The following is a 56,974-nucleotide window of genomic DNA, read 5'->3' as shown; positions in this document are numbered from 1 at the left end:
CTGGGCTTCCGCTGGTCGGACACGCTGAACACGCACGGTTTCGTGAGCGCCCGCGTCGGCGAGCGCGTCGTGTTCACCAACGGCTCGGAAAACCGCACGTTCAGCGGCCTGGTCGGCCGGGGCGGCGCGCTCACTGACCTGAAGCAGGTGGCAGACCGCGGCGGCGAGAGCGCGGCCGTCGATGGCGCGGGCAATGTCTACGTGGCCAATGGCCAGGTGTTCGTCTACGGGCCGGACGGCAGGCAGACCGGCCGCATCGACGTGCCGGAGCGGCCCTTGCAACTGATCTTCGGCGGCGCCGACAAGCGCACGCTCTATATCCTCACCCACCACAGCCTGTACAGGACGCGGATCTGACCATGCGGTTGAAACACCTGCCACTTCTCCTGCTGGCCTTCGCCTGTGCGGCCGCGGCCGCCCAGCAGGCCGCCATTCCCCTCTGGCCGGACGGCGCCCCCGGCTCGGAACAGCGCCGCGCCGAACCGGAAACCGTGAAGGACGGCGTCTACATCAGCAATGTGCACGCGCCGTCGCTGACGGCGGTGCGCGCCGATCCGCGCCATGCCAACGGCGCGGCCGTCATCGTGGTACCGGGCGGCGGGCACCGCATGCTGGTGTTCCAGAACGAAGGCGTGGCCGCCGCCAGGCTGCTGAACCGCGTGGGCGTGACGGCCTTCGTGCTGAAGTACCGCCTGGCGCGGGACGAGGGCTCGCGCTACACGATCGAAGGCGATGGCGCGGCCGACCTGCGGCGCGCGGTGCGCTGGGTGCGCACCCATGCCGCCGAATACGGCATCGATCCGGCGCGCGTGGGCGTGATGGGCTTTTCGGCCGGCGGCGAGCTCGTGTCGCTCGTGGCCGACAATCCCGAACCGGCCGGCTTCGCCGCCCGCGACGCGGTAGACCGCGCCAGCGCCCGGCCCGACTTCCAGGTGCTGGTCTATCCCGGCCCGCTGGGCGTGCCGGCGAGGGCCGTCAAGGGTGCGCCACCGGCCTTCCTGGTGGCCGGCTCGCGCGACACCTGCTGCATGCCGCCCACCATCGCGCTGTACCAGCAGCTCGTGGCGGCCGGCGTCTCGGCCGAGCTGCACCTGTACGCCGACACCGACCACGCGTTCAACGTGGGCCAGCGCGGCGAGCGCGTCTCGCTGCAGCACTGGCCCGACCGCCTGGCGGACTGGCTGGCCGACGGCGGCTGGCTCGTCCCGCGCGGCAACCGCGCGCCGGAAGGCGTGCCCGCACCGTAAAGCGCATCGTTAAGCGCATCTTCAAGGACACCGAGTGAACAAAGCATTGATGACGTTGGCCGCGAGCGCAGCATTGCTGGCCCCTGCCGTGTCCCATGCGGACAGCCAGTTCAAGCTGCTCGTGCTGGCCATGCCCGGCAAGTACCACTATGAATACATCCCCATCGCCCGCGACAGCCTGGAACGGCTGGCCAAGCTGCACGCGTTCGAGGTCACGTACACGAACAAGCCGGCCGCGTTCGACGGCGACCTCAAACAGTATGGCGCCGTGATGTTCCTGAACACGCCCGGCGAGGAACTGAATCCCGCGCAGCGGGCGAAGTTCGAGGACTACATGCGCGGCGGCGGCAATGCGATCGTGGTGCACCGCGCCGCGATCACGCCGCCGAACGGGTGGGTATGGTATGAAAAGCTGGTCGGTCGCAGCGTCGGCCCGCACCCGATGCTGCAGACCGGCGTGGTGACGGTGGCCGACAAATCCTTCCCCGCCACGTTCGGCCTGCCCGAGCGGTGGATCTGGAGCGACGAGTTCTACGTCACCACGAATCCCTACAATGTGAAGATCAACACGGTGCTGAGTGTGGATGAAAGCAGCTACGACCCGACGAAGATCTGGCCGGGCCAGACCGTGCAGGGCATGGGCAAGGACCATCCGATCGCCTGGTACCACACGGTCGAGAAGGGCCGCGTGTTCGTGACCACGCTCGGCCACAACGGCGAGATGTACCGCGACCCGCAATACCTGGGCCACCTGATGGGCGGGATCTATTGGGCGGCGACGGGCAAGGGCCAGTCGGGCGGCAGGCGGTAGCCGCCCTCCTCCATCCTGCGCCGCACCGTGCAGGCATCAAGCTTGCTTGAGTCTTCAAGCAACACCTGTGCCGCCTTCCTGTGTTACAGGCTGGTACAGGTGCTACATTACGACACAGCAGCTTGAACCGCCGCGCCAGACGGCGAAAGGATGGAGACATGTACCAGCGCACTGTTCCAGAATTGGGCAATCCGCTCGCTTGCCCCGAGCAATATGCACAGACCATCGAGACTTCGCACCGGCGCTCCCAGGCGTTCGGGCTGCGCAGTGGCGAAAATGTCGAGCCGGCGCCCCTGGCGCGCGGTGACCTCGGCATGCTGATCGAGCAGAACCGCCTGCTGCACCGGCATGCACTGCCGGCAATGGAGACGCTGTACCAGCAGATCGCCAACACGCACAATATGGTGATCCTCACGGACGCCGACGGCGTGATCCTCCACTCGCTGGGCGACGACGACTTCGTGGAAAAGGCCAACCGCGTCGCGCTGCAGCCCGGCGTGGCGTGGTCGGAGCAATGCCGGGGCACGAACGCCATCGGCACGGCGATCGCGGAAGGCAAGCCCACGCTCGTGCACGCGGACCAGCACTACCTGAAGGCGAATCACTTCCTCACCTGCTCGGCGGCGCCGATTTCCGACCACCACGGCAAGGTGATCGGCGTGCTGGACGTTTCGGGCGACCAGCGCAGCTTCCACAATCACACGATGGCGCTGGTGCGCATGTCCGCGCTGATGGTCGAGAACCAGCTGTTCTCGTCCACGTTCGAGGATGCGATCACGCTGCACTTCCACGCGCGGCCCGAGTTCATCGGCACGCTGATGGAAGGCATCGCCTCGTTCTCGCCGGGCGGCCGGTTCCTGTCGGCGAACCGCAGCGGGCTGTTCCAGCTGGGCCTGTCGTACGGCGCCCTGCAATTCCACACGTTCAGCTCCCTGTTCGGCCTGTCGATCTCGGCGCTGTACGACCACTACCGCACCGCCACGCCCGGCCTGCTGGACCTGTGCATGCATAGCGGCGTGCGGGTGGCGGCGCGCGCGCAGTTCCGTTCCCTGCACAATCATTTCCAGCAGGCGCTGGGCGGCCCCGGTGCCGTCGAACCGCCCCGCCCCAGCCCGGAACCGGCCGCCGCGCGCCGGCTGTCGGGCCTGCGCTACCTGCGCACCGGCGATGCCCAGCTCGAACAGGTGATCGACCGCGTGGCCCGGGTGCTGGGCAAGGATATCCCGATCATGATCATGGGCGAGACCGGCACCGGCAAGGAATTGCTGGCCCAGGCCATCCATAACGATTCGCCGCGCGCCGCCGCCCCGTTCGTGCCGGTCAACTGCGCGTCGATTCCGGAAACGCTGATCGAATCGGAACTGTTCGGCTACGAGGATGGCGCCTTCACGGGCGCGCGCAAGAAAGGCGCGGTCGGCAAGATCGTGCAGGCCAATGGCGGCACGCTGTTCCTCGACGAGATCGGCGACATGCCCTTCAGCCTGCAGGCCAGGCTGCTGCGCGTGCTGCAGGAACGCATGGTGACGCCGCTGGGCAGCACCAAGTCCATCCCCGTCAACGTGGACGTGATCTGCGCCACGAACCACAACCTGCGCGATCGGATCGCGCGCGGGCTGTTCCGCGAAGACCTGTATTACCGGCTCAACGGGCTGGTCGTCAAGCTGCCGCCTCTGCGCCAGCGCACCGACCTGGAAACCGTGGTGCGCAAGATTGTCGCCGCCGAATCGGGCCAGGGGCGCTACGAGATCGCCCCCGAACTGATGGCGCTGTTCCGCCGGCACCAATGGCCGGGCAACCTGCGCCAGCTGACGAACCTGCTGCGCACGGCCATCGTGATGGCGGGCGACGAGAGCGTGATCGGACCGCACCACATGCCGGACGATTTCCTGGACGACCTGCGCACCGATGCGGACGGCCACGATGCCCTGCCGGCCGCCCTGCCCGCCGCGGCGGCACCCCAGCCGGTGCCGCCCGGCGGCGCCAGCCTGGAGACCATGGAGCAGCAGCTCATCGCCCGGACGCTGGAAGCCCATGGCGGCAATGTCTCGGCCGCGGCGCGCGCCCTGGGCGTCTCGCGCAACACGATCTACCGGAAGCTGCCCCATATCAGGTAGGCGGCAGTTCGACCGCCGCGAAGCCCGGCGAGCGGCGCGCCACGCCATGCTTGTCGACCGTCAGCAGGTCCACGCCAGGCAGGCGCGCGGCCAGCGCATGCGCGCGCGCCGCGCCCAGCACCATGCAGGCCGTCGACAGGCCGTCCGCCTGCAGGCCCGTCGGCGCCATGACCGTGACGCTCGCCAGCTCCACCGGCGAGAAACCCGTCGCGGGGTCGAGGATATGGTGATGCAGGCGGTCCGGCGTGAACGTGCTGGCGTAGTCGCCGGACGTGGCCATGGCACGGTCATCCAGCCGCACCACGGCCGCGAGGCCCCCGGCGTCGCGCGGATGGCGCACGCCAAGGTTCCAGGGCCGACGCCCCTCTCCCCCGTCGCGCGCCGGCCTGCGCCCGCGCGCGACGAACTCCCCGGTGTCGAGCAGGGCCGCCGCGATGCCATGCTCGCGCAATGCCTGCAGCGCGAGGTCCGCAGCGTAGCCCTGCGCAAGCCCGTTGAGCGTGATCGCCATGCCCGGCCGGGTCAGCCGCACCGCCGCGGCGTCGAATTCGACATGGCGCCAGTTCACCTGCCGGGCCGCATCCAGGCGATCACGCTCGCGCGGCAGCCGGGGCTGGCCCGGCGCGGCGGCCGCGCGGCTGAATGCCTGCCACAGCGGCTGCACCGTGATATCGAAGGCGCCGCCGGTCAACCGCGACAGCCGGCACGCTTCCTCCAGCACTGTCAGCAACTGGCGCGAGGGCCGGCGCAGGATGCCGTCGCGATTGATCCGCGCGACTTCGCTGCGCGGCGAATGCAGGCTCATCAGGCGGTCGACGGCACGCACGCTGCACAGGGCGGCCGCGATGGCGCGTTCGGCCACCGCGCGGTCGTGGTGGACGGCGGCGATGCTTACCGAGGCGCCGAAGGCCAGCGTCGCCCCGGTGAGCAGGCGTGTGCCGGCCGGCGCCGCACCGATGGCGCAAACGCCGAGCGATGCGGCAATGAAGCGGCGTCGTTTCATGATGTCTCCCTGGGCACGATCGCGATCGTGCGCCCGTTTTTCGACTGGGCGAGAAGCGGGGCGCAGCGGGCCGGGCTGTCGTGGATCTCCACGCAGTCCAGGCACTGGAAACATTCGTCGTACGCCACCGCCCCGCCGGGCGCGATCGCCTGGTAGTCGCACCGGTGGCGGCAGGTCTGGCATGGCGTGCCGCACTGGACGCGGCGCGGAATCCAGTCGAGCAGGCGAGCCCGGCCCAGCAGGGCCAGCGCGGCGCCGAGCGGGCAAAGGTAGCGGCAGAAGAACTTGTGCACGAACGCCGCCAGCACCAGCAGGCCGGCGGCATACAGCACGAAAGGCCACGATCGCGCGAAGTGGAGCGTGACGGCCGTTTTGAACGGCTCCACCTCGGCCAGCCAGCCGGCCCACGGCGGCGCCGCCAATGCCGCCGCCAGCAGCACGGCAAGCACCGCGTACTTGAACCGTTTCAGGCGCCGGTCTTGCGCCGTGCGCAGCCGCCGCGGCCGCAGGCCGGTCAGCCGCCCCAGCCTGCCGGCGAACTCCTGCAGGGCGCCGAATGGGCACAGCCAGCCGCAGAACGTGCCGCGGCCCCAGATCAGCAGCGAGGCAAGCACGCAGCCCCACAGCGCCAGCGTGGGCGGGTCGAACAGCAGATACCCGAGGCCGCGGCCGTCGCGCAGCGATTGCACGGCGCCGGTGACGTTGACGATGGACAGCTGGGCCTGCGACACGTAGCCGATGAAGCCCACGGTGAACAGCAGGTAGCCGGTGCGAAAGCGCCCCAGCCAGCCGGACGCCACCAGCCGGCGCTGCTGCCACAGCGCGAGCGCCAGCACCGCCACGGCCGTCCCCAGGATGGCCAGTTCCCCGCGGCGCGCGTGCCAGCTGGCGCGCCAGTCGTTCTCCTCGCGCGGCGCGGCGTCGACAAAGCGCCGCGGCAGTGCATAGACGACGCGGGCATCGCGCGTGATGCGCTCCGGGTAGACGATACCCTTGCTGCGCGTGATGGGCAAGATGACATCAAACGGCCTGCCGGGATCGAGGCCCGTCTGCGCCAGCACGCGGAACACGGCCAACTGGCCGGCCGGCCAGGCGGCAGGCTCGCGCAGGCGCAGTTCCAGGTCGAGGTCGCGCAGTTCCAGCGGCAACCCATCCTGGCGCAGTTGCAGGCGCTGCGGCACGCTGCCGCGCACGAAATCCTCGCCGAGCAGGTCGTACCGCCCGGACCAGTGCACCAGCAGCGCGTGGTCGCCCGGCTCCAGCCGCGCCGCCAGCCGGCGCCAGCTGGCGCCGTCGAGGAGCTGGCTGCCGATGGCGGGAACCGACACCAGCACGGTGCGCAGATCGACGAAGGTCCCATCGGGTTGCTGCTCGCCGTCCAGGCCGGCGCCGGCGCTGCCGGCGAACAGGCGCTCGACGTCGGCGTTGGCGAGGCGCTTGCGCACGACCAGTGCACGCGCGAGCATGGCCTGTGCGTCGAGCGCTTCGTGATAGCCGGTGCGCACGCGCGCCATGCTGCGGGGATCGCGGCCCTGGGCGAAGCCCAGTTTCGCGCGCGCGACCTGCAAGGCAGCGGCCAGCACGGCCTGGTTGACGATGCGGATGGAGGCGGTGGCCTTGGCCACGCCGTCCAGGTAGGCATGCCGGCCATCGGCCAGCCGCGCCCCCCTGCTGTCGATCGCCACGTTCTGCGCCAGCGACACGCTGCGGTACTGCGCCGCGAAGCGGCGCAGCGGTTCCTCTCCGAGCCCTTCCAGGAACACCGGCTCGTGGTGGGCGAGCACGGCCACGTCCAGGAAGGTGCCACCCGCGTCGATGGCCACCAGCAGGTTCGGCGGCACGCCCGCGAAGCCGGGCAGCGGCGCCAGGTCGATCGACTCGAACACGTAGCCGGCCAGGACCATTGCCGCGCCTTCCCGGCGGAACAGCGGCCAGGCCGGCAGCGCCTCATCGCGCTCGCCCACCACGAGCGCGGGAAAGCGCTGCGCCAGCTGGGCGCGGGTCAGCGTGCCGGCCTGCCCCGGCCGCGCTGCCAGCACGAGGAGGAGGAGCATCGCCAGCAGCACTGCGGTCGCAGGCGTCACGCGCGCGGCGCCATGGTGGGCGGTGGCCATGGCTCAGAAGAAGATGATGCCGCCCAGCGCGGCGCCGTTCATTCGCGCCTTGGCGCCGCCGAAGGCCTTCGACCGGGTCTGGCCGGCCTCGCCGACCAGCGTGATGACGGAATTGAGCGCATAGTAGCCGCCCACGGTGAGGTTGGCGTTCGACTCGAGTCCGGCCGTTCCCGGCGCGTCGCGGTCGTTCTTGCTGATGCCGTAGCCGATGCCGAGCTTGAGCTTGTCCGTGAGCTTGTAGGTGCCCTGCGCCAACCACGCTTTCGAGCGCACGTCGCCCTGGTCCGCGTCGGACAGGATGCCGAGCCCGCGCCCGCCCTGGAAGTTCACGAGCACGCCGGCGGGACCGGCCTGCCACGATGCCCCGATCTCGTAGGCCGCCATCGTGAAGTCGTCGGTACCGGGCGCGGCGCCCGTGAACTTCTGCGACTTGCCGCCGATCCAGCCTTTCACGCCGCCCACGCTGTACGTGGCCTGCACCTGCACCTGCGGGTTCGACCTGGCCTTGTAACGGCCCTCGGCGACGATGGGCGAATCGCTGACCGGGCTTGCCAGCGCCACGTCGAAGCCCAGGCCACCCATCTTCGGCGCGCTCCAGGCGATCTGCCCGTAGTAGCCGACATAGCTGTAGCCCGCGCCGATGTGGCCCAGCGTGACGCGGCCGCGCTGGGTCGCCTGCACGGGGGCGCCGGCGCCCACCAGCGTCATGTCGCCGAAGATGGCATTGGCGCCGAAGATGCCGTTGTCGCGCCCCAGCTTTACGGTGCCCATCGCCTCGTTGCCGAACGTGAAATAGGCCTGCCGCACGTCGACTTCGCTGTTCTGGTCGATGGCGCTGTCGGTGGCGGTGGCGTGGTAGATGCCGATGTGGGCCTTCACATCGAAGCCGCCCTGCCGCGACGTGGCCGACGTGACGAGGCCGTTGGGCAGCAGGCCGTTGCCGATCGTGGTGCGGCTGTCCTCGCCGCCGCAGCCCAGCGCGCGACTACCCAGCGCCAGGCCGCCAGGCGCGTCGCCCGAGCATGACACGTGCGTGTAGTAGGCATTGACGATGCCGCCCACGTTGACGGTCCAGTCGCCCGCCTTGATATCCACGGCATGCGCCGCAGGCGCCGTACCCAGCACTGCCATTGCCCCAGCCAGTATCTTCTTCATTTTCGTCTCCTGTTGTCTTGGTCAGCATCGATCCGATGCATTCATTGAAGCGCAAGTTGCATGCCCGCGCTTTCCGCAGGGCGGCAGGCGCCGGCTGCGCAGGATTGGATCATTCGCGGCAGGACTGTCATTTTCTGGACCGTTGCACGGGCCGATTGCTCCGGCGGCCCGCGGTGTGCACCGATAAAAAAAGGCGGCCGAAGCCGCCCAAAAAGGAGAACACCTGGATCACTTGCCGGCGAGCTTGAACACCCACACGGAACCGCCCTGCTCGAGGAAGTTGACCTTCTTCGCCACTTCGCCACCCCACAGCGGCACGGCGCCGCCCCAGCCCGAGACCACGGCCACGTATTGCGTGCCGCCCTCCTGCCACGTGACAGGCGGCGCCACCACGCCCGAACCGGTCTGGAACTTCCACAGCTCCTTGCCGGTGCGCGCGTCGAGCGCCTTCAGGTAGCCTTCCGGGGTGCCGTAGAACACGAGGTTGCCGCCCGTGGTCATCGCCCCGCCCCACAGCGGCGCGGTGTTCTTCGCTTCCCAGACGATCTTGCCGGTCTTCGGGTCCACCGCCCGCAGCGCGCCGATGTAGTCGTCGAACAGGGGCTTGATGGTAAAGCCCGCGCCGAGGAAGGCGCCGCCCTTCTTGTAGGTGATCGGTTCGTTCCAGATTTCCATGCCCCATTCATTGGCCGGCACATAGAACAGTTTGGTCTGCGGGCTGTAGGCCATCGGCATCTGGTTTTTCGCGCCCAGGAAGGCCGGCGCGGCGAACACGGAGGTGCCCTTCTTGCCTTCCGCGCCCTTGGTCGGATCGCCGGGCCGCCCCGCCTCGATGAACTTGGGCCGCCCCGTCTTCAGGTCGATGCCGCTGGCCCACGTAATTTTCTTCACGAACGGGAAGGCGTTTTCCAGCTTGCCGTTCTTGGCGTCGACCACGTAGAAGAAGCCGTTGCGGTCGGCCTTGCCGCCGAGGCGCCGGCCATCCATGTCGAACGTCACGAATTCGTTGGCGCCGTCGAAGTCCCAGGCGTCGTTCGGGGTGTTCTGGTAATGCCACTTGATCGCTCCCGTCTCGGGATCGAGCGCCACCGTGGACGACGAGTACAGGTTGTCACCTGGACGCAGGTGGCTGTTCCACGGCGCCGGATTGCCGGTGCCGAAGTAGGCCAGGCCCGTGCTGGCGTCGTAGGTGCCGCCCATCCACGTGGAAGCGCCGCCGGTCTTCCACAGGTCGCCCGGCCAGGTCTTGTTGACGGTGCCGGTAACGCCAGTCTCGATCGCATTGCCATCCTTGTCGTAGCGGTGGCCCATGTGCCCTTCGACCATCGGCCGGCTCCACAGCAGGTCGCCCGTCTTCGGGTTGCGCGCTTCCACCCGCCCCACCACGCCGAACTCGCCGCCGGAGACGCCGGTCAGCAGCACGCCCTTGGCGATCAGCGGCGCGGCCGTCATCGAATAGCCGGCGGCGTAGTCGTCCACCTTCTCCTTCCACACGACCTTGCCGGTCTCCTGGTCCAGCGCCACCAGCTGGGCGTCCAGCGTGCCGAAGATGACGAGGTTGTCGTACAGCGCCGCGCCGCGGTTGACCACGTCGCAGCACGGCATGATCCCTTCGGGCAGCCGGTGCTCGTATTTCCACAGCTTGTTGCCCGTCTTCAGGTCGATCGCGAAGAGGCGCGAGTACGACGCCGTGACGAACATCTTGCCGTTGTGGATCAACGGCTGTGATTCCTGCCCGCGCTGCTTTTCACCGCCGAACGAGAACGACCAGGCCGGCACCAGCCGGGCCACCGTGGCCGTATTGATCTGGTTCAGCGGCGAGTAGCGCTGCCCCTGCGTGCCCATGCCGAACGAGAGCACGTCGGCGGTATCCTTCGCATCGTTGTCGACCATTGCATTGGTCACGCTGGCCCCGTGCGCGCCCAGCGCGGTGGCGCCAAGCAGCATTGTCGTCATCAGTTTTTTCACGATCATCTCCTCCTGTGGTTATTCAAATCATGGGTGGCATGGGTCGCCGAGCAGGCGCGAGCGCAGCAGGAACCGGGCCGCGCCGCTCGCCGGGTCCGTGACGCCGTCGAGCGGCGCCACGTCCACGATCAGCTGCAGGTGCCGGCACTGTTCGAACTGCTCTTGCGCGACGTAGAACGGCGCGCCGTGCAGGTTGCCCAGGTAGACGTCGGTATCGTCGATCGCGAACCCGCCGGCCGGATAGAAGACCGGCACGCCGCCGTCGCCCCCCGCATGGAACAGCATCACGGGACCATGGCGCCGGTGCAGTTCGTCGATCAGCCGCAGGGCTGCGTCGGTTGCCGTCACGCGCTGGCCCGTATCGGCAATGCGCGCGTTCGCGCGAGCGGCCGCCGCGTGCGGCGCCAGCCGGATATCCCTGTCCATCGTCCACCTCTTCCTTGCTGGTTGGTATGCGTACCGGTCACGGCCTGGCGACGGTGACGCCGTGCGCGGCGAAGATGTCGCGCAGCTCCCCGCTCGCCACCAGTTCGTTGAGGGCGGCCTGCAGGCGGCGCGCCAGCTCGGTGTCGTCCTTGCGCACGGCCATGCCGATGGCCCAGCCATTGCGCGGCAGGCGCTCGAATGCCAGCGGTTCCAGCGGGTAGCGTGGGTCGCCCCGCACGGCCGCCTCGATCTCCGAGCGGTTGGCCAGCACGGCATCGAGGCCGCCCGCCTTCAGCTCCTCCAGCGCCTGCGCGGCGGTCGGGAAGATGCGCACGCCGTCGCGCAGGCGCCCGCCGCCTTCGCCCAGCAGCACCATGGCCGCGATGGATATCTGCTCGACGCCGATGCGCCTGCCGGCAAGCGAAGCGATGCCGTCGAAGTCCGGCATGGCCTGGGCGTCGCGCACCAGGCGCACCGTCTCCACGTGGTAGGGCGCGAAGATCTCCACCTTGTCGTTGGCCGCCATCAGCGCGCGGTCCACAGGCACGTGCAGCATCACGTCGGCCGGGCCATAGCCCAGGTAGTGGCCCTTCCAGACCATGTTGCGCAGGTCGTCGTTGAGGTTTTCGCCGGCCGGGAACGGCAGCAGGTTCAGCTTCAGGCCCAGCCGCGTGGCCAGCGCCCTGGCCAGCGCGACGTCGATGCCCTTGCCGTGGTCCGAGAACGGCGCGAAGCCTTCGTACACGGCCACTTTCAGGCTGCCCGCTTCGCTGATCCGCTGCCATTCCGCCCGCACGGGCAGCGCGAGGGCCAGCAGCCCCACCAGCATGGTCATCAACAGCAGCCATGCCGGCCGTCTGTGTTGGATACGCGCGCTGTGCATGGCGGCTCCTCAGTTCGCGTCCGTGCGGCGGTCTTCCAGGTAGGTCTTGATGGCCCACATGGCTTCCTGGTTGAAGACTCCCTCGAACGGCGGCATGTAGACGGCGCCGTTGCGCACCTTGCCCTGCCGCAGCGAGGACAGGTAATAGCCGTCGACTTCCTTGTAGCACGCCTTTTTCTTGGCTTCGTTCTTGATGGCCACGCAATCGCGGTCAAGCAGCCGCAGGTCGGGCGCGATGCCGCCCGAGACGGCATCCAGCCCATGGCAGCGGGCGCAGTTCTGCGTGTAGGCCGATCCGCCGATCTTCAGGGCCAGCTTGTTGCCCTTGTAGGGGTTCTCGTCGCGCCACTGTTCGCCCAGTTGGGGCAAGCCCTTGGTATCGACGCTTTGTGGCGTGACATTGCCGTGGGCAGCGGCGTACAGCGAAACGGAAATGGCGGCGATGGCGGCGAGGCCGAGGGGGATGCGCTTCATGTTGTCTCCTGCATTCTTGGTGGATGATGCAGGGAGATGAGCAAGCGCCATGCCACCGGGCCGGCGTGGCTTGCCGGCCGCGCCGCTGTTGCAGAGTGGGACAACTCACGTTGCCCGGTGTTCCGTTTGGAACCGGTGGCAGTGCGCCAGCATGCGCTACTATCTGGCCTTCCGCATTGTTCGACTCACGCGCACCGATGGCCCAATTGCACCCCTGCCTGGATGACGACGGCAATCCTGTCGTCATCCGCAACCCGACCACGCCCACTTCGCCCGCATCGTGGCTCGCTCCGACCCAGGTTGCGACAGTGGTCCCGGGCGGCGCGTTGCCGGAAGCATTGAACGGCATTCCGCTGGCTCCGTGGAACTGCGCGCCGCGCACTTCGGAGGCATGGGCCAGGCTCGGCGCTCGTGCAGCGATCGAAGAGCCTCCATTCGTTTTGCCGGCGGGCCTCTCCGCGGCGGCGGGCGCGGTAGTCGTCGAGGACGATGGCCGTATCTGGCTGGTGGCGCCTTCGAACCGCTTCGGCAACTACGACGCCACGTTCCCGAAAGGCCGCGCCGATCCCGGCGCCAGCCTGCACTGCACGGCGATTCGCGAGACGTACGAGGAGGCCGGCCTGCACGTGGAGCTCGTGGACTTCCTGATCGATTCGCGGCGCACGCTGACGTTCACGCGGTACTACATCGCCCGGCGCGTGGGTGGTACGCCGGCGGCGATGGGCTGGGAGACCCAGGCCGTGCATCTGGTGCCCCGGGCGCAATTGGGATGCGTGGCAGGGTACCTCAACGATCGGGGCGTGATCGCGGCGGCATGTGCTTGGATGGATGCGCATCTTGGGCAAGCAGGATGCATGAAACAAGGATCTTACTGAAGCAGCGGCCGCAAAAAACTGCGTTCATAGCTCAGGATAAACTTCTGCTGAGTGGCCTTGGCTACCAGCTCCATACATTCCTGATCCTCCGCGGCCTCGCGGCGATACCGTTCATAGTCAGACAGACTGGCGAAACTGAATAGACAGTAGGCGATATTGTTAGCCCCTTCGGCGGGCAGGAAATAGCCATGGTGCTCCCCTCCCATTCGCCGGACAATGCGAATCCAGTCGCGTGAATATCGCTAGAAGGCGTCCATCTGGTAGGGGTCGATAACGTATTTTACGTGGCAGGTGATCATGTCGTCAGTCCGTTGCAAGCGCGGCAGGATGGCATATTACAGGCATCTTCGCCAGTGTCGGCCAGGATTGGTGACGGGCAACCGCTTGACCCTCCCCCTACGTCAGGCTTTAGCCTGGCCCCACCTTTCTAACATCGACTGAGGGAGAGCACATTGAATATGGCGAAATCGAGTACGCGTACGGTCGCAGCGCTGCGAGCCATGCATCAACTAATGGATGAGCCGCGCATTTTCGACGATCCCCTTGCATTGAAGATCCTGGGCGACGCGGGGCGCGAGGAAGTTCTGCAGGCCAGTACGCAAAGCGATGATCCGATGAGCAAGGCGTTGCGCATTGCCCTCGCAGTGCGCAGCCGGCTTGCCGAAGACGAGTGGGCCGGCGCATACCAAAACGGCGTACGCCAGTACGTGCTGCTGGGTGCCGGACTGGATACCTACGCATATCGGCACACGGCCAACGGCAGCCGCATTTTCGAAGTTGACCTTGCTGGCACCCAGCAGTGCAAACGGGATGCTCTTCGCGCGGCCGGCATGGGGGTACCGGAAACCGTTCGCTACGTGTCGACCGACTTCGAACGAGACGACCTGGACGCCGCGTTGGGGAGCGCGGGATTCGACAGGAAGGCGCCCGCCTTCTTTTCCTGGCTCGGCGTGACCCCCTATCTGGACGAACAGGCAGTATTCAGGACTGTGGATTTCATGGCTCGTTGCGCACCCGGCAGCGCGGTCGTATTCGACTACATTGTCGCGCCTTCCCTGCTGGCGCCAATGGAAAGGCTCGCGTTGGAAATGCTGGGCGCGAAACTGGCGGAGAACGGCGAGCCGCTGAAGACGTTCTTCGACCCGGTGCGGCTGGAAGAGCAAATGCTGCTGCGCGGCTATCGGACGGCTACCAGCATCCGCCCCGAACAGATCACTGAGCGCTACCTGAAGAACCGCGGCGATGGGGCGAAAGCCGGTAACGTGACGAGGCTTTTGCATGCGCGCGTCTAGCAGGCTTGCCGGCGGTGGACTTCCCACGTTATGAGACTGAAATCGATGCGCTGGCGCGGGCAGCTCTGCTCAACCTAGTCAGCCTCTTCGCGTCACTAATCGTTCCGACCGCGCGAAGGGGACGCCATTCGCCCCGCCAGGAAAACTGCGGGACGCGGCCAAGGCGTCCCCTTTTGGCGGCGCGGTCTAATCCACTCCAGAAGCGGCTGGAATGGTCTAAATCGCACCAAAATCGTCCACCTAGAAGCTAATCCGATCGGTTTTTCGCGGCAAAAGTCCTGAATCGGTCTAAACAGAACCGCCGCCTAGTCCTTATGGATCTCTTCAGGCCGGATCGGTCTATTAAGGTCTCCCACTACGCTGTTCATCGACAGGCAACCGGCAGTCGCCAGCGCGCACCCATTGCTCCTTGCCGGGAAATCGCAGCCAAACAAAGCGCCAGGCGTTACGCCCCTTCATGTGGCGATTGGCAAACTGCGACGGTGTCAGGGCGATGCCGTCGTCCGAGATAATGCGATCACCGCACACCTTGGCGAACTCGACCGTGTTTCCATGGCGAGTACGTAAGTTGGTACCGTCCGGCAGGAACAGATTTTTCCATTGAAAACCTCGCAGCGCGGGGCCACTCTTCCGCAACGCCAGCCGCTCGTTTTCTGCCCGCAGCCATCGCTTCAGCATCTCGGCCAGAAAGGCATCAGGCTTGACACCCGGCCGTGTATCCATCAAATAGAATTCAAGTTCCAGAAAATCGGTGACAGGAAGATTCACCGGCTGGGTTGATTCATACTCCATGGTCGCTTCCTTTCTAAATGTGTCTAAAAGGTTGGACCGCGGTGCGGGAAGAAGGTTGTTTTAAACTTTCGTCCGTTTGAAATAGGTCAAATTAGACCGGGAGTGGTTTTTTTAGACACGATTCGACTATCGATCAATCAATTTAAATCGAACCAGACCGTTTTGGTTCATTTTGGACGCTTTTAGAACGGCAGGCTCCTGGCATACGGCTATCCCTCTAGGATGCACCCATGCGTTATCAAAGGTCTTTGGCCAGCAATGGCCCCCAGGCTAGTGCTTTGTGAACATGCCTGCCTTGTGGGTTCCTCGGGGCCATCGCGCCTCACTCCGGCTGCTTCCGCTCCTCCAGCAAATCAGCCAGACTCCGCGCTGCCGGCTTCAATGGCGCCCGGTAGCGCGTCCACCCCAGCTGCGCGGACGGCGCCAGCGCCCGCATGCGCGTCGCCGCCAGCCTGAACCACCTGTACGCCTTCGGATGCGCAAACGCCCCGCTCCAGAACCGCCACAGCAGCTTGTCCCCCCGGCTGAACTTGGCGCCCTGCCCGCGCAGCGGATGGGCCACCGGCTCTTGCGGGTTGCGGTTCGCCTCGGTCCGCAGGCGCACGAGTAAGGCAGGGATCGGGATACGCACGGGGCACACTTCGCCACACGCGCCGCACAGGCTCGACGCAGTGGCCAGGTCGGCCGTCGCTTCCAGCCCCAGCAGGTGCGGCGAGATGATCTTGCCGATCGGCCCCGGGTACGTGGTGCCGTAGGCATGGCCGCCGATGCGTCCGTAGACCGGGCAATGGTTCATGCACGCGCCGCAGCGGATGCACTGCAAGGTGGCGCGCAGCTGCTCGTCCGCGTAAGCCTGGGTGCGGCCGTTATCGAGCAGCACGAGGTGCATCTCGCGCGGGCCGTCCCGTTCGCCCGGGCGGCGCGGGCCGGAGATGAGGTTGAAGTAGGTGGTGATGGCCTGGCCGGTCGCGGAACGCGTCAGCAGGCTGGCCAGCGGCACGATGTGCTCCAGCTTCGCCACCACCTTTTCCAAGCCCATGATGGCGATGTGCACATCCGGCACGGTGGTCGACAGCCGGCCGTTGCCTTCGTTCTCCACCAGCCACAGCGTGCCCGTGTCGGCGGCCGCGAAGTTCACGCCGGACAGGCCGATGTCCGCCCCGGCGAACGCACTGCGCAGCGCGCGGCGTCCCGTGCGGATCAGCGTGTCGACGTCGTCGCTGTAGGCCGTGCCGGGAATGTGCTGCTCGAACAGCGTGCCGATTTCCTCGCGCGTCTTGTGGATCGCCGGCATCACGATGTGCGAAGGCTTTTCGCCGGCCATCTGCACGATGTACTCGCCCATGTCCGATTCGATGCAGTCCACGCCCCTGTCGGCCAGGTAGTGATTCAGCTCGATTTCCTCGCTGGCCATCGACTTGCCCTTGATGATCGTGCGCGCGCCGCGCTCCGCGGCGATGCGGGCGATGATGGCATTGGCTTCCTCGCCGGTCTCGGCCCAGTGCACCTGCACGCCTGCGCTGGTCAGCTTCGCTTCCAGCTGTTCCAGCAATTGCGGCAGGTTGGCCAGTGCGTGGCGGCGGATCGCCTCGCCCAGGTCGCGCAGCTGCTCCAGTTCCTGCGCGTCGGGGAATTGCGTGCTGCGCTTCGCCTGCAGGAAATCCATCGCGCCGCGAAAGCTTGCGCGCAGCTTTGCATCGTCCAGCGCCTCGCGGGCGCGGGCGTGGAAGTCCGCGGGCGGCACGAAATGCATCGTTGTCGCATTCATGGCTGCCTCCTGTCGGTGACGATGACGACCCACAGCCAGCGCGGGCCGTGCGCGCCGAAGGCCAGGGTCTGCTGGATGTCCGAAGTCTTCGACGGCCCCGATACCAGCACCAGGTTGGCCGGCATGCCGTCGCGCCAGTGCTCGGCGCGCGCGGCATCGTACAGCGTGGCGTGCAGCGTATCGGCATGCACCAGCGCCACGTGCAGCGGCGGGACCAGGGACACGGTACGCGGCGTGCCGGCGTCCGGCGCCAGCACCAGCGTGCCGGTCGCGGCGATGCCGGAACGGGCCACGGTGAAGCCGGCATCGACGGTGTCGAACAGCTCCGTCTTCCAATCTTCGAGCGGGCGCTGGAACGGCAGCGCTTCGATGTTTATTGGCAGCGCGCCCGCCAGCGCGGCGCCCTCTTCGCCGCCAACGTCCAGCAGCAGCCGCTTCACGCCGTGCTCCGCCAGCTTCTCCGCCAGCAGGGCCGGCCACGCATCGGCGTCGGCGCGCCACACCTCGGCTCGGGACGAACGCAGCGCCGCCTCGAACGCATCCAGCATGGCCGCCCCGTCCAAGGGCGGTCGCGCATGGTGCGCGGCGATCCGGCCGTCGAGGGCCGCGACATCCTCGGTCGCGGAGGGCGCGGCGGCGCGCAGGCGCCCCAGCATCCGTTCACGCGCGCCCATCATGGCCCTCCTCCCCCGCCGGCAAGCCATTGGCGCGGCGCCACAGGAAGCTGGCCAGATGCTCCACTTCCAGCGGCGCGCCGCCCGCCCGCGCGGCATGGCCGATATTGAGCAGGCAGCCGCAATCGGCGGAGACGACCCGGCGCGCGCCGGTCGCGCAGGCGGCGGCGATCTTGTCCGCCACCATGGCGCCCGAGATATCCGGATGCTTCAGGCAGAACGTGCCGCCGAAGCCGCAGCACTCCGATTCGCGCGCATGTTCCAGCCGGCGCACGCCGGGCAGGCCGTCGACCAGGGCGACGCCATGGCCGCGCGTGCCCATCTCGCGCCGCGCCCCGCATGAGGTGTGCAGAACCACGTCCTCGTCGGCCATCGCCGGCGCGGGATAGCGCACGTGCAGCACGTTCAGCAGGAACTCGCCCAGTTCGTAGATGCGCGCCGACAGCTCGCGCGCCTGCACGGACAGAGCGGCATCGCCGGCGAACAGTTCCGGCCAGTGGTGCCGCATCATGCCGGCGCAGGAGCCGGACGGCACGATGACCGGCCAGTCGCGCGGGAACAGCGCCATCTGGGCCAGCGCCACTTCGCGCGCGCGTTCCGGGTTGCCGCTGCTCCAGGCGGGCTGGCCGCAGCAGCTCTGGCCGCGCGGATAGTGGACGGTAACGCCCTCGCGCTCGAGCAGCCGCACGGCATCCAGCCCCGCCGCCGGCATGAACAGGTCGATCACGCAGGTGCCGAACAGGTACACGTCGGCCGGCCGGTCGGCCGGGTAAGCGCGGTCGAAGGCGGCCGCCGTCATGCGACTGCCCTCCGGCGTTCAAGCAGGCGGTCCAGCAGTTCGATCCAGTGCTCCACCGGCTTTTCCGTGCCCCCCTGCAGGTGGCTCTGGCAGCCGATGTTGGCGGACACGATCGCCTCCGCGCCGGTCGCTTCCAGCGCCGCCACCTTGCGCTCGCGCAGTTGCGTGGACAGTTCCGGCTGCAGCAGCGAGTAGGTGCCGGACGAGCCGCAGCACAGGTGGCTGTCGGCGCACAGCCGCACGTCCACGCCCACCGCGCGCAGCAGGCCTTCGACCTTGCCGCGGATCTGCTGCCCATGTTGCAGCGTGCACGGCGGGTGGTATGCCACCTTGCCCGCATGCCCGGCATCGATGCGCGCCGCCAGCGCCTCGCCGCAATCGGCCAGGATCTCGCTCACGTCCCGCGTCAGCATCGAGATGCGCGCGGCCTTTGCCGCGTAGGCGGCATCGTGGCGCAGCAGGTGACCGTATTCCTTGACGGTCACGCCACAGCCGGAAGACGTCATCACGATCGCCTCGGCGCCCGCCTCCACCAGCGGCCACCAGGCGTCGATATTGCGGCGCATGTCGTCCAGCCCGCCCTCCTGGTCGTTCAGGTGGTAGCGGATCGCGCCGCAGCAGCCGGCCTTCGGCGCCACGACCAGTTCGATGCCGAGCGCGTCGAGCACGCGCGCCGTGGCGGCGTTGATGTTCGGCGCCATCGAGGGCTGCACGCAGCCGTCGAGCAGCAGCATCTTGCGATCATGGCGGGCGCCCGGCCAGCGGCCCTGCGGCGCCGGCTTTGCCACCTTGCCGCGCAGCGCGGCGGGCAAGGCGGGCCGCAGCCACTGCCCGACCTTCATCGCCGGCTTGAAGATCCAGCCGCGCGGCAGTACTTCCTTGAGCAGCGTGCGGGTGGCACGCTGGCTGGCCGGCCGGGGCACCTGCTCCTCGACGATGCGGCGCCCGATGTCGAGCAGCCGGCCGTACTGCACGCCGGACGGACAGGTGCTTTCGCAGTTGCGGCACGTCAGGCAGCGGTCCAGGTGCAGCTGGGTGCCCGGACCGGGCGCGGCGCCCTCCAGCACGTTCTTGATCAGGTAGATGCGGCCGCGCGGTCCATCGAGTTCGTCGCCCAGCAACTGGTAAGTGGGGCACGTGGCGGTGCAAAAGCCGCAGTGCACGCACTGCCGCAGGATTGCCTCGGCTTCCTGCCCTTCCGGTGTCCCCCGGTATTGGCTGGCGAGATTGGTCTGCATGTCAAAGGTCTCCGTACATGCGGCCGGGATTGAAGATCCCGGCCGGATCGAATGCTTGTTTCAGGTTGCGGTGGATGGCGTGGATGGCCGGCGCCAGCGGGTGGAACACCTCGCCGCGCCGATCGCCGGGTCCACCGCCGCGGTACAGCGTGGCATGGCCGCCGTGGCGGGCGGCCAGCGCGCGGATGGCTTCGGGTGCCTCGGCCGAGCGCAGCCAGCGCTGCCCGCCGCCCCACTCCACCAGCTGGGGGCCGGCTTGTTCCAGCGCCGGCGCCGTGGTCGGCACGGCGAGGCGCCACAGCGGCGCGGCCGCATCGCCGGCGAAGAACGGGTGGCGCTGTTCGCGCAGGTCGTGCCAGAAAGAGTCGGCGTCGGGCACTGGCTCGCCGCCGATGCGGCGCGCGGCGGCCGCGACACCCGCTTCGGCGCCGGACAGCCGCACGGTCAGCATGCCGTCATGCCACGCGCTGGCGGACACCGGTATCGGCTGCCCCGCCCACTCGTTCAGGCGGCGCAGCGCCGCTTCCTGGTCCAGCGCCAGCCGCAGCGTCCGCTCCGCGGCGGGCCGCGGCAAGACCTTCAGCGACACTTCCGTGATCAGCCCCAGCATGCCGAGCGATCCGGCCAAGAGGCGCGACACGTCGTAGCCGGCCACGTTCTTCATCACCTGGCCGCCGAAGCGCAGCACCTCGCCGCGGCCGTTCATCAGGTTGGCGCCCAGCACGAAGTCGCGCACCGCGCCGGCGGCCTGGCGCCGCGGCCCGGCCAGGCCGCCCGCGACGACGCCGCCGATGGTGGCGCTGTCGCCGAAATGCGGCGGTTCGAAGGCCAGCATCTGCCCCTGCGCGGCAAGGGCCGCCTCGACCTCGCGCAATGGCGTGCCGCAGCGCGCCGTGATCACCAGCTCCGTCGGTTCATGGCTGACGATGCCGCGGTGGCGGCCCGTCTCCAGCACGGTGCCGGCGAGTTCGCGGCCATACCAGTCCTTGCTGCCGCCGCCGCGCACGCGCAGCGGCGTCTTGTCGCGGCTGGCGCGCAGCACGCATTCGCGAAACTGTTCGATCGTCTCATCCATTTGCGGTCTCCCCGGCGTATGGTGCGAAGCGCGGTTGCGCGAACTTGAACACGCCCGCCTCGACCTTGCGCTTGCCGTATTGCGCGCAGCGGTCCAGCGTGGGTATGGCCTTGTTCGGGTTGAGCAGCTGGGCCGGATCGAAGGCGCGCTTGACGGCGATGAACGCGGCGATCTCCGCCACCGTGAACTGTTCGCACATCGAATCGAGCTTCTCGATGCCCACGCCATGCTCGCCCGTGATCGTGCCGCCTGCGGCCACGCACAGGGCAAGGATCGCTTCGCCGAAGCGTTCGGCACGCTCGAACTCGCCCGGCTGGTTCGCATCGAACAGGATCAAGGGGTGCAGGTTGCCGTCGCCGGCATGGAACACGTTGGCGCAGCGCAGGCCGTACTCGATCGCCAGCGCGTCGATGCCCGTCAGCACTTCGGCCAGCCTGCGGCGCGGGATCGTGCCATCCATGCAGTAGTAATCCGGCGAGATGCGGCCGGCGGCCGGGAAGGCATTCTTGCGGCCCGACCAGAAGCGCAGGCGCTCCGCCTCGTCGCGCGAGACCGCGATGGCGGTGGCGCCGGAGCCGGACAGCACGGCGCTCATGCGGGCGATCTCTTCCTCCACCTCTTCCGGCAGGCCGTCCGATTCGCACAGCAGGATCGCCGCGGCTTCGGTGTCGTAGCCGGCGTGCACGAAGGGCTCGACCATGCGCGCGCTGGTGCGGTCCATCATCTCCAGCCCGGCCGGGATGATGCCCGCCGAGATCACGGAAGCGACCGCGTCGGCACCCCGCACCACGTCGTCGAACGACGCCATGATGACGCGCGCCTGGGCCGGCTTCGGCACCAGCTTGACGGTGGCCTCCGTCACTACGCCCAGCATGCCTTCGGAACCGATGAACACCGCGAGCAGGTCGAGCCCCGGCGCACCGGGCGCGCAGCCGCCCAGTTCCACGATCTCGCCATCGGCGGTGACCATGCGCACGCGCAACACGTTGTGCAGCGTGAGGCCGTACTTCAGGCAGTGCACGCCGCCGCTGTTCTCGGCGATGTTGCCGCCAATCGTGCAGGCGATCTGCGACGAGGGATCGGGCGCGTAGTACAGCGCGTGCCCGGCAGCCGCTTCCGAGATGGCAAGGTTGCGCACGCCGGGCTGCACGGTTGCCGTGCGGGCGGTCGCGTCGATGGCGACGATGCGGTTCAGTTTCGCCGTGGAGAGCACGATGCCGTCGGCGATCGGCATGGCGCCGCCCGACAGGCCGGTGCCGGCGCCGCGCGGCACGATCGGCACGCCCAGCGCGCGGCACACCCGCAGCGCGGCGACGACCTGCTCCTCGTTTTCCGGCAGGGCCACCGCCATCGGCAGCTGGCGGTAGGCGGACAGGCCGTCGCATTCGTAGGGCCGCGTGTCTTCTTCGTTGAACAGGATGCAGTGCGCCGGCAGGACCTTGCGCAATGCCTCGACCGTCGCGCGCTGCCGCGCGGCGATCATGGCGATATCGTGATTCGGTGCATTCATCGGGGGCCGCTTTGTGCTGGTTGACTGCGAACCAGTGTAGCGGTTGCCCGCCGCGCGCGGCGTTGAAAAGAATTAACGGCAGCTTGCGAATATTTTCACGAATCGGCGAACTCGGCCAGCATCCAGTCGACGAACAGCTGCACCTCGGGCCGCAGCCGGGTGCCCTGCTCGTACACCACGTAATAGGCGTGCGGCGGTGACGCCAGGCGGATATCGAACAGCTCGATCACCTCGCCCTTTTCGATCATCTCCTGCGCGAAGTGCTGGCGCGTCAGGCCCACGCCCTGGCCGAGGCGCACGGCTTCCAGCAGCAGGCCCAGGTCGTCGATACGCACGCCCGTGGTCGGCTCCGGCCAGTCGAGGCCTGCCACCTCGAACCACGATTTCCAGGGCTCGAGCGCGGAACGCAGCAGGGTTGCCCGCGACAGGTCGGCCGGCGTGGCCAGCCCGCCCAGGCTTTCCAGGTAGGCCGGGCTGGCGACCGGAAACGCCGGCTCTTCCATCAGCTTGACCGTCTCCAGGTCGGGGTACTTGCCGACGCCAAAGCGCACTTCAAGGTCGGACTCGGAAAGACTGAGGTCGTACAGCGGCACGGACAGGAACATGTCGAGCACGATATCGGGATGCGCCTTCGTGAAGCTGGGCAGCCGGGGCAGCAGCAGGTAGCGCGCGAACGTGGGCGTGATGGTGAGCTTGATGCGCGGCTGCGCCGGCGACGTATGGCCGGGCATCGGGAAGTCCGTCAGGGTCTGCAGGGCCGAGGCGACCACGTCGAGATAGCTGCGGCCGAACGGCGTCAGCGTCGGCGCGCGGCCGTCGCGGATGAACAGGCGGTCGCCGACGAATTCCTCGAGCAGGCGGATGCGGTGCGACAGGGCCGAAGGGGTGATGCACAGCTCGTTGGCCGCCACGGCAAAGGAACCGGAACGGGCCGCCGCCTCGAAGGCGACGAGCGCGTGGACTGGGGGAAAGCGTTTTGGCATGGCGCTCGGATCAAGGGTAGAAATGCCGAAACGCCCGTCCTTGGGGGCACGGGCGTTGTGACAGCGGACAGGCCATTCTAATGTGGAATCATCCCCGTGAACACGTACGCTTGCAGCACCGTCATGATGCCCACGATGACCGCGAATAAGAGGCTATGCTTGAGCGTGAAGCGGAACAGCTCCGATTCCCGACCCACCAGGCCCGTGGCGGCGCACGCCACGGCGATCGATTGGGGCGAGATCATCTTGCCGGTCACGCCGCCGGTGGTGTTGGCGGCGACCATCAGCGTGTCCGACACGCCGATCTGGTGCGCGGTGGTGCTCTGCAGCGAGCAGAACAGCGCATTGGACGAGGTATCGGAACCGGTCAGGAACACGCCCAGCCAGCCGAGAAACGGCGAGAAGAACGGGAACGCCACGCCGGTGCCGGCCAGCACGAGGGCCAGCGTGGACGACATGCCCGAATAATTGGCGACGAAGGCGAATGCCAGCACCAGGCCGATCGACAGCACGGGGCGGCGCAGCTCGACCAGCGTGTCGCGGAAGGCACGCAGGCCGTCGGAGGGCTTCATGCCGAGCAGGATCATCGAGATGATGCCAGTGATCAGGATCGGCGTGCCCACGGCCGAGAGAAGGTCGAGCTTGTACACGGCTTCATACGCCTTCGGTTCCGTCACGATCGGCGCCGTCTTCATCACCATCTGGTCGAGGTAGGGCACGTGCACCTTGAGCACCGACCAGGCCATCGGACCCGTGGTGAACAGCGCCTTGAAGAACGGCAGGCTCCATACGGTAACGATGGCGGTCAGGATGCCGAACGGCGCCCAGGCCTTCACCGTCTGCGCCGCCGTGTACGGCGACCGTTCGCGGCCACCACCCTTGCCGATGGCGCTGCCCTCGATGCCGCCGCCGAAACCGGCCATCGCCGCGGCACCGCCCACGGCCGCCGCCCCGCCCATCGCCGTCACGCCGCGTGCCGCGTTCTTGGCGGTCGCGGGCTGCCATACTTTCAGCAGCAGCGTCAGCGAGATCAGGCTGACGAGGGCCGACGTGATGTCCGGCAGTTCCGGGCCGATGAAGTTCGACGTGAAGTACTGCGTCACCGCGAAGCTGCCGCCGGCCACGAGGGCGCCGGGCCACACTTCCTTCACGCCGCGCATGCCATCCATCATGAACACGAGCCAGAACGGCACGATCAGCGACAGCAGCGGCAGCTGGCGGCCGGCCATGGCGCCGATGTTCATCGCGTCGAGCCCCGTCACCTGGCCCGCGACGATGATGGGAATGCCCATCGCGCCGAATGCCACCGGTGCCGTGTTCGCGATCAGGCACATGCCCGCCGCGTACAGCGGGTTGAAGCCCAGCCCGACCAGCAGCGCGGCGGTGATGGCCACCGGGGCGCCGAAGCCGGCCGCGCCTTCCAGGAAGGCGCCGAACGAAAAGCCGATCAGCAGCATCTGCAGGCGCTGGTCATCGGTGATCGACAGGATCGACGCACGGATGATCGCCAGCTGGCCCGTGCGCTCCACGACCTTGTACAGGAACACGGCGGTGATGATGATCCAGGCGATCGGCCACAGGCCGTAGGCGAAGCCGTAGCCGGCCGACGCCAGCGCCTGCGGCACCGGCATGCCGTATGCAAACACTGCCACGAGCAGGGCGAGGCCCAGCGTAATGGCGCCGGCCACGTGGCCCTTCATGCGCAGCACGGCCAGCGCAAGGAAGAAGAAGATGATGGGGACGGCCGCCGCGAGCGCGGACAGCCCGAGGCTGCCGAGCGGTGCATACACTTGGTTCCAGACCTGCATGGTGTGCTCCTCCAGATGATGGGTTTTTTGTAATGTCCAGGAAGTGTAAAGTGGCGGCCCGCGCGAAAACCGGCCCGGTCGGTTGAAATGAATTGACGCCAGAAGTGAAAATCTTTCACCGCTCCCCGCCCGCCCCCGGCTACTGTCCCAAGGTGGCACACTGTTTCAGCGGTGGCACAGGTGTGACACGGTCATCTGTTCCATTGCTCAACATTACGCCTTCGCGGCGGTGCGATCCGCACCCGCCGGGATGGCCCATTCCGCGCGGAACCTGCGTTTCTCACCTTCGGCACGGTTCTCGCTTATACCTGGATGTCCGCACGCTTTGCGGCCAACCTGTCACCACACCCATTCGAGGAGACCAAGCATGACCTGGAGCAAACCCGCCTTCATCGATTCGCGTTTCGGCTTCGAGATCACGATGTATATCGCCAACCGGTAACGCCACCGGCAGCCATGCGCCGCCAGCGCGGCCATGGCTGCCATTTTCCGGACAAGGCCAATGAAAATCATCGTACTGGGTTCGGCGGCCGGCGGCGGCTTCCCCCAATGGAACTGCAACTGCCGCAACTGTGCCGGCCTGCGCGCCGGCACTCTTGCCGCGACGCCCCGCACGCAATCCTCGATCGCCGTCTCGGGCAACGGCACCGACTGGCTGCTGATCAACGCTTCGCCGGACATCCTGGCCCAGGTGCGCGCCACCGCTGCCCTGCAGCCTGCGCGGGCGAGCCGCGATTCCGGCATCGCCGCCGTGATGCTGATGGATGCGCAGGTCGACCACGTGACCGGGCTGCTGATGCTGCGCGAAGGCAGGCGACTCCCGCTCTACTGCACCACATCGGTATGGAACGACCTCAATACCAGCCTGCCGCTGGCGCGCGTGTTGTCGCACTACTGCGGTGTCGACTGGCACGAGCTGCAGCTCATCGGCGACGGTCCCGGCATGCGGGCCATGCAGGCGCCCGGCATCGGCGACATCCGCCTGACGCCGGTGGCCCTGTCGAGCAAGGCCCCGCCTTATTCACGCCACCGCATGTACCCCTGCGCCGGCGACAATATCGGCGTTCTCATCGAGGACATCGGCAGCGGCAAGTCGGTGTTCTACGCCCCCGGGCTTGGCATGATCGAGCCCCAGGTCGAAGCGGCGATGCGTCATGCCGATTGCCTGCTGGTCGACGGCACGTTCTGGAGCGCCGACGAGATGATCGTCGCCGGCTTTTCGAAAAAGAGCGCGGCCGACATGGGCCACCTGCCCCAGTCCGGCGAAGGCGGCATGATCGCCACGCTGGACGGGCTGGGCACGCGCGAGAAGGCGCGTCGCAAGATCCTCATCCATATCAACAACACCAACCCTATCCTCGACGACGACTCTCCGGAACGCGCGCAACTGGCGCGCCACGGCATCGAAGTCGCCTTCGACGGCATGGAGATCGACTTATGACGAGCGCACCGGCATGGAGCCGCACGGAGTTCGAAGCGCAGTTGCGCGCGCGCGGCGCCGGCTACCACATCCATCATCCGTTCAACGTGAAGATGAACGACGGGCTCCTGCGCGAGGACCAGGTGCGCGGCTGGATCGCCAACCGGTTCTACTACCAGGTGAACATTCCCAGGAAGGATGGCGCCATCATCGCCAACTGCCCCGACCGCGAAACACGGCGCAAGTGGGTGCGGCGCATCCTCGACCATGACGGCTGGGACGGCAACGAGGGCGGCATCGAAGCGTGGGTGAGGCTTGGAGCGGCGGCCGGCATCGATGCCGGGGACTTGTGGTCGCAGCGCCACGTGGTGCCCGGCGTGCGCTTCGCCGTCGACGCCTATGTGAACTTTGCGCGCCAGGCGCCGTGGCAGGAAGCGGTGTGCTCGTCGCTTACCGAGATGTTCGCCCCGCAGATCCACAAGGACCGCCTGGCCAACTGGCCGACCCACTACAAGTGGATCGAGCCCGACGGCCTGCAGTACTTCCGCAGCCGCATCTCGCTGGCCGAACGCGATGTCGAACACGGCCTGCGCGTGACGCTCGACCATTTCACGACCCGTGCCGCGCAGGAGCGTGCCCTCGACATCCTGCAATTCAAGCTCGATATCCTGTGGGCGATGCTCGACGCGATCGAGAAAGCCTACCCATGACGACAGGTGCATCGATGACGACGATTCCAACCAGGCCCGCGCTCTCCCGGCTGTTCCGCATGCAGTGGGAAGAGGCGCAGGGCAATTACGTGCTGCTGTACCCGGAAGGCATGGTGAAGCTGAACCAGAGCGCCGCCGAGATCCTCAAGCGCTGCGACGGCCAGCGCGACGTGCCGGCCATCGTCGACGACCTGGAACAGGCATTCAATGCCAGCGGCCTGGCGCCGGACGTCGACGAATTCCTGCGTGCCGCCAGCGAACGCGGCTGGGTGGCCTGAGCCCGCCATGGACGGCCCTGTCCCGCGCCCCGCCATCGCTGCGCCTTTGTGGCTGCTGGCGGAGCTGACCTACCGCTGCCCGCTGCATTGCGCCTTTTGCTACAACCCCGTCGACTATGCGAAGGACCGCCCCGAACTCTCCACCGGGGAATGGTTCGACGTGATGCGCCAGGCGCGCCAGCTCGGCGCCGCCCAGCTCGGGTTTTCCGGCGGCGAGCCGCTGATGCGCGACGACCTCGAGATACTTGTCGGCGAAGGCCGCCGGCTCGGCTACTACACGAACCTGATCACCTCCGGCATCGGCCTGACGGAAACGCGCCTGGCGCGCATGAAGGAGCTGGGGCTCGACCATATCCAGCTGTCGTTCCAGGATTCGACGCGGGAGATGAATGATTTCCTGTCCAGCACGAAGACCTTCGACCTGAAGGCGCGGGTGGCCAGGCTGATCAAGCAGTACGACTATCCGATGGTGCTCAATGTGGTGCTGCACCGCTTCAATCTCGACCATGTAGGCCGCATCATCGACATGGCCCTCGAGATGGGCGTCGAGTACCTGGAACTGGCGAACACGCAGTACTACGGCTGGGGGCTCGTCAACCGGGCGCAATTGATGCCGACGCGCGAACAGGTGCTGCGCGCCGAAGCAGTCGTCAACGAATACCGCGCGCGCATCGGCAGCAAGGTGCGCATCCTGTTCGTGGTACCCGACTATTTTGAGGAACGCCCGAAGGCGTGCATGAATGGCTGGGGCTCGGTCTTCCTCGGCATCGCGCCGGACGGCACCGCCCTGCCCTGCCATGCCGCGCGCTCGCTGCCGGGGATCGCCTTTCCGAATGTGCGCGATCACAGCGTGAAGGACATCTGGTACGCCAGCGGCGCCTTCAACCGCTACCGGGGTGATGCCTGGATGAAGTCGCCTTGCCGAGATTGTGCGGAAAAGTCGCGGGATTTCGGCGGGTGCCGGTGCCAGGCGTATGCGCTGACCAGGGACGCGGACAACGCCGATCCGGTGTGTGCAAAGTCCGTGCACCACGCCGGCGTGCAGGCCATTGTCATGCAGGGACAGCGGCGGCAGGACAGTGCGCAGGAGCAGCCGATTCTCTTCCGCACCGATGCGAACTCGCGCAACCTCAGCCGCTCAGCTTAGCCGGCCAAAACAAAACCAATTCACCAGCAACTGCGGATCGGTGTCAGACATTTTTTCCGAAGGAAAAAGCGTGTGACCGCTGCGGCGGACCGACCGGTTTCTTGCGAGGCAATGAAAAAAGCCCGCAGCGATCACGCTACGGGCTTTTCTCGGAATAACAGCCTGACGATAACCTACTTTCACACTGGTTGCAGCAGTGAGGTCGGGCAGTGCCCGGCCGAACGATCGGCGCATTCGACAGCTCGAAGCGGAGGGTATGCACGGATGAGACGGAAGCAGAAAATGGAAAAAGCCCGCAGCGATCACGCTACGGGCTTTCTCGGCATAACAGCCTGACGATAACCTACTTTCACACTGGTTGCAGCACTATCATCGGCGCAAAGTCATTTCACGGTCCTGTGAGTGGAGCGACGCCGGGCAGTGCCCGGCGGAGCACAAAAACCCGGGACGGTGACCACAGTCGCCAACGCTTTGCTGAGCGTGCGCACCATAGCAAAAAACCCCTGCCAGCTTGCTGGACAGGGGTTTTTCTAAATAACAGCCTGACGATAACCTACTTTCACACTGGTTGCAGCACTATCATCGGCGCAAAGTCGTTTCACGGTCCTGTTCGGGATGGGAAGGGGTGGGACCGACTTGCTATGGTCATCAGGCATGACTTGTACGCAGTATCGTCCCGCTACAGGGCGACGCTACTGCTCAATCTGGATTCAGTAAAGTTAGGGTACTCATCAGAGTAAATGCAGATATAACCGTCAAGGTTATAGGGACAAGCCGTACGGGCAATTAGTATCAGTTAGCTTAATGCATTACTGCACTTCCACACCTGACCTATCAACGTCCTGGTCTCGAACGACCCTTCAAGGAGCTCAAGGCTCCGGGAAATCTCATCTTAAGGCAAGTTTCCCGCTTAGATGCTTTCAGCGGTTATCTCTTCCGAACTTAGCTACCCGGCAATGCCACTGGCGTGACAACCGGTACACCAGAGGTTCGTCCACTCCGGTCCTCTCGTACTAGGAGCAGCCCCCTTCAAATTTCCAACGCCCACGGCAGATAGGGACCAAACTGTCTCACGACGTTTTAAACCCAGCTCACGTACCACTTTAAATGGCGAACAGCCATACCCTTGGGACCGGCTACAGCCCCAGGATGTGATGAGCCGACATCGAGGTGCCAAACTCCCCCGTCGATATGAACTCTTGGGAGGAATCAGCCTGTTATCCCCAGAGTACCTTTTATCCGTTGAGCGATGGCCCTTCCATACAGAACCACCGGATCACTATGTCCTACTTTCGTACCTGCTCGACTTGTCGGTCTCGCAGTTAAGCACGCTTATGCCATTGCACTATTAGCACGATGTCCGACCGTACCTAGCGTACCTTCGAACTCCTCCGTTACACTTTAGGAGGAGACCGCCCCAGTCAAACTGCCTACCATGCACTGTCCCCGATCCGGATAACGGACCAAGGTTAGAACCTCAAACAAACCAGGGTGGTATTTCAAGGTTGGCTCCACGAGAACTGGCGTCCCCGCTTCAAAGCCTCCCACCTATCCTACACAGATTGGTTCAAAGTCCAATGCAAAGCTACAGTAAAGGTTCATGGGGTCTTTCCGTCTAGCCGCGGGTAGATTGCATCATCACAAACACTTCAACTTCGCTGAGTCTCGGGAGGAGACAGTGTGGCCATCGTTACGCCATTCGTGCAGGTCGGAACTTACCCGACAAGGAATTTCGCTACCTTAGGACCGTTATAGTTACGGCCGCCGTTTACTGGGACTTCAATCAAGAGCTTGCACCCCATCATTTAATCTTCCAGCACCGGGCAGGCGTCACACCCTATACGTCCACTTTCGTGTTTGCAGAGTGCTGTGTTTTTATTAAACAGTCGCAGCCACCATTTTATTGCAACCCTTTCACCCTTCTGCAGTAAAGCAGTCAAGCTACCGGGGCGTACCTTTTCCCGAAGTTACGGTACCAATTTGCCGAGTTCCTTCTCCCGAGTTCTCTCAAGCGCCTTAGAATACTCATCTCGCCCACCTGTGTCGGTTTGCGGTACGGTCTCGTATGACTGAAGCTTAGAGGCTTTTCTTGGAACCACTTCCGATTGCTTCAGGGTCAATGACCCCTCGTCCCAGTCCCTTGAATTACGTGCCCGGATTTGCCTAAGCACCTTCTATGAACCAGAAACTGACTATTCCAACAGTCAGACAACCTTCCGCGATCCGTCCCCCCATCGCATCATACGACGGTGCAGGAATATTAACCTGCTTCCCATCAGCTACGCATCTCTGCCTCGCCTTAGGGGCCGACTCACCCTGCTCCGATGAACGTTGAACAGGAAACCTTGGGCTTACGGCGTGCGGGCTTTTCACCCGCATTATCGCTACTCATGTCAGCATTCGCACTTCTGATACCTCCAGCAGCCTTTACAAGCCACCTTCGCAGGCTTACAGAACGCTCTCCTACCATATCGATCCCGTGATAAATCACAGGAAAAATATCCGCAGCTTCGGTGTATCGCTTAGCCCCGTTACATCTTCCGCGCAGGACGACTCGATCAGTGAGCTATTACGCTTTCTTTAAATGATGGCTGCTTCTAAGCCAACATCCTGACTGTTTTAGCCTTCCCACTTCGTTTTCCACTTAGCGATACTTTGGGACCTTAGCTGGCGGTCTGGGTTGTTTCCCTCTTGACGCCGGACGTTAGCACCCGACGTCTGTCTCCCAAGCTCGCACTCACCGGTATTCGGAGTTTGCAATGGTTTGGTAAGTCGCGATGACCCCCTAGCCATAACAGTGCTCTACCCCCGGTGGTGATACTTGAGGCACTACCTAAATAGTTTTCGGAGAGAACCAGCTATTTCCAAGTTTGTTTAGCCTTTCACCCCTATCCACAGCTCATCCCCTAATTTTTCAACATTAGTGGGTTCGGTCCTCCAGTGCGTGTTACCGCACCTTCAACCTGGCCATGGATAGATCACTTGGTTTCGGGTCTACACCCAGCAACTAACGCCCTGTTCGGACTCGATTTCTCTACGGCTCCCCTATATGGTTAACCTCGCTACTGAATGTAAGTCGCTGACCCATTATACAAAAGGTACGCCGTCACGGAACAAGTCCGCTCCGACTGTTTGTATGCACACGGTTTCAGGATCTATTTCACTCCCCTCCCGGGGTTCTTTTCGCCTTTCCCTCACGGTACTGGTTCACTATCGGTCGATTACGAGTATTTAGCCTTGGAGGATGGTCCCCCCATATTCAGACAGGATTTCTCGTGTCCCGCCCTACTTGTCGTACGCTTAGTACCACCGGTCTGATTTCGTGTACGGGGCTATCACCCGCTATGGCGCCTATTTCCAGAGGCTTCCACTATCAGTCCGACTATCACGTACAGGCTCTTCCCATTTCGCTCGCCACTACTTTGGGAATCTCGGTTGATTTCTTTTCCTGCAGCTACTTAGATGTTTCAGTTCGCCGCGTTCGCCTCACACACCTATGTATTCAGTGAGTGATACCCTGAAAGGGTGGGTTTCCCCATTCGGAAATCTTCGGATCAAAGCTCGTTTGTCAGCTCCCCGAAGCTTATCGCAGACTACTACGTCCTTCATCGCCTGTAATCGCCAAGGCATCCGCCATGTGCACTTAGTCACTTGTCCCTATAACCTTGACGGCTATAGCTTCAAATGCATTTACTACTGTGTCTGATGAGTTTTGTATGCGTTCTTTCGAACACTACCCTAAGTGTGAATCTTTCGATCCACGCTTAATAAAACTTTACTTCATCCAGATTGTTAAAGAACGAAACAGCTTAAGTCTCTAAAAGACTAAACATAAATGTGAACTCGTCACGCTTACGTTTAAGCTTTTTGGTGGAGGATGACGGGATCGAACCGACGACCCCCTGCTTGCAAAGCAGGTGCTCTCCCAGCTGAGCTAATCCCCCATGGGATGCAGATACCTTGGTGGGTCTGGTTGGGCTCGAACCAACGACCCCCGCGTTATCAACACGGTGCTCTAACCAGCTGAGCTACAGACCCGCATGATCTTGCGGTGCTACTGTTTCTTCTTCATTCGACAGTCGATAAGTGTGAGCGTTTGATGCACGACCTTGCGGTCAGTGCCTACTCTAGAAAGGAGGTGATCCAGCCGCACCTTCCGATACGGCTACCTTGTTACGACTTCACCCCAGTCACGAATCCTACCGTGGTAAGCGCCCTCCTTGCGGTTAAGCTACCTACTTCTGGTAAAACCCGCTCCCATGGTGTGACGGGCGGTGTGTACAAGACCCGGGAACGTATTCACCGCGACATGCTGATCCGCGATTACTAGCGATTCCAACTTCATGTAGTCGAGTTGCAGACTACAATCCGGACTACGATACACTTTCTGGGATTAGCTCCCCCTCGCGGGTTGGCGGCCCTCTGTATGTACCATTGTATGACGTGTGAAGCCCTACCCATAAGGGCCATGAGGACTTGACGTCATCCCCACCTTCCTCCGGTTTGTCACCGGCAGTCTCATTAGAGTGCCCTTTCGTAGCAACTAATGACAAGGGTTGCGCTCGTTGCGGGACTTAACCCAACATCTCACGACACGAGCTGACGACAGCCATGCAGCACCTGTGTTCAGGCTCCCTTTCGGGCACCCTCCAATCTCTCGGAGGTTCCTGACATGTCAAGGGTAGGTAAGGTTTTTCGCGTTGCATCGAATTAATCCACATCATCCACCGCTTGTGCGGGTCCCCGTCAATTCCTTTGAGTTTTAATCTTGCGACCGTACTCCCCAGGCGGTCTACTTCACGCGTTAGCTGCGTTACTAAGTCAATTAAGACCCAACAACTAGTAGACATCGTTTAGGGCGTGGACTACCAGGGTATCTAATCCTGTTTGCTCCCCACGCTTTCGTGCATGAGCGTCAATCTTAGCCCAGGGGGCTGCCTTCGCCATCGGTGTTCCTCCACATCTCTACGCATTTCACTGCTACACGTGGAATTCTACCCCCCTCTGCCAGATTCCAGCCTTGCAGTCTCCAACGCCATTCCCAGGTTAAGCCCGGGGATTTCACGTCAGACTTACAAAACCGCCTGCGCACGCTTTACGCCCAGTAATTCCGATTAACGCTTGCACCCTACGTATTACCGCGGCTGCTGGCACGTAGTTAGCCGGTGCTTATTCTTCAGGTACCGTCATGAGCCGTGGATATTAGCCACGACCTTTTCTTCCCTGACAAAAGAGCTTTACAACCCGAAGGCCTTCTTCACTCACGCGGCATTGCTGGATCAGGGTTGCCCCCATTGTCCAAAATTCCCCACTGCTGCCTCCCGTAGGAGTCTGGACCGTGTCTCAGTTCCAGTGTGGCTGGTCGTCCTCTCAGACCAGCTACTGATCGTCGCCTTGGTGAGCCTTTACCTCACCAACTAGCTAATCAGATATCGGCCGCTCCAGGAGCACAAGGCCTTGCGGTCCCCTGCTTTCATCCTTGGATCGTATGCGGTATTAGCGTAACTTTCGCTACGTTATCCCCCACTCTTGGGCACGTTCCGATATATTACTCACCCGTTCGCCACTCGCCGCCAGGCCGAAGCCCGCGCTGCCGTTCGACTTGCATGTGTAAAGCATGCCGCCAGCGTTCAATCTGAGCCAGGATCAAACTCTTCAGTTTAATCTCTGTTTTTCCGGCATCGCCGCCGGAGGTCGCCCACTCAAAATACTGACGAATCAACCGAAGTTGATTACGTTTATTTTGCGTGAACGTTTGATGCTATATATTTTGAGCTTCGGGACCGAAGTCCCGGGCACATCATCAAACGCCCACACTTATCGACTGTTGATTGTTAAAGAATTCTGCCCTTGAAGGCTTGCTGCCGAACCGCTTGAGCTCGTCGACAAATCGTTGTGTTTGTCAGCAGCAGAGAGATGAGATTATGCGGTGTTTCGTGCGAATCGTCAAGCCCCTCTTCCCACCGCATCAACCTGCCGTTGATCACTTTCGTGTAGGCACGTTGCTGCGAGGGACAGAACTATAGCAAACGGAACGCCCGTGCGCAAGCCCCTGTCGCGACGATCAGGCGCGCCGCGTGCGCAGCCCGTCGACCTCGGCACGCAAGGCCGTACGGTCGGCATTCAATGCCTCGAGCTGGGAACGCAAGGCTTTCAGCTCGGACGCATAGTTGTCGCGTGCCGTGGCGGCACCCACCAATTCCATCTCCGCCGCGAGCCGGGCGTCCGAGTCGGCGGCGGCCGAGGCCACGCTACGTTCCAGCTGGGCGCGCAGGTCGGCCAGCTGGCGGTCCTTGCCGTCGATCGCCAGCTGGTCCTTCGCCTTGCCCACCAGCGCATTGGCGGCCACCTCGCGCGCATCGCGCAACTCCACGTTCAGCCGTTCGATCTGCTCGCTCAGCTCCGCCACGAGCGCATTCGCACTGTTCAGCCGCGCCTGCAGGTCGTCCCGCTCGGCCTCGAGCATCTCGCCGGAACGGGCCAGCGCATCCAGGTCGCTCTCGGCCTGCGCCAGCTTGTCGCGGTTACCGGCGCCGGACTGTTCGGCAAATTGCCGGGCCCAGTCGGCCAGCGCCGCCACGAGCGGCTCGGGAATATCGGCCTTCGGCGGCTCGGGTGGCGGAACATTGTTCGTGCGCCACGTGGCCAGGTGTTTATGGATGACGTTCGGGGAGCCGGCGCCGAGCGCGTCGCGCACTGCCTCGACCGTTACAGGCTGGCCATTGTCGTGCAGGCCGCTCGCGGCCGCTGCAACCTCTTCGTAGGTAGGTGTCTGGTCCTGCATAGGATTTTTATTGGAGGCGGTATCCGTTCATTGAAGCGCGCAGCTTACTACAGATGCCCTCCGGCCGGCACAGCCTTGACAGTGTGTCACTGCCACGCGATCACTCCTGCTGCGAGGCGACCAGCGCGGCCTCGCCTTCCCCGCCGCGCTGGATGCGTACGATGTGCAGCGCAGCGGCGTTTTCGACCAGCACGCAGGCCTTGCCGGTGCGCTTGCAATGGTCCTGCACACGCCAGTACGCGCCATGGCTCATGCAGCCGGTCTGGCAGATCACCAGGTCGGCCGCCGCGAGGTCTGCTTCGAGGTTGCCGAGCTCCGCGGCCGGCGACGGCAACCGGTCCGGCGCAACGGCGGGCTGCGGCTGCCGCTCGCGCCGCTGCAATTGGTCCATCAGCTCGCGCACGCGCGCCTGCAGGGCCTCGACCTGCCGGGCCAGCGCCACGCGCTTCGGCAGGCCGGGAACGGCCAGCTCCAGCGCCGCGCGGTCTTCCTTCGCCAGCGCCAGCGCCGTGTCCCGCTTCACGACTTCGGCCCGCAAGCGCATGGCCTGCGCCTCCAGCCGGGCGATCTCCAGCGCCTGGGCCCGGATCAGTTCCGAGCAGCGCGCCTGCGCTTCGCCGTGGGCACGCAGCAATGCGGCATATTCGTGGAGCAGCTGGTCGTCGGCAACCTGCATCGTGTGATCCTTTCTTGAAACCTGGCTGAGATACCAGTCGCATTGTAGATGCGAATGATTCTCATTACAAGTGAAGCACGGGCGTCGCGTCGGTTACCGTGCGTCCCCTCGTTGCCAGCGGCTATACGAAATCACACATAAGAAAGGCCAGCAGCGCCAGCCAGCGCGGGCGCCAGGCGAGGGTAAATGCCACGGCGGCGGCACTGGCTGCCAGCAGCAGCATCCACAGCAGCAGGCCGAAGCCGGCGCCATGCGCGGCCACGCACGGCGCGAGCGCGCCGGCAAGCAGCAGTGCGCCAAGGAAGCGGACGCCGCGCACCCGGCGCCGCGAGGGATAGGCCAGTTCGGCGGCGGACACGGTCCAGTGTTCGCGCTGCGAGAGCGCCAGCAGGCCGAATCCGGTCCAGCACATCGACACGGCAACCACCGTCGCAAGGAGCTCAAGCACCGGTGTTTTCCGCACGATGCGCGCCAAGCCGGCGTGCGGCGTACCAGGCGGCCGCCGCGAACGCCAGCAAGCCGAGGTCCACGCCCAGCACGTCGGGCAACAGGCTGCCGCCCGTCGTGAACCAGTTGAGCAGCATCGCCGCCAGCCCGAGCGCCGCGATCGCCCGCAATTGGCCGTGCCACGCGGCCGTGCGGCGCAACCACGCATGCGCGCACGCTGCCAGCCACGCGGCCCAGAACGTTCCCCGTTCCAGCGCCGCGCGGTCCCAGCCGGGCAGCCCGGCATCGGCCGGCAGCAGCCGGTTCGCCAGCAGATACGCCAGCGTGGCAAGGACGATGCCCGTCATGCCGCCCACCGCCAGCGCTTCCACCACGCGCACGCCGTGCAGTCCCTGCCTGGCATGCCGGGTGCGCCGTGCCTCCAGCCAGAACAGGAAGCCGGTCGCGATCAGCACGCAGCCGCCCAGGCCGCCGGCAAAGTACAGGCCACGCAAGGTGCCGTGGTCGAAGCGGGCGAAGTGCACGCCGGAGAACACGCGCTGCGCCGTCATGACGGGCCCGGCCTCGAAGCGGCGCAGCAGCTTGCCGGTGGCGGCGTCGAAATACAGCTGGTCCAGGTTCATCGTCACCGCGCGCGCATAGGAACGGCGGAACTCGACGACACCGGCGGCATCCCCCGGTTGCCAGGCGCGCACAAAATACGGCTGGCCGCCGCCCCACAGCCGTTCGGCCTCCCGCCGCATCGCATCCAGCGACGCCGGCGCGGCAGGCTCCCCGCCCTTCTTGCGCGTGTAGCGCCCATACGCGTCGGCCATGAAGGCCGCTTTGGCCTTGGCGCCGCCGCCATAGGTACCCACATGGGCTTGCGGGAAAAACACGGTAATGAAGATGACGAGGCCGGACAGCGCCAGCATCAGGTGGAACGGCAGCAGCACCACGCCCGCCAGGTTGTGCAGGTCCAGCGCGCTGCGCGGCAGCCGCTTGCGGGGCCGGAACGTGAAGAACTGCGCGATGAGTTTCCTGTGGATGACGATGCCGGTCACCAGCAACGCCAGCATGGCCATGCCGGCCAGGCCCACGAGCCACTTGCCGGCGTCGTACCAGGTGACGTGCAGGCTGTAGTGCAGCGGCACCAGGAAGCCGGAAGCGCCATCGGTGCCCTGCTCCGCCAGCACTCGGTACGCGACCGGATCGAACAGCCGCACCCCCTCCGTGCCGTCGGGCAGCTTCCAGCTGAACGCCGCCACGGGCGTGCGGCTCGTGGGCAGGTCGATGCGCCATTGGGTGGCGCCTTCAGGCAGCAGCGGCAGCACCAGTTCGGCAGCGCGGTCGAGAGACGGCGGCGCGGCGGGCTGCGCGAGCCGCGTTTCCGGCATCATCCACTGGTCGATTTCGGCCCGGAACAGGATCAGGGCGCCGGTCCAGAACACGGCGAACAGCACGGCACCCACGGCCAGCCCGGCCCAGGTGTGCAGCAGTGCCATCGACTTGCGGAACGTCGCATCCATCGGTCAGCCCAGCAAGGTCTGGAACAGCGCGAGCACGCCGGCCGCCGCGCCCAGCACCAGCCACAGCGCGCGCACGCGGCGCACCGCAAAGCCCCACAGCAGCACGCCGAGATAAATCGGAAAGCCCAGCATCGCCATCAGCACGACCGCTTCGGAGCGGGCCATGCCGGCGCGGGCCAGCAGCGCCGCGCCCACCGTCACGGCCAGCGCGGTGCACGCATAGCCGCCGCCGACGGCGCCGGCGATGCGCAGCACCAGCCTTGCCGCGTCAGAAGCGAACCGCATACCCCAGGCTCACGGTGCGCCCCCGGCCTGCGAAGTAGCGCTTCGGTTCCACCAGCGCGCTTTGCGAGAAATACGTGATGTACATGCGGTCGAACACATTGGCCACGGACAGGCGCAGCTCGCCCTTCGGCAGCTTCCAGGCTGCGCTGGCGTCGACCAGCGTATAGCCGCCGAAGTTCATCGCCGGGTCGTCGAACGTGTCGCTGAACGCATGCTGCGCCTGCACGAACGAGGACAGCCTGTCGTTCCAGTCCGCCGTCCAGCTGGCGATCACGCGGTCCGGCGCCACGTTGAGGCCGTCGAGCTTGGCATCCAGCGTACCGTCGGCATTGCTGTCGTAGCGGCCATTGGTGCGCGCATACGCCAGCCGCGCCTTGTGCGCACGGTCGAAGCGGTACGACACGGCGCCATCGAAGCCGTCGATGCGGGTCTTTTCGCGCGCCATCACGAAAGCGCCGTTGACGGTGGCCACGCGCGCGCCCAGGTCGGAGCGGGAGCGGAACCAGCTCGCATCGAGGTCCCACGCGCCTTCGCGCACGCGGATGCCCGCCTCGGCGCTGCGCGTAAGAATCGGTTGCAGGTCGCGCATGCGGGACACGCTCACGCCCGGCGTGTTGATCGAGCGGAGCACGCGGCCGATGTCCGGCATGCCGAAGCCTTCCGAATAGCTGGAGAACAGGCTCACCTGGCGCAGCGGCTTGAACACCAGGCCGGCATTCCTCAGCGTTTCGTTGAAATCGAGCTTGCCGCCCTCCACGGCCACGCGGCGGAACGAGGCCAGCGTGGTATAGCTGTCGATCCGCACGTCGGACTTTTCGCGGCGCACGCCGGCATGCAAGGTCAGCGCACCGGTCACCTGCGCCTCGCCCTGCAGGAACAGCGACAGGTTGCGGAATGCCGATTCCGGCACATAGGTGCGGCCGGTGCCGTACAGGTCCTGCCTGCCCTTGTCGTACAGCGTGTCGAAGCCGCCGGTCAGCTTCAGGCGGCCGTCGAGCAGGTCCGATTTCGTCAGGCCCACCTTGCTGCCGTACTTGGAGGCTGCGATGCGCGACTGGTCGTACAGGGTGCCGACCGGGGCGATCAGCGGGTCCTGGAAGGTGGCGGAGTTGTCGGCGCCGAACAGGCCCTCGAATTCCTGGTTGAACACCATCGCCGACAGGTCCATGCCGGCCAGGCTGGCGTGGCGGTAGGTCAGCGCCGTCGTCCACACATCGTTCCAGGGCGGCGTGCCCGGGGGGTCGCCTTCCACCGATACCGTCGGAATGCCCCGCGCGCGGTCGCCCGCCACGGCCAGATAGCCCGCCTTCGATTTCAGCCGGTAACGGTTGACGGATAGTTGCAGCCGCTGGTCGGCATCGATGTCGTAGCCCACCTTGGCCAGCACGTCGTAGGCGCGCGAATCCATCAGGTCGCCCTGGGTGTTGTCGGTGCCGAGCGGCCGCCCATCCCCGTCCAGGTGCAGGCCCTGGTCCTCGTAGCTGACGGCGAACAGGTAATCGAAGGCGTCGCCGCGGCCTTCCAGGCGGTAGGCGGCCTTGTAGCTGGCCGTGTCGCTGCCCACGTCCGCCGTCGGCAGCGTCGTCTGCACTTCGAGCGACTGGCTCAGGGAATTCCTGCCGGGCCGGCGCGTGATGATGTTGATCGTGCCGCCCGTGGCGCCCAGGCCGTTGACGGCATTGGCGCCCTGGATCACTTCGATGCGCTCGACCAGCGCGTAGTCGATCGTGTGCGCCTCGCGTCCGGTCGGCCGCAGCGGGTTCGATTGCGGCACGCCGTCGACGAGGATCAGCGGCGTGCGCCCGCGCAGCGTCTCGGCGCTACCCGTCATCTTGCCGCGGCTGGGGGCAAACGATGGCAGCAGGCTGGCCAGCACGTCGGACGAGTTGCCGGAAATGGCCAGTTGCCGGGCGATGTCTTCCTTGCCGATCACGAGCACCGTTTGCGGTGCATCGTCGGCGGTGAGATTGGACCGGGTGGCGGAAACGACGACCGTCTCCGGTTCGGGTGCCGACTGGGCAAAGGCCGCCGGGGCGGCGACGGCGGGGAGTACGGCCGCGAGCATGGCGGCGAGCCGCCGCGGCGGGAAGTGGGACTGCATGCGATTCCTTCGGCTGACGCGCGGGGCATGAAGCCGTCGCGCCGATCCCGGCGTGGGCGGTGGGGATCGTCGGGTTGTCGGCTGGCGGGAATCCTGGGCTGGCTGAACTGATAATTATCTTTCTGCAATAACCCGCTGTCAATCCGCGCGTGCCGGAGCCGGCCTGCGCGCGAGGCGGCAGCCTGCCATCCCACGCATCCAGGCCTTTACGTATTCAGGGTGATGAAGCCCCCGTCGATCGGATAGTCCGTGCCCGTGATGAACCCGGCCTCGTCGCTGCACAGGTACAGCGCCAGCGCCGCCACCTCGTCCGGCCTCGCCATGCGGCCGATGGGCTGGGTGCGCGACAGTTTTTCGAACATCTCGGCCTCCCGGCCCGGATAGTTTTTCGACAGGAAGCCGTCCACGAACGGGGTGTGCACGCGCCCCGGCGAAATCGAATTGCAGCGGATACGGTCCTGCAGATAGTCCTTGGCCACCGACAAGGTCATCGCCATCACCGCCCCTTTCGCGGCCGAGTAGGCAAAGCGCTCGGCCACGCCCACCCGGGCGGCGACGGACGCCATGTTCAGGATCGCTCCACCGCCGTTCGCGCGCAACTGCGGAATGGCCGCGTGCAGGCAGTTGTAGACGCCCTTCACGTTCACGGCCATCACCCGGTCGAAGTCGGCCTCCGCCGTGGTGTCGGCCTTGCCGATGTGCGCGATGCCGGCATTGTTGACGAGGATGTCGAGCGGGCCGATCCCGGCGAAAGTGGCCAGCACCTCGGCCTGCGCCGCCACGTTGCAGCTGTGGACGAACGCCGTGCCGCCATCGCGGCGGATCTCCTGCGCCGTCTCGCGGGCGGCACCCTCGCCCACATCGAGTACGTGGACGGCCGCGCCGCGCGCGGCGAACAGCTTCGCGATGGACTTGCCGATGCCGCTGCCGGCGCCCGTGACGACGGCCTTTTTATCGTTCAGTTCAAACACGTTTCAGCGCTCCATTCGTGAGAGGGGAAACCGGGGCCGCGTTCCGTTCGCGCGCGAGGGCGGTGCGGGCGAACCAGGCGACGACGAGGAAGCACGCCAGCGGCACCACATAAGCGAGCTGGATGCTGTGTGTGATATCGCTGACGAAACCGAACGCCAGCGGCAGCAGCGCGCCGCCGACGATGGCCATGATGATCAGGCTGCTGCCCATTTCCGTGTTCGCCCCCGCTCCCTGGATGCCGAGCGAGAAAATGGTGGGGAACATGATCGACATGAAGAACACGATGCCGATCACCGCCGCCACGCACGCCATGCCGCTGGCGAACATCGTCACCACCGACAGCAGCGCGCAGATCAACGCGTAGCCGAGCAGCAGCCGGGCCGGCGCCACGTACTTCATCGCGCAGGTGCCGGCGAAGCGGCCGGCCACGAAGGCCACGCCGCACCCCCAGCCCAGGTAGTCGGCGGCGGCGATATGCGACAGGCCGGCGGCGCTGGCGGCGAACAGGATGAAGAAGCTGAACACGCACACCTGGGCGCCGACATAGAAAAACTGCGCGATGACGGCGCGGCGGATCGGCGCGTGGGCCCAGGCGAGGCCGATGGCGGTGCTGGCGGAGGCGGCGGCGCCATCGGCGCCGGGTTCGCCTCCCTTTCTCTCCGGCTCGGGCAGGCGGATGAACCAGAACACGATGGCGATGGCGAAGATCACGAGGCCCAGCACCAGGTAGGGGCCCTTGACGCTGGCCGCTTCCGCCGCCAGCGCGGCTTGCCGGGCGCTTGCCGTCATCGCCTGCAATTGCTGGTCCGTCGGCCCCTGCACGAGGATCAGCCGGGCGCCGACGATGGGCGCGATGGCGGCCGCGAGCCCATTGAACGACTGCGCCAGGTTCAGGCGCTGCGTGGCCCGTTCCGGTCGGCCCAGCAGCGCCGCATAGGGATTGGCGGCCGTCTCCAGCAGCGTGAGGCCGCAGGCGATGATGAACAGCGCGGCCAGGAAGACCGTGTAGCGGTGCGTGTCGGCCGCGGGCAGGAACAGCAGCGAGCCGATGCCGAACAGGCCCAGGCCGGCGATGATGGTGCACCGGTAGCCGGCGCGGCGGATCAGCAGGCCCGCCGGCAGCGCCATCACGAAATAGGCGATGTACACGGCCGAATCCACCAGTGCCGCCTGCAGCACGGTCAGGCTGAACGAACGCCGCAGGTGCGGAATGAGGATCGGGTCGAGGTTATGGACGAAGCCCCACAGGAAGAACAGCGAGGTCAGCATCGTGAAGGCGAACCTGGAACGCCGGGCGGTCGGTAGGGTCATGTCTAACGTCTCCAGTAGGAGCCCCGTACATTGCGCGGCTCTTGTCGGTCAGTACAATCGGTCGGCACACACTGGCTCGACCGCCGCCACGCCGCCACGCCGGCACCGGCGCGGCGGCGGGCCCCTTTAATCGTCGATCAGCTCCTCGTTCCAGGCATGCACCGCCTGGCGCTGCTCGCCCAGGCCGGTGATCCCCAGGCGCATCGTGTCGCCGGGGCGCAGGTACACGGGTTCGGGCTTCTGGCCGAGGCCCACGCCCGGCGGCGTGCCGGTGCTGATGATATCCCCCGGATGCAGGGTCATGAAGCGGCTGATGTAGCTGACCAGCTGCGCGACCGTAAACACCATCGTGCGCGTGCTGCCCTGCTGGTAGCGCTTGCCGTTCACTTCCAGCCACAGGTCCAGGTCCTGCGGGTCCGGCACCTCGTCGGTGGTTACCAGCCACGGGCCGACGGGGCCGAACGTGTCGCAACCCTTGCCCTTGTCCCACTGGCCGCCCCGCTCCAGCTGGTACTCGCGCTCCGACAGGTCGTTGACGACGCAGTAGCCGGCCACGTAATCGAGCGCCTTCGCTTCGTCCACGTAGCGCGCCCGGGTGCCGATCACGACGCCCAGTTCCACTTCCCAGTCGCTCTTCACGGAACCGCGCGGCAGCACCACCGCGTCGTTCGGGCCAATGATCGCGCTGGTGGCCTTCATGAACAGTACCGGCTCGCCCGGCACCGCCATGCCGGATTCGGCCGCGTGGTCCGAGTAGTTCAAGCCCACGCAAATGAGCTTGCCCGTATCGGCGACGACGGGCGCCAGCCGGCTCGCCGCGGCCACGGGCAAGGTGCGCCAGTCGATTGCCCTGAGGCGCGCCAGCGATTCCCTGCCCAGGTAGGCCGCTTCCACGTCGGGGATGTAGCCGGACAGGTCGCGAATGCGGCCTTCGGGGTCGAGCAGGCCGGGTTTTTCATCGCCCTTCGGGCCGTAGCGGAGCAATTTCATGGGATTCCTTGGGGTTAATGTCCGAACAAATCTGTCTGATAAACCAATCGCATCGCTTTGGGTTTACAAAGGCATCGGCGCGCGAGCATCGATCAGCCCCGCCTGCGCCAGCGCGCGCCAGACGTCGCTCGGGATCGGCTGCCCGAACCACGCCGCGTTCTGCCGCAGCTGCTCCGGGCTCTGCGCGCCCGGGACGCACGACACCACGGCCGGGTGCGCCATCGGGAATTGCAGCGCGGCGGCCTGCACCGGCACGCCGGCATCCCGGCAAATCGCCGCGATCGCCTCGACGCGGGCGACAACGTCGGCGGGTGCATCCTCGTAATTGAACTTGCGCGTGCCGGCCAGGATGCCGGAATTGAACGGCCCCCCGATCACGATGCCGATGCCCCGCCCGGCGCAGCGGTCCAGCAGCGGTTCCAGCGCCGCCTGTTCCAGGAGCGTGTAGCGGCCGGCAAGCAGCGCGCAATCGATGTCGCACACGTCGATGGCGTCCGCCACCACTTCCCATTCGTTCACGCCCAGGCCGAAGGCCCGGATGCTGCCTTCGTCGCGCAGCTTGACCAGCGCGCGGAAGCCGCCGCCGCGGGTCAACTGATCCCAGTACAGCTCATGCGCCCTGCCGTGCGTCTGGCGGCCGATATCGTGGACATACAGGATATCGACGCGGTCCAGCGCAAGGCGCTGCAGGCTGTCCTCGTGCGAGCGCAGCACGCCTTCATACGAGTAATCGAAATGCGGGCGGAACGGCAGCGGCGCGCCCCAGCCGCATTCGCCCGGCCGCACGGACGCATCGGGCCGCATCAGCCGCCCGACCTTCGTGCTGATCATGTAGTCGCCGCGCGGGCGATGCCGCAGGGCTGCACCCAGCCGGTGCTCGGACAGCGTGAAGCCGTAGTACGGTGCCGTGTCGAAGTATCGGATGCCGAGGTCCCACGCCGTCTCGACGATCGCCCATGCCTGCTCCTCGTCCATCGGTTCGTACAGGCCGCCCAGCTGGGCGCAGCCGAGGCCCATGCAGCCCACGGCCACGCGCGCCGGACGGCGCGCATCTTCTCCGCCCCGGCCGATGCCCCGCGTGTCATGGGCCTTCATCATGCGGCCCTCAACGGGAAGCAGCCCGGCCCGGACGGCTCGAACTGTTTATACGTGAGGATGAATTCCTGGTGGCCCAGCGCCTCGGAACAGGTCTCCTCGCCGTTCGCCACGCGCGCCACGAGGCCGACGATCTCGTCCCCGACTTCCCGCAGCGATGCCTGGCCGGCCAGGATACGGCCGGCGTTCACGTCCATGTCCTCGGCCAGCCGCTCGTAGGTGGCGGGGTTGGCGCACACCTTGATGACGGGAGCGATCGCCGAGCCGACCACCGAGCCGCGCCCGGTGGTGAACAGCGTGAGGTGCGCGCCGCAGGACAGCAGTTCGACGATCTCCGCATTGTCCGAGATGTTCGGGAAGCCGAAGCGCACCTCGCCGTCGGGCACCACGTCCAGCAGGTACAGCCCGCCGGTGGCCGGCTGGTCGCCCGGCTTCAGGATGCCGGCGATCGGCGAGGCCCCGCTCTTCGCATAGGCGCCCAGCGATTTTTCTTCCTGCGTCGTCAGCCCGCCATCGGCGTTGCCGGGGGCGAAGCTGCCATGGCCCAGCACCGTGTAGTAGCGCGCCGCCTTCTCCACGCAGCGCACGATCGCATCGCCCAGCTCGGGCGTGGCGGCGCGGCGCTTCATGTGGAACTCGCAGCCCACCAGCTCGCCCGTCTCCTCGAAGATGCAGGTGGCGCCCGCGTCGACCAGCCTGTCGAACGCCACACCCACGGCGGGATTGGCCGTGATGCCGCTGGTACTGTCGGAGCCGCCGCAGATCGTGGCGACCACCAGCTCGTCCATGCGCATTGGCACGCGCGGCTGCGCGGCCAGTGCATCGACGGCCCAGCGCACCCATTCGATGCCGTCCGCCACGCTGGTGCGCGTGCCGCGGTTTTCCTGGATCGTGATCGTGTGCACCGGCCTGCCGCTGGCAAGCACGGTCTCCTCCAGGCCGCGGCGATTGAAGCTCTCGCAGCCCAGCGACACGATCAGCGCCGCGCCGACGTTCGGGTGCGTGACCAGGCGTTTCATGATGCGGTCCGCGTAATCGTTCGGGTAGCAGCCGGGAAAACCGATCAGGTGCACCGGCTGGCCGGGAAAGGCGTTCACGACGAGGCGCGCCACGTGGTGCGCGCACTCGACGGTGTACACGACCACGACCACGTTGCGAATGCCCTTGCGGCCATCGCTGCGCAGGTAACCGGCCAGCGCCGGCAGGTTCGAATGGTCCATCAATGGCTGCTCCCGATGAAGGATTGGCTGTCGTCTCCCAGCGTATGCGTCGGCATGTAGTCGCTGGCGAGGTTGTGGATGTGCAGGACCGCGCCCCGCGCCACCGGCGCCGTCACGCTGCCGATCGGCGCGCCGTAGCGCAGCACCTTGTCGCCAGGAGCCAGCGGCACGCGGGCCACCTTGTAGCCGAGCGGTACGGCCGCGGGCAGGGTCACTTGCGTGCCGTCGATATCGACCAGCTCGCCGGCCGACAGCGGCATGCGGGCGATCAGGCAATTGTCTTCGGGCGACATCAACAGCAACTGCGGCGCGGCGGCTTGCGAGGGCATGCGCGGTCTCCTCGGGATTGTTTTCACGATTGCTTTCACAACAATGTATTAAATATATTCTGTACCGTCAACGTGTTTTTTGGTACATCGTCGCGACGCTCAACGCCGTGACCGATTGCCCACGCATTCAAGCGACAGCGTTGTGATTGCAAGGCCGTCGTCAGCCCCAGGTTGTGCTTCCGGGCGTGCCCCAGTGGCCGCGACCCCAACCGTATTGAATGCATGGGCGTGTACACTCCCGCCGTCACCATCACGGAAACGCGCCATGAAAATATCGAACTCACTCCCCACATGGACGATCGCCGCGCCCATCGTCGCCTGGCTGCTGCTGGCCGGGAAGGCCGTCGGACTCGGCGAGACGCTGGGCGGCGCCTACATCGCGCTACTGGCGGCCGGCCTGTTCGCCGGCGTGCTGGCCGCCGTGTTCCACGCGGAGGTCGTCGCGCACAAGATCGGCGAGCCGTACGGCACGCTGGTGCTGGCGGTGGCGGTGACGTCGATCGAGGTGGCGCTGATCGTGTCGCTGATGGTGGCTGGCGGCGAAACCACCACGGGCCTGGCGCGCGATACCGTATACGCGGCCGTGATGCTGATCCTGAACGGCATGGTCGGCATCTGCCTGCTGGCCGGCGGGCGGCGGCATGGCGAGCAGCGCTTCACGCAGGGCGGCGTCTCCGCCGCGCTGGCCACGCTGTCGGCCATCGCCGTGCTGACGATGGTGCTGCCGAACTACACGACGACCACGCCGGGCCCCTACTACAGCAACAGCCAGCTGGTCTTCATCGCCGTCGTGTCGCTGGTCCTGTACGGCACCTTCGTGCTGGTGCAGACGGTGCGCCACCGCGATTACTTCCTGCCCGAGGTTTCGGCCGGCGACGAGGCGGTGCATGCGGCCCCGCCGTCGCTGAAGGTCACGCTGTGGAGCGGCGCCCTGCTGCTGGCCTGCCTGGGCAGCGTGGTGCTGCTGGCGAAATCGCTGTCGCCGCCGCTGGAGGCGGCCGTGCTGGCGCTGGGCGCGCCCAAGGCACTGGTGGGCATCATCATCGCCGCCGTGGTCCTCCTGCCGGAGGGAATTGCCGCCTACCAGGCGGCGCGCGCGAACCGCCTGCAAACGAGCCTGAACCTGGCGCTCGGCTCGGCGCTGGCCAGCATCGGCCTGACGATTCCCGCCGTGGCCATCGTGTCGCTGGCCAATGGCTGGACGCTGTCGCTGGGCATCGACGCCAAGTCGGCCGTGCTGCTCCTGCTGTCGATCATCGTCGCCACGATCTCGCTGGGCAACGGCCGCACCACGATCATGCAGGGCATGGTGCACGTGGTGATCTGCGCGGTCTACCTGTTCGTCACGATCGTTCCCTGAGGCCGGCCGGACACGATCGGCACGGCTCGCGCCGGTTGCCGATACCGTCCGTCGAATCGGGCACATCACGGGCCAATGCCGCGGACTTGGATGTGCGCGGCGTACGCTGCAGCGGAACCACGCGCACAAACCGTGCAACGCTTGTTTTTTTTACATGGTAATCTCGCCACATCCACCGGTTCCGGAGCCGCGGGAGAATGCAAGCAAGGCACCTATAAAAGCATCCAAATGCAGATCAACCAATTACCAGAGTGAACGTGATGACAAAGAACATAGCTATTGTCGGGGCAGGCTTCTCCGGCGCGGTAATCGCGCACCAGCTCGCGAAAGCGGGCCACCAAGTCGAAGTGTTCGAGTCACGATCGCATATCGCGGGCAACTGCCATTCCGAGCGCGACGCCGAGACCAATGTGATGGTGCATATCTACGGCCCGCACATCTTCCACACCGATAACGAGCGCGTGTGGAAGTTCGTGAACGAATTTTCCGAATTCAAGCCTTACGTGAACCGCGTGAAGGCGATCACGAACAACCGCGTGTACACGCTGCCGATCAACCTGCTGACGATCAACCAGTTCTTCAACAAGACCTTCCGTCCCGCAGAAGCGCAGGCCTTTCTTGCCTCGCTGGGCGACAAGTCGATCGAGAATCCCGTCACGTTCGAAGACCAGGCGCTGCGCTTCGTGGGCAAGGAACTGTATGAAGCGTTCTTCAAGACGTACACGGTCAAGCAATGGGGCCTGCAGCCCACGGAGCTGCCGGCCAGCATCCTGAAACGCCTGCCCGTGCGCTTCAATTACGACGACAACTACTTCAGCCACAAGTACCAGGGCATGCCGAAGGATGGCTACACGGCCATCGTGGAAAAGATCCTCGCCGTGCCGGGCATCAAGGTGCACCTGAACACGCCGTTCAAGCCGGAACAGAAGTCCGACTACGACCACGTGTTCTACAGCGGCCCGATCGACGCGTGGTTCGGCCATCGCGAAGGCCGCCTGCCCTACCGTACGCTGGACTTCGAAGTGCATCGCGACCAGGGCGACTACCAGGGCAATGCCGTGATCAACTACTGCGACGACGCGCAGCGCTACACGCGCATCACGGAGCACAAGCATTTCTCGCCATGGGAGCAGCATGAAGGCACGGTGTGCTACTTCGAGTACAGCCGCCAGTGCGAGGAAAAGGATACGCCGTACTACCCGATCCGCCTGGCGCGCGACAAGGTGCAGCTGGAAAAATACGTGCGCCTGGCCAATGACGAACCGAACGTGACCTTCATCGGCCGCCTCGGCACCTACCGCTACCTCGACATGGACGTGACCATCGACGAGGCGCTGAAGACGGCCGACAAGTTCCTCGAATGCGCGACCGAGAAAGCGCAGATGCCGGCGTTCGTGATCAATCCGCTGGGCTGACCACCAGCCAATGCCGGCACCGGCCGGTGGCGGGCGTGATGCCTGCCACCGGCTTTTTTACGCCCGCCAGGCCCGTTGCAAGCCCCGTCTCAGGAACGCTTGCGCAGCAGCTGCGCGCCGATCGCCGCGCCGACGACCGCGGCCCCCACGAGCAGCGCCGTATTGCGCTGCTGCCCCGGCGGCCGTCGCTGCCCGCCATGGATGCCGCTGATGCCGCTGGCCGGTTCGTACATGGTGCCGGTCGTCTCGGGCACCCGTTCGGCGCGGCGCGACCACGTATCCATGAAGCGGTTCATCAGCGCCGCCCCCACGGGTTGCGCCAGCTCGCCCAGCGTGAGCAGGATGGATGGCACGCCGATCACGGTCTTGGGGCGCGGGCGCCGCGCCAGCTTGACGATGGCGTCGGCTACCGTTTCCGGCGCCAGCACGCCGGGCGGATACGTGAGCCTGGCACCTGTGTAATTGCCGGCGTGGTAGACGGCCGGCGTATCGACGAAGGTGGGGAACACATTGCACACGTGGATGTCCGGGTGGTCCTGTAGTTCCGCGCGCAGGGCCTCCGAAAAGCCGCGCAGGCCGAACTTGCTGGCCGCGTAGGCCGCCGCATAGGGCGAAGTGACGTAGCCGCCCGCCGAGATCATGTTCACCCAGATGCCGTGGCCCTGGTCGAGGAAGACCGGCAGCACGGCGTGCGCATCGTACATGTGGCTGAGGAGATTGGTTTCCACCACGCGGCGGTGGTCGGCCAGCGGCACGTCCACATACTTGCCGACCACGCCGGTGCCCACGTCGCTGAACCACAGGTCGATGCCGCCCAGTGCGCGGCGGGCCTGGGCGGCAAAATGCACGACCTCGTCCGCATCCGTCACGTCGACGGTGAGCACTTCCGCCTGGCCGCCTGCCATGCGGCAGCGCTGGGCGATATCCTCGAGGCCCTCCCTGCCCCGGGCGCCGAGCACCAGCCGGGCACCCTGCCGGGCGAAGGCGACCGCCGTGGCGGCGCCAATGCCGCTCGACGCGCCGGTGATCACCACACGCAAATCCGTTCGCTTCATCATCGCTCCTGTGAGTTGTCGTCAATGCAAGCGAGGCTAGCACGGGCCCGGATCGCCCGATGCGCGCTTGCAACTCAGCAACTAGTTGCAGCGATATGCTTAGGATGCTAAACTTTTTCATCCTAATCAAATATGGTGCCCGCCATGACCGACCTCGACAAGACTGACCTCGACAAGTCTTTGATGTCCCTCACCCACACGCTGATCCACGCGGCGCGGGCGTACAAGTCGGCGGCCGACCGCGTGGCCAACAACTTCGCGCTGTCGCACGCCAGCGGCTGGCCGGTCGTGATGATCGGGCGCCTGGGCGACGGTGTCCGGCCCGGGGCGGTGGCCGAGGCCCTGGGCGTGGAGCCGCCCTCGCTGGTGCGCATCATCGACCAGCTGGTGGCCGCCGGCCTCGTGCTGCGGCAGGACGATCCCGCCGACCGGCGCGCCAAGACCCTGCACCTGACGGCCGCGGGCCGCGACTGCGCGGCCCAGCTGGAGGAATTGCTGCTGCCGTTCCGGCGCGAGCTCTTCGCCGGCATTCCCCAGGCCGACATCGACACCTGCGTGCGCGTGCTGGCGCAGCTGGACACGGCGCTGGCCGCCCGCGCGAAAGGCTGAGCGGCCATGGCGTTGTCGAAGGCACTGTCCTGGCAGTCGCCGCAGCCGCGCGAGCTGCTGTTCTCGGCCAAGTGCTTCGCCGCGTCGATGCTGGCGCTGTACGTGTCGATGGCGGCCGGCCTGCCCCGCCCGTTCTGGGCAATGATGACCGCGTACATCGTGGCCAGCCCGCTGGCCGGCGCGGTGCGCTCGAAGGCGCTGTTCCGGCTGTGCGGCACCTTCGCCGGCTCGGCCGCCACGGTGGCCATGGTGCCGAACCTGGCCAACGCGCCCGAGCTGCTGTCGCTGGCGCTGGCGTGCTGGGTGGGCGTGTGCCTGTACGTGTCGCTGCTGGACCGCACACCCCGCTCCTATATCTTCATGCTGGCCGGCTACACGGCTGGCCTGATCGGCTTTCCATCCGTGTCCGACCCCGCCACCGTATTCGATACGGCCGTGGCGCGCGTGGAGGAAATCAGCGTCGGCATCCTGTCCGCCACGCTGGTGCATTCGCTGGTATTCCCGCAGGGCGTGGGGCCGGCGCTGCTGGGCCGCCTGGACCGCGCCATCGGCGACGCGCGCCGCTGGATGCGCGAAGTGCTGCAGCCAGCCGAAGGCGCGCGCGACGCGCACGTGCGCCTCGCGCTGGCCGCCGAGATCAGCGACATGCGCGTGATGTCCACCCACCTGCCGTTCGACACCTCGCACCTGCGCTGGACGGGCGCCATGGTGCACGCGCTGCATGACCGGCTGGCCGTGATGGTGCCGCTGCTGCTGGCCGTCGAGGACCGCCTGCAGGCGCTGGCCGACACCGGCCCGGTCGATCCGGCCTGGCAAGCGCTGCTGGACGACGTGGCGCGCTGGCTCTACGAAGGAAAACCGGCCGGTCCGGCGCGCGCGGAACGATTGCGCGCGCGCTTGCGTGAGCTCACGCCGCAACTGGGGGCCGAAGCCCCATGGCGCACCATCCTGCAAGTGAACCTGGCGCAGCGTCTCGCGGCCCTGATCACCGCGTGCGAGGAAAGCCTCGCGCTGCGCGACCGCATCGATGCCGTGATGGAGGGCGCGCCGCCCGCCACGCCACCGCATCTCACGCCGGCCGTGCTGCACCGCGACCACGGCATGGCGCTGCGCTCCGCGCTGGCGGCCGCGATCGCGATCCTGGCCTGCTGCGCATTCTGGATCGCCACGGGCTGGCCGGCCGGCGCCGACGCTCCCATGCTGGCCGGCGTGGCATGCTGCTTCTTCGCCACGATGGACGATCCCGTGCCGGCGATCACCGGCTTCGTGAAGTTCACGCTGTGGTCCGTGCCCGTGTCGGCGTTCTACATCCTCGTGGTACTGCCGGCCGTGCACAGCTATGAAATGCTGGTGCTGACACTGGCGCCCGTGTTCCTGCTGCTCGGCGTATACATGGCGCGCCCGGCCACCTACGGCAATGCGCTGACATTCGTGATCGGCATCGCCAGCACGCTGGCCCTGCAGGACACGAACCAGCTGGAGATGTCGTCCTTCGTCAACGGCATGCTCGCACAGCTGCTCGGCTATATCGCCGCGGCGGTCGTCACCCGCACGATCCGCACCGTCGATGCACCCTGGATGGCGCGCCGCATGCTGCAACGCGCCCGCGCGGAGCTGGTGCGGATGGCGCGCGCGCCGCGCGCTCCCGCGCTGATGGAAGTGTCGGCCCGCGTGGTCGACCGCGTGGCCCTGTTGATGCCGCGCCTCGCATTGGCCAAGGCCGCGCCGGAAGTGCGCGCGGATGCGCTGGAAAACATGCGCGAGCTGCGCGTTGGCCTGCACATCGCGCAATTGCGGACCCTGGCGCCGCGGCTGGAACCGGCCGGCGTGCCGCTGCACGCGCTGCTGGAGCGGCTGGCCGCGCATTTCGGCGGCACGCCGAATGCCGGCCTGCTCGCGCAGCTCGACGGCACGCTGCGCACCGTCTGCCGCGCCGCCGATGGCGAAGCGCGCGCAACGGCCGCCGCCGCGCTGGCCAGCATGCGCCGCGACCTGTTCCCGCGCGCCCCTGCCTATGAACCGTTGGAGGAATCCCGATGACCGCCGAAATCAGCCTGTTCGGCTTGTACGTTCCCACCCTGCTGCTGCTCGCACTGGCCGCGCTCGTGTGCACGCGCGCGCTCGGCAAGCTGCTGCTGCGGCTGGGGTTCTACCGCCTCGTGTGGCACCCCGCCCTGTTCGAATTCGCGCTGTTCGGCATTCTGCTCGGCAGCTTTTCCATCCTGATGACACGCTTTGGTTATTGATCATGGCTACTGAAACAACCCTCAAGTCCTCCGCGCTGGCCCTGGCGCGTTTCCTCGTGACGACGGCCGCCCTGGCCGCGGCGGGCGCCCTTGCCTGGCGCCTGTGGCAGCACTATGAAGTGGAACCGTGGACGCGCGACGGCCGCGTGAAGGCCGACGTGGTGCAGGTGGCGCCCGACCTGACCGGCCAGGTGACGAAGGTGCTGGTGCGCGACAACCAGCAGGTGAAGGCCGGCGACGTGCTGTTCGAGATCGACGCCGCGCGCTTTGCCCTGGCCCTGCGCCAGGCCGAAGCGGCCGTGCAGGCGCAGCGGGTGGCGCTGGAGCAGGCCGTGAAAGACGCGCGGCGCAATGCCGAACTGCGCGACCTGGTGGCGCAGGAAGTGCGCGAGCAATCGTCCACCAAGGTCGATGAATTGCGGGCCGCGCTGGCCCAGGCCATCGTCGCCCGCGACCTGGCAAAACTGAACCTGGAGCGCACGCGCGTGGTCTCCACCGTGAACGGTACCGTCACGAACCTGGACCTGCGCGCCGGCGGCTACGTGACGGCCGGCCATGCCGTGATGGCGCTGATCGACCGCGATTCGTATTACGTGGAAGGCTATTTCGAGGAAACCAAGCTGGGCGCGATCGGCATCGGCGACCCGGTGCTGGTGACGCCGATGGGCGCCGCGCAGGTGCTGCGCGGGCATGTGGAAAGCTTCGCGGGCGGTATCGCGGACCGCGACCGCAGCACGTCGGCCAACCTGCTGTCGAACGTGAATCCCAACTTTAACTGGGTGCGGCTGGCGCAGCGCATCCCCGTGCGCGTGAAGCTCGATGCCCTGCCGGCCGGCACGCGGCTGGTGGCCGGCCAGACGGTGACGGTCGATGTGCGGCACGCTGCCGCGCCGGCCGCCGTGAAGCGGTCTTGAGGAGGACATCATGCGCAACCTGATGCGACTGCCCCTGTATGCATCGCTGGCCGTGCTGGCGGCGTGCGGCACGGTGGGCCCCGACTACCACCTGCCCGAGCAGGCCGCCGTGCACAAGCCGGCCGCCGCGGCGCCCTTCACCGGCGCCGGCGAACCGGCATTCCGCAGCGAGCCGCTGCCGCCGCACTGGTGGCGCCTCTATCATGATCCGGCCCTCGATGCCCTCGTCGCCAAGGCCTTCGCCGCGAATACGGATCTGCGCGTGGCCGCGGCCAACCTGGCCCGTGCCCGCGCCGTGCAGCAGGAGGTGTCCGGTGCCGCCGATCCCGTGATCGGGGGCTCCGCCGCGCCGGCCTTTGGCCGCGCTTCCGCCGCCGCCAAGGGCTTGCCGCAACCGCTGGCCGACGGCTACAGCCATGACGCCGGCGTCACCGTCGCGTACCAGCTGGACCTGTTCGGCAAGATCCGGCGCGGCGTGGAAGCGGCCGGCGCGGACCGCGAGGCAGCCGAGGCGGCGCTCGACCTGGCGCGCGTGACGGTCGCCGCCGACACCGCGCGCGCCTATGTGGACGCCTGCGGCGCGCGCCACCAGCTCGACGTGGCGCGCCGCTCGGTCGACCTGCAGCAGCGCTTCGTGGAACTGACCGGGCGGCGCATCCGCGCCGGCCGCGGCACGGCGCTGGAGGACACGCGCGCCCGCGCCCAGCTGGAACAGTTGCGCGCGGCGATCCCGCCGCTGCTGGCGCAAGCGCGCACGGCGCAATTGCGCCTCGCCGCGCTGACCGGGCGCGCACCGGCCGAGATGGGCGACAGCGAACTCGCCTGCCAGGCCGTGCCGCGCCTGGCGCAGGCGATTCCGACAGGCGACGGCGCCCAGCTGCTGCGCCGCCGGCCCGATGTCCGTGGCGCGGAACGCAGCCTGGCCGCCGCCACCGCCCGGATCGGCGTGGCAACCAGCGAGCTGTATCCCAGCGTGAGCCTGGGCCTGTCGGCGGGCAGCACGGGCGCGCTGGACCGCTTCGGCGCCGCCAACGCGTTCCGCTGGAGCCTGGGTCCGCTGGTTTCCTGGACACTGCCCACCAGCGCCGGCCACGCACGCGTGGCCGAAGCCGAAGCCGCGACGGCCGCCGCCCTGGCGCGCTTCGACGGCATCGTGCTGAACGCCTTGCGCGAGACGGAAACGGCGATGACGGTGTATGCCCGCGAACTCGATCGCAACGCCGCGCTGCGCGCCGCCCGCGACCAGGGCGCGCTGGCCGCCGAGCAGTCGCATCGCCTGTACCAGGCCGGCAAGATCGATTTCCTGTCGGTGCTCGATGCCGACCGCACGCTGGCCGCCAGCGACAGCGCGCTGGCGGCGTCCGATGCGCAGGTGGCGGCCGATCAGGTGGGGTTGTTCCTGGCGCTGGGGGGTGGCTGGGAGAAGGCTGCGGAGTGAACCGGGAAAACCGCTGTCGCACACGATTTCCCCGTTGAACCATCCGGGAACCCGTGTCCGACAGCAGCGCTCCATTGCCACCTCGCGATGTGCTGCACAAGAGTGGCAATTTTTGCAAAGAAAGGCGAGAATAGCGGATCGCGCAGTGTTTCAGGGTCGTGTACAGCAGCGCCCATAAAAAAAGCGGCGGCCGGAGTTCACCGGACCACCGCGAAGGGAAGCGCGCCATGGGGCAGGCGCTGTCGAAACACTGTGCGAGCTGTATCGTCGGGGCCAGTGTAAGCGCTATTGCCCAAATATATAAGCCGAACTAATTTGAACGTCGGTTCGCAAAATACGAACCATTCTCATTCCCGCCCGCGCAATCCTCGCCGCATCCCTCCTTCCGAACCGTTCCGGCGTCACGCCGGCGACAGGCAAAAAAAAGCCGGCCCTGGGGCCGGCAAATTCCAATTCTTGGGAAATTGGAGGAGACAGGTGCATCATGCCATCCTCCGTCCGGTCAGGCCAATTTAGATTGGCCATACCGATCATCACCAAAGTCCATATCTCGGATGCTCAGTCCTGCGCCAGGGCGGGCAATGTCACCGTGAAGGTGCTGCCGTGTCCCAGCCCGGAGCTGACGGCGCGTACCGTGCCACCATGCAGCTGCACGAGGCTGAGCACCAGTGCCAGGCCGATGCCCAGGCCGCCCTGCGACCGGTCCGGCGTGCGTTCGGCCTGCGTGAACAGCTCGAACACGTGGGGCAGCACGTCGGCCGCGATGCCCTGGCCGTTGTCGCGCACGGCGATCGACACCTGCCCCGCCGCGGCCGACACCGATATCGCGATGTGCCCGCCTGGCGCCGTGTACTTGGCAGCGTTGTTCAGCAGGTTCGTGACGATCTGCACGAGGCGCACGCGGTCCCCGTTCACGAGCGGCAGCGCGGACGGCGCATCGACCACGAGCGCATGGCCGCGCGCTTCGACCAGCGGCTGTACCTGCTCGATGGCGCTGGCCAGCACCGAAGGCAGGTCGACTATGCCTCGGTCCAGCTCGACCAGCCCGCGCGTGACGCGCGAGACGTCCAGCAGGTCGTCGACGAGGCTCGTCATGTGGCGAACCTGGCGCACGATGACCTCGCTGGTCGCGCGCACCTGCGACGTGTCGAGCCGGCCCAGGGCCAGCAGGTGTGCGGCCGTGCTGATCGGCGCGAGCGGGTTGCGCAGCTCGTGGGCCAGCATGGCCAGGAATTCATCCTTGCGACGCGACTGCGTGCGCAGCTCCTCCTCGCCCGTCTTCTTGTCATGGATGTCGGTCAGCGTGCCCAGCCAGCGCGTGTCCGGACCGATCGTTTCCGTCGAGGGCACCGCGCGGTTCAGTACCCAGCGGTACTGCCCCGAGTGGTGCCGCAGGCGCAATTCCAGTTCCAGCCGGCTGCCGTTGGCGAGGCTGTCCCGCCAGGCCTGTTCCAGCTCCTGCAGGTCGTCGGGGTGCACATACCGCCGCCAGTCGCTGTCCGGCCGGCGCGGCTGCGGTTCGCCCGTGTATTCGAACCAGCGCGTGTTCAGGTAGTCGTTCTCGCCGGCCGCGTCGGCGGCCCAGACAATCTGCGGGATGTCGTCGGCCATCAGCCGGAAGCGCGTTTCGCTGTCGCGCATCGCCCGCTCGGCCC

49 protein-coding genes, 2 tRNA genes and 3 rRNA genes (2 of these 54 running past the window's edge) are annotated in these 56,974 nt (G+C 66.3%); 17 read left to right on the top strand and 37 right to left on the bottom strand.

Annotated elements, in window-relative coordinates; genetic code table 11:
* The 4 genes from V6Z91_RS20365 to V6Z91_RS20350 all read left to right on the top strand — a co-directional run.
* Positions 1-357: the final stretch of a glycosyl hydrolase family 28-related protein gene (locus V6Z91_RS20365; RefSeq protein WP_338760354.1), read on the top strand. 2,664 nt of this gene lie to the left of the window's left edge; only the last 357 of its 3,021 coding nucleotides appear in the window; its start codon lies beyond the left edge, outside the window; the stop codon is at positions 355-357.
* A gap of 2 nt (positions 358-359) precedes the next feature.
* Positions 360-1,247, top strand: coding sequence for an alpha/beta hydrolase (locus tag V6Z91_RS20360; protein WP_338760351.1), 888 nt, complete (start codon positions 360-362; stop codon positions 1,245-1,247).
* A 34-nt stretch (positions 1,248-1,281) separates the two neighbouring features.
* Positions 1,282-2,058 (top strand): ThuA domain-containing protein, encoded by a 777-nt coding sequence (locus tag V6Z91_RS20355; protein WP_338760348.1) that lies wholly within the window; start codon positions 1,282-1,284, stop codon positions 2,056-2,058.
* Between the two features lie 158 nt (positions 2,059-2,216).
* Positions 2,217-4,172: a sigma-54-dependent Fis family transcriptional regulator gene (locus V6Z91_RS20350; RefSeq protein WP_338760345.1), complete on the top strand. Its 1,956-nt coding sequence runs from the start codon at positions 2,217-2,219 to the stop codon at positions 4,170-4,172.
* Here the strand turns inward: V6Z91_RS20350 and V6Z91_RS20345 are convergent.
* From V6Z91_RS20345 to pedF, 7 genes are all read right to left on the bottom strand, one after another.
* A complete protein-coding gene (locus V6Z91_RS20345; RefSeq protein ID WP_338760342.1) occupies positions 4,165-5,175 on the bottom strand; it encodes an FAD:protein FMN transferase in 1,011 nt (336 codons plus the stop codon). The genes V6Z91_RS20350 and V6Z91_RS20345 overlap by 8 nt on opposite strands.
* The gene (locus V6Z91_RS20340) at positions 5,172-7,289 is read right to left on the bottom strand and encodes a 4Fe-4S binding protein (protein ID WP_338760339.1); all 2,118 of its coding nucleotides are present in this window, start codon (positions 7,287-7,289) and stop codon (positions 5,172-5,174) included. Before V6Z91_RS20340 ends, V6Z91_RS20345 begins: the two co-directional genes overlap by 4 nt.
* 3 nt (positions 7,290-7,292) lie before the next feature.
* The gene (locus V6Z91_RS20335) at positions 7,293-8,444 is read right to left on the bottom strand and encodes a porin (RefSeq protein WP_338760337.1); all 1,152 of its coding nucleotides are present in this window, start codon (positions 8,442-8,444) and stop codon (positions 7,293-7,295) included.
* A 228-nt stretch (positions 8,445-8,672) separates the two neighbouring features.
* The gene (locus tag V6Z91_RS20330; protein ID WP_338771961.1) at positions 8,673-10,391 is read right to left on the bottom strand and encodes a PQQ-dependent methanol/ethanol family dehydrogenase; all 1,719 of its coding nucleotides are present in this window, start codon (positions 10,389-10,391) and stop codon (positions 8,673-8,675) included.
* 48 nt (positions 10,392-10,439) lie between these two features.
* On the bottom strand, positions 10,440-10,838 hold the full coding sequence (locus tag V6Z91_RS20325; RefSeq protein ID WP_338760335.1) for a DUF779 domain-containing protein: 399 nt from the start codon (positions 10,836-10,838) through the stop codon (positions 10,440-10,442).
* A 37-nt stretch (positions 10,839-10,875) separates the two neighbouring features.
* Entirely contained in the window at positions 10,876-11,673 is a 798-nt protein-coding gene (locus tag V6Z91_RS20320) for a transporter substrate-binding domain-containing protein (RefSeq protein WP_338760332.1), read from the bottom strand.
* Positions 11,674-11,730: 57 nt separating this feature from the next.
* Entirely contained in the window at positions 11,731-12,195 is a 465-nt protein-coding gene (gene pedF / locus V6Z91_RS20315; protein WP_338760329.1) for a cytochrome c-550 PedF, read from the bottom strand.
* 197 nt (positions 12,196-12,392) lie between these two features.
* Between pedF and V6Z91_RS20310 the strand changes: the two genes are divergently transcribed.
* Positions 12,393-13,070 (top strand): NUDIX hydrolase, encoded by a 678-nt coding sequence (locus tag V6Z91_RS20310; RefSeq protein ID WP_338760327.1) that lies wholly within the window; start codon positions 12,393-12,395, stop codon positions 13,068-13,070.
* Here the strand turns inward: V6Z91_RS20310 and V6Z91_RS20305 are convergent.
* The gene (locus V6Z91_RS20305; RefSeq protein ID WP_338760325.1) at positions 13,064-13,276 is read right to left on the bottom strand and encodes an NIPSNAP family protein; all 213 of its coding nucleotides are present in this window, start codon (positions 13,274-13,276) and stop codon (positions 13,064-13,066) included. The genes V6Z91_RS20310 and V6Z91_RS20305 overlap by 7 nt on opposite strands.
* 252 nt (positions 13,277-13,528) lie before the next feature.
* On the opposite strand from V6Z91_RS20305, the gene V6Z91_RS20300 reads away from it, so the two are divergent.
* Entirely contained in the window at positions 13,529-14,362 is an 834-nt protein-coding gene (locus V6Z91_RS20300) for an SAM-dependent methyltransferase (RefSeq protein WP_338771959.1), read from the top strand.
* Between the two features lie 342 nt (positions 14,363-14,704).
* Here the strand turns inward: V6Z91_RS20300 and V6Z91_RS20295 are convergent, their stop codons facing one another.
* From V6Z91_RS20295 to V6Z91_RS20255, 9 genes are all read right to left on the bottom strand, one after another.
* On the bottom strand, positions 14,705-15,154 hold the full coding sequence (locus tag V6Z91_RS20295; RefSeq protein ID WP_338760322.1) for a hypothetical protein: 450 nt from the start codon (positions 15,152-15,154) through the stop codon (positions 14,705-14,707).
* 322 nt (positions 15,155-15,476) lie between these two features.
* Entirely contained in the window at positions 15,477-16,922 is a 1,446-nt protein-coding gene (locus tag V6Z91_RS20290) for a LutB/LldF family L-lactate oxidation iron-sulfur protein (RefSeq protein ID WP_338760319.1), read from the bottom strand.
* On the bottom strand, positions 16,919-17,596 hold the full coding sequence (locus tag V6Z91_RS20285) for an LUD domain-containing protein (protein WP_338771956.1): 678 nt from the start codon (positions 17,594-17,596) through the stop codon (positions 16,919-16,921). The genes V6Z91_RS20290 and V6Z91_RS20285 overlap by 4 nt, the downstream gene beginning before the upstream one ends.
* Entirely contained in the window at positions 17,583-18,395 is an 813-nt protein-coding gene (locus V6Z91_RS20280; RefSeq protein WP_338760316.1) for a (Fe-S)-binding protein, read from the bottom strand. The genes V6Z91_RS20285 and V6Z91_RS20280 overlap by 14 nt, the downstream gene beginning before the upstream one ends.
* Positions 18,392-19,633: a glycolate oxidase subunit GlcF gene (gene glcF, locus V6Z91_RS20275; protein ID WP_338760313.1), complete on the bottom strand. Its 1,242-nt coding sequence runs from the start codon at positions 19,631-19,633 to the stop codon at positions 18,392-18,394. The genes V6Z91_RS20280 and glcF overlap by 4 nt, the downstream gene beginning before the upstream one ends.
* A gap of 1 nt (position 19,634) precedes the next feature.
* Positions 19,635-20,708, bottom strand: coding sequence for a glycolate oxidase subunit GlcE (gene glcE / locus V6Z91_RS20270; RefSeq protein WP_338760310.1), 1,074 nt, complete (start codon positions 20,706-20,708; stop codon positions 19,635-19,637).
* Positions 20,701-22,218 carry an FAD-linked oxidase C-terminal domain-containing protein gene (locus V6Z91_RS20265; protein ID WP_338760307.1) on the bottom strand — a complete coding sequence of 506 codons (1,518 nt, stop codon included), beginning with the start codon at positions 22,216-22,218 and terminating at the stop codon, positions 20,701-20,703. The genes glcE and V6Z91_RS20265 overlap by 8 nt, the downstream gene beginning before the upstream one ends.
* A gap of 95 nt (positions 22,219-22,313) precedes the next feature.
* On the bottom strand, positions 22,314-23,201 hold the full coding sequence (locus V6Z91_RS20260; protein ID WP_338760305.1) for a LysR substrate-binding domain-containing protein: 888 nt from the start codon (positions 23,199-23,201) through the stop codon (positions 22,314-22,316).
* A gap of 77 nt (positions 23,202-23,278) precedes the next feature.
* Positions 23,279-25,009, bottom strand: a complete 1,731-nt coding sequence (locus tag V6Z91_RS20255) for a lactate permease LctP family transporter (protein WP_338760303.1) — start codon at positions 25,007-25,009, stop codon at positions 23,279-23,281.
* A 502-nt stretch (positions 25,010-25,511) separates the two neighbouring features.
* On the opposite strand from V6Z91_RS20255, the gene pqqB reads away from it, so the two are divergent.
* From pqqB to pqqE, 4 genes are read left to right on the top strand one after another with little or no spacing between them, the layout of a single operon-like run.
* The gene (gene pqqB / locus V6Z91_RS20250) at positions 25,512-26,450 is read left to right on the top strand and encodes a pyrroloquinoline quinone biosynthesis protein PqqB (protein WP_338760300.1); all 939 of its coding nucleotides are present in this window, start codon (positions 25,512-25,514) and stop codon (positions 26,448-26,450) included.
* Positions 26,447-27,139 (top strand): pyrroloquinoline-quinone synthase PqqC, encoded by a 693-nt coding sequence (gene pqqC, locus V6Z91_RS20245; protein ID WP_338760298.1) that lies wholly within the window; start codon positions 26,447-26,449, stop codon positions 27,137-27,139. The genes pqqB and pqqC overlap by 4 nt, the downstream gene beginning before the upstream one ends.
* Positions 27,140-27,153: 14 nt before the next feature.
* A complete protein-coding gene (gene pqqD / locus V6Z91_RS20240) occupies positions 27,154-27,417 on the top strand; it encodes a pyrroloquinoline quinone biosynthesis peptide chaperone PqqD (protein WP_338760295.1) in 264 nt (87 codons plus the stop codon).
* A 7-nt stretch (positions 27,418-27,424) separates the two neighbouring features.
* Entirely contained in the window at positions 27,425-28,564 is a 1,140-nt protein-coding gene (gene pqqE / locus V6Z91_RS20235) for a pyrroloquinoline quinone biosynthesis protein PqqE (RefSeq protein WP_338760292.1), read from the top strand.
* Here pqqE and V6Z91_RS20230 read toward each other — a convergent pair.
* The 18 genes from V6Z91_RS20230 to V6Z91_RS20145 all read right to left on the bottom strand — a co-directional run bounded on the left by V6Z91_RS20230 (position 28,556) and on the right by V6Z91_RS20145 (position 46,282).
* A complete protein-coding gene (locus tag V6Z91_RS20230) occupies positions 28,556-28,798 on the bottom strand; it encodes a hypothetical protein (protein ID WP_338760289.1) in 243 nt (80 codons plus the stop codon). The genes pqqE and V6Z91_RS20230 overlap by 9 nt on opposite strands.
* Before the next feature lie 306 nt (positions 28,799-29,104).
* A 5S ribosomal RNA gene (rrf, locus tag V6Z91_RS20225) occupies positions 29,105-29,217 on the bottom strand.
* Positions 29,218-29,329: 112 nt separating this feature from the next.
* Positions 29,330-32,221, bottom strand: a 23S ribosomal RNA gene (locus tag V6Z91_RS20220).
* Positions 32,222-32,432: 211 nt separating this feature from the next.
* Positions 32,433-32,508: transfer RNA gene (locus V6Z91_RS20215), tRNA-Ala, on the bottom strand.
* 17 nt (positions 32,509-32,525) lie between these two features.
* Positions 32,526-32,602 (bottom strand) — tRNA-Ile (locus tag V6Z91_RS20210).
* 93 nt (positions 32,603-32,695) lie between these two features.
* Positions 32,696-34,226, bottom strand: a 16S ribosomal RNA gene (locus V6Z91_RS20205).
* The 16S, 23S and 5S rRNA genes sit together here with 2 tRNA genes alongside, the layout of an rRNA operon.
* Before the next feature lie 402 nt (positions 34,227-34,628).
* Positions 34,629-35,348 (bottom strand): DNA-binding protein, encoded by a 720-nt coding sequence (locus V6Z91_RS20200; RefSeq protein ID WP_338760285.1) that lies wholly within the window; start codon positions 35,346-35,348, stop codon positions 34,629-34,631.
* A 100-nt stretch (positions 35,349-35,448) separates the two neighbouring features.
* Positions 35,449-36,024 carry a DUF2325 domain-containing protein gene (locus V6Z91_RS20195; RefSeq protein WP_338760282.1) on the bottom strand — a complete coding sequence of 192 codons (576 nt, stop codon included), beginning with the start codon at positions 36,022-36,024 and terminating at the stop codon, positions 35,449-35,451.
* Positions 36,025-36,145: 121 nt separating this feature from the next.
* Positions 36,146-36,472 (bottom strand): DUF3325 family protein, encoded by a 327-nt coding sequence (locus V6Z91_RS20190; protein WP_338760279.1) that lies wholly within the window; start codon positions 36,470-36,472, stop codon positions 36,146-36,148.
* Complete coding sequence (locus V6Z91_RS20185) at positions 36,465-37,979, bottom strand: PepSY-associated TM helix domain-containing protein (protein WP_338760276.1); 1,515 nt, start codon at positions 37,977-37,979, stop codon at positions 36,465-36,467. Before V6Z91_RS20185 ends, V6Z91_RS20190 begins: the two co-directional genes overlap by 8 nt.
* 3 nt (positions 37,980-37,982) lie before the next feature.
* Positions 37,983-38,264 (bottom strand): hypothetical protein, encoded by a 282-nt coding sequence (locus V6Z91_RS20180; protein ID WP_338760273.1) that lies wholly within the window; start codon positions 38,262-38,264, stop codon positions 37,983-37,985.
* The gene (locus tag V6Z91_RS20175) at positions 38,248-40,365 is read right to left on the bottom strand and encodes a TonB-dependent receptor (protein WP_338760271.1); all 2,118 of its coding nucleotides are present in this window, start codon (positions 40,363-40,365) and stop codon (positions 38,248-38,250) included. Before V6Z91_RS20175 ends, V6Z91_RS20180 begins: the two co-directional genes overlap by 17 nt.
* Positions 40,366-40,571: 206 nt before the next feature.
* Positions 40,572-41,336, bottom strand: coding sequence for a glucose 1-dehydrogenase (locus tag V6Z91_RS20170; RefSeq protein WP_338760269.1), 765 nt, complete (start codon positions 41,334-41,336; stop codon positions 40,572-40,574).
* Entirely contained in the window at positions 41,329-42,648 is a 1,320-nt protein-coding gene (gene fucP / locus V6Z91_RS20165; protein WP_338760266.1) for an L-fucose:H+ symporter permease, read from the bottom strand. The genes V6Z91_RS20170 and fucP overlap by 8 nt, the downstream gene beginning before the upstream one ends.
* 126 nt (positions 42,649-42,774) lie before the next feature.
* Positions 42,775-43,638, bottom strand: coding sequence for a fumarylacetoacetate hydrolase family protein (locus tag V6Z91_RS20160; protein ID WP_338760264.1), 864 nt, complete (start codon positions 43,636-43,638; stop codon positions 42,775-42,777).
* 63 nt (positions 43,639-43,701) lie between these two features.
* Complete coding sequence (locus V6Z91_RS20155) at positions 43,702-44,733, bottom strand: aldo/keto reductase (protein ID WP_338771953.1); 1,032 nt, start codon at positions 44,731-44,733, stop codon at positions 43,702-43,704.
* On the bottom strand, positions 44,733-45,953 hold the full coding sequence (locus V6Z91_RS20150) for a UxaA family hydrolase (protein ID WP_338760262.1): 1,221 nt from the start codon (positions 45,951-45,953) through the stop codon (positions 44,733-44,735). The genes V6Z91_RS20155 and V6Z91_RS20150 overlap by 1 nt, the downstream gene beginning before the upstream one ends.
* Complete coding sequence (locus V6Z91_RS20145) at positions 45,953-46,282, bottom strand: UxaA family hydrolase (protein WP_338760260.1); 330 nt, start codon at positions 46,280-46,282, stop codon at positions 45,953-45,955. Before V6Z91_RS20145 ends, V6Z91_RS20150 begins: the two co-directional genes overlap by 1 nt.
* Positions 46,283-46,547: 265 nt before the next feature.
* Between V6Z91_RS20145 and V6Z91_RS20140 the strand changes: the two genes are divergently transcribed.
* Together V6Z91_RS20140 and glf are read left to right on the top strand one after the other, a co-directional pair.
* Positions 46,548-47,642: an ionic transporter y4hA gene (locus V6Z91_RS20140; RefSeq protein ID WP_338760257.1), complete on the top strand. Its 1,095-nt coding sequence runs from the start codon at positions 46,548-46,550 to the stop codon at positions 47,640-47,642.
* Between the two features lie 260 nt (positions 47,643-47,902).
* Positions 47,903-49,057 carry a UDP-galactopyranose mutase gene (gene glf, locus V6Z91_RS20135; protein ID WP_338760254.1) on the top strand — a complete coding sequence of 385 codons (1,155 nt, stop codon included), beginning with the start codon at positions 47,903-47,905 and terminating at the stop codon, positions 49,055-49,057.
* An 89-nt stretch (positions 49,058-49,146) separates the two neighbouring features.
* Here glf and V6Z91_RS20130 read toward each other — a convergent pair whose 3' ends face one another.
* On the bottom strand, positions 49,147-50,115 hold the full coding sequence (locus V6Z91_RS20130) for an SDR family oxidoreductase (protein WP_338760251.1): 969 nt from the start codon (positions 50,113-50,115) through the stop codon (positions 49,147-49,149).
* Between the two features lie 141 nt (positions 50,116-50,256).
* Between V6Z91_RS20130 and V6Z91_RS20125 the strand changes: the two genes are divergently transcribed.
* From V6Z91_RS20125 to V6Z91_RS20105, 5 genes are read left to right on the top strand one after another with little or no spacing between them, the layout of a single operon-like run.
* Positions 50,257-50,721, top strand: coding sequence for a MarR family transcriptional regulator (locus V6Z91_RS20125; RefSeq protein ID WP_338760248.1), 465 nt, complete (start codon positions 50,257-50,259; stop codon positions 50,719-50,721).
* Positions 50,722-50,727: 6 nt separating this feature from the next.
* Positions 50,728-52,761, top strand: a complete 2,034-nt coding sequence (locus V6Z91_RS20120) for an FUSC family protein (protein WP_338760245.1) — start codon at positions 50,728-50,730, stop codon at positions 52,759-52,761.
* Positions 52,758-52,967: a DUF1656 domain-containing protein gene (locus V6Z91_RS20115; RefSeq protein ID WP_338760242.1), complete on the top strand. Its 210-nt coding sequence runs from the start codon at positions 52,758-52,760 to the stop codon at positions 52,965-52,967. The genes V6Z91_RS20120 and V6Z91_RS20115 overlap by 4 nt, the downstream gene beginning before the upstream one ends.
* Before the next feature lie 2 nt (positions 52,968-52,969).
* A complete protein-coding gene (locus V6Z91_RS20110; protein ID WP_338760239.1) occupies positions 52,970-53,881 on the top strand; it encodes an efflux RND transporter periplasmic adaptor subunit in 912 nt (303 codons plus the stop codon).
* A 10-nt stretch (positions 53,882-53,891) separates the two neighbouring features.
* The gene (locus V6Z91_RS20105; protein ID WP_338760236.1) at positions 53,892-55,319 is read left to right on the top strand and encodes an efflux transporter outer membrane subunit; all 1,428 of its coding nucleotides are present in this window, start codon (positions 53,892-53,894) and stop codon (positions 55,317-55,319) included.
* Between the two features lie 558 nt (positions 55,320-55,877).
* On the opposite strand, the gene V6Z91_RS20100 is transcribed toward V6Z91_RS20105, so the two are convergent.
* Positions 55,878-56,974 carry the 3' portion of an ATP-binding protein gene (locus tag V6Z91_RS20100; RefSeq protein WP_338760234.1) on the bottom strand. 907 nt of this gene lie beyond the right edge of the window, so only the last 1,097 of its 2,004 coding nucleotides appear in the window; its start codon lies off the right edge, out of view — the gene reads right to left on this strand; the stop codon is at positions 55,878-55,880.

This window comes from Massilia sp. METH4 (assembly GCF_037094685.1).
Classification (GTDB): Bacteria; Pseudomonadota; Gammaproteobacteria; order Burkholderiales; family Burkholderiaceae_D; genus Rugamonas.
The sequence above is the reverse complement of the archived record's forward strand: the minus strand, read 5'-3'. Positions and strand labels throughout refer to the sequence as shown.

Bases quoted from the DNA above. Each gene is read 5' to 3' on its own strand.
- V6Z91_RS20115 (WP_338760242.1), top strand. From the start codon at position 52,758: ATGACCGCCGAAATCAGCCTGTTCGGCTTGTACGTTCCCACCCTGCTG.
- glf (WP_338760254.1), top strand. From the start codon at position 47,903: ATGACAAAGAACATAGCTATTGTCGGGGCAGGCTTCTCCGGCGCGGTA.
- fucP (WP_338760266.1), bottom strand. From the start codon at position 42,648: ATGACCCTACCGACCGCCCGGCGTTCCAGGTTCGCCTTCACGATGCTG.
- V6Z91_RS20140 (WP_338760257.1), top strand. From the start codon at position 46,548: ATGAAAATATCGAACTCACTCCCCACATGGACGATCGCCGCGCCCATC.
- V6Z91_RS20175 (WP_338760271.1), bottom strand. From the start codon at position 40,365: ATGCAGTCCCACTTCCCGCCGCGGCGGCTCGCCGCCATGCTCGCGGCC.
- pqqB (WP_338760300.1), top strand. From the start codon at position 25,512: ATGAAAATCATCGTACTGGGTTCGGCGGCCGGCGGCGGCTTCCCCCAA.
- glcF (WP_338760313.1), bottom strand. From the start codon at position 19,633: ATGCAGACCAATCTCGCCAGCCAATACCGGGGGACACCGGAAGGGCAG.
- pqqE (WP_338760292.1), top strand. From the start codon at position 27,425: ATGGACGGCCCTGTCCCGCGCCCCGCCATCGCTGCGCCTTTGTGGCTG.
- V6Z91_RS20200 (WP_338760285.1), bottom strand. From the start codon at position 35,348: ATGCAGGACCAGACACCTACCTACGAAGAGGTTGCAGCGGCCGCGAGC.
- V6Z91_RS20310 (WP_338760327.1), top strand. From the start codon at position 12,393: ATGGCCCAATTGCACCCCTGCCTGGATGACGACGGCAATCCTGTCGTC.
- V6Z91_RS20320 (WP_338760332.1), bottom strand. From the start codon at position 11,673: ATGACCATGCTGGTGGGGCTGCTGGCCCTCGCGCTGCCCGTGCGGGCG.
- V6Z91_RS20330 (WP_338771961.1), bottom strand. From the start codon at position 10,391: ATGCTGCTTGGCGCCACCGCGCTGGGCGCGCACGGGGCCAGCGTGACC.
- V6Z91_RS20195 (WP_338760282.1), bottom strand. From the start codon at position 36,024: ATGCAGGTTGCCGACGACCAGCTGCTCCACGAATATGCCGCATTGCTG.
- V6Z91_RS20360 (WP_338760351.1), top strand. From the start codon at position 360: ATGCGGTTGAAACACCTGCCACTTCTCCTGCTGGCCTTCGCCTGTGCG.
- pqqD (WP_338760295.1), top strand. From the start codon at position 27,154: ATGACGACGATTCCAACCAGGCCCGCGCTCTCCCGGCTGTTCCGCATG.
- pqqC (WP_338760298.1), top strand. From the start codon at position 26,447: ATGACGAGCGCACCGGCATGGAGCCGCACGGAGTTCGAAGCGCAGTTG.
- V6Z91_RS20260 (WP_338760305.1), bottom strand. From the start codon at position 23,201: ATGCCAAAACGCTTTCCCCCAGTCCACGCGCTCGTCGCCTTCGAGGCG.
- V6Z91_RS20255 (WP_338760303.1), bottom strand. From the start codon at position 25,009: ATGCAGGTCTGGAACCAAGTGTATGCACCGCTCGGCAGCCTCGGGCTG.
- V6Z91_RS20120 (WP_338760245.1), top strand. From the start codon at position 50,728: ATGGCGTTGTCGAAGGCACTGTCCTGGCAGTCGCCGCAGCCGCGCGAG.
- V6Z91_RS20265 (WP_338760307.1), bottom strand. From the start codon at position 22,218: ATGAATGCACCGAATCACGATATCGCCATGATCGCCGCGCGGCAGCGC.
- V6Z91_RS20345 (WP_338760342.1), bottom strand. From the start codon at position 5,175: ATGAAACGACGCCGCTTCATTGCCGCATCGCTCGGCGTTTGCGCCATC.
- V6Z91_RS20305 (WP_338760325.1), bottom strand. From the start codon at position 13,276: ATGGGAGGGGAGCACCATGGCTATTTCCTGCCCGCCGAAGGGGCTAAC.
- V6Z91_RS20290 (WP_338760319.1), bottom strand. From the start codon at position 16,922: ATGAATGCGACAACGATGCATTTCGTGCCGCCCGCGGACTTCCACGCC.
- V6Z91_RS20155 (WP_338771953.1), bottom strand. From the start codon at position 44,733: ATGAAGGCCCATGACACGCGGGGCATCGGCCGGGGCGGAGAAGATGCG.
- V6Z91_RS20145 (WP_338760260.1), bottom strand. From the start codon at position 46,282: ATGCCCTCGCAAGCCGCCGCGCCGCAGTTGCTGTTGATGTCGCCCGAA.
- V6Z91_RS20300 (WP_338771959.1), top strand. From the start codon at position 13,529: ATGGCGAAATCGAGTACGCGTACGGTCGCAGCGCTGCGAGCCATGCAT.
- V6Z91_RS20150 (WP_338760262.1), bottom strand. From the start codon at position 45,953: ATGGACCATTCGAACCTGCCGGCGCTGGCCGGTTACCTGCGCAGCGAT.
- V6Z91_RS20160 (WP_338760264.1), bottom strand. From the start codon at position 43,638: ATGAAATTGCTCCGCTACGGCCCGAAGGGCGATGAAAAACCCGGCCTG.
- V6Z91_RS20280 (WP_338760316.1), bottom strand. From the start codon at position 18,395: ATGACGGCGGCCGCCTTCGACCGCGCTTACCCGGCCGACCGGCCGGCC.
- V6Z91_RS20125 (WP_338760248.1), top strand. From the start codon at position 50,257: ATGACCGACCTCGACAAGACTGACCTCGACAAGTCTTTGATGTCCCTC.
- V6Z91_RS20285 (WP_338771956.1), bottom strand. From the start codon at position 17,596: ATGGGCGCGCGTGAACGGATGCTGGGGCGCCTGCGCGCCGCCGCGCCC.
- V6Z91_RS20340 (WP_338760339.1), bottom strand. From the start codon at position 7,289: ATGGCCACCGCCCACCATGGCGCCGCGCGCGTGACGCCTGCGACCGCA.
- V6Z91_RS20295 (WP_338760322.1), bottom strand. From the start codon at position 15,154: ATGGAGTATGAATCAACCCAGCCGGTGAATCTTCCTGTCACCGATTTT.
- V6Z91_RS20185 (WP_338760276.1), bottom strand. From the start codon at position 37,979: ATGGATGCGACGTTCCGCAAGTCGATGGCACTGCTGCACACCTGGGCC.
- V6Z91_RS20130 (WP_338760251.1), bottom strand. From the start codon at position 50,115: ATGATGAAGCGAACGGATTTGCGTGTGGTGATCACCGGCGCGTCGAGC.
- V6Z91_RS20110 (WP_338760239.1), top strand. From the start codon at position 52,970: ATGGCTACTGAAACAACCCTCAAGTCCTCCGCGCTGGCCCTGGCGCGT.
- V6Z91_RS20180 (WP_338760273.1), bottom strand. From the start codon at position 38,264: ATGCGGTTCGCTTCTGACGCGGCAAGGCTGGTGCTGCGCATCGCCGGC.
- pedF (WP_338760329.1), bottom strand. From the start codon at position 12,195: ATGAAGCGCATCCCCCTCGGCCTCGCCGCCATCGCCGCCATTTCCGTT.
- V6Z91_RS20350 (WP_338760345.1), top strand. From the start codon at position 2,217: ATGTACCAGCGCACTGTTCCAGAATTGGGCAATCCGCTCGCTTGCCCC.
- glcE (WP_338760310.1), bottom strand. From the start codon at position 20,708: ATGGATGAGACGATCGAACAGTTTCGCGAATGCGTGCTGCGCGCCAGC.
- V6Z91_RS20335 (WP_338760337.1), bottom strand. From the start codon at position 8,444: ATGAAGAAGATACTGGCTGGGGCAATGGCAGTGCTGGGTACGGCGCCT.
- V6Z91_RS20230 (WP_338760289.1), bottom strand. From the start codon at position 28,798: ATGCGCCGATCGTTCGGCCGGGCACTGCCCGACCTCACTGCTGCAACC.
- V6Z91_RS20325 (WP_338760335.1), bottom strand. From the start codon at position 10,838: ATGGACAGGGATATCCGGCTGGCGCCGCACGCGGCGGCCGCTCGCGCG.
- V6Z91_RS20105 (WP_338760236.1), top strand. From the start codon at position 53,892: ATGCGCAACCTGATGCGACTGCCCCTGTATGCATCGCTGGCCGTGCTG.